Origin of the sequence: Sporotomaculum syntrophicum (genome assembly GCF_009932395.1) — a bacterium.
Taxonomy (GTDB): Bacteria; Bacillota; Desulfotomaculia; order Desulfotomaculales; family Desulfallaceae; genus Sporotomaculum; species Sporotomaculum syntrophicum.
In genome coordinates this window covers 43,271-100,941 of record NZ_LSRS01000005.1, presented here as the reverse complement: position 1 = coordinate 100,941, position 57,671 = coordinate 43,271, and the positions used below count along the sequence as shown (strand labels likewise).

Below are 57,671 nucleotides of genomic sequence, written 5' to 3'. Positions count from 1 at the left end.
TACGAACAAATCATCAAAGCAGACCGGGACAGCCGCCGGCATTTTTCCGGACACGGCTCGGCGATAGCCCAGGCCTATAATCATATGATTATGCCGCTGGCCAGCAGCCGCGATAAACTTACCCAGGTGCGCTGGGGGATTGAGGATTTTAGATATCGTTTTGGACGGGATCCTGAAGGCATGTGGCTACCCGAAACTGCTGTGGATCTGGAAACACTGGACATCCTGGCTCAGGAAGGGATTAAATTCACCATTTTATCGCCCTACCAGGCCCAGCGGGTACGGGCCATCGATGACGTTTGGCAGGAGGTGGGCCCGGCGGGCATCGATTCCACCATGCCCTACCTGCTCCGCCTGCCCGAGACAGGACGCGAGATTAATATCTTCTTTTATAACGGTCCGATTTCCCAGGCTGTAGCCTTTGAAAAACTGCTCTCCAACGGAGAACATTTCGCCCAACGGCTAATGAGCGGTTTTTCCAACCGCAGCGACCGGCCTGAACTGGTGCACATTGCCACCGACGGTGAAACCTACGGTCACCACCACCGGCATGGAGAAATGGCCCTGGCTTATGCCCTGGATTTTATTGAGCGCCATAAACTGGCACGGATTACCAACTACGGTGAGTTCCTTGCCCTGTTCCCCCCTACTCATGAGGTGGAGATTAAAGAACAAACCGCCTGGAGCTGCGCCCACGGAGTGGACCGTTGGCAGAATGATTGTGGCTGCCGGACCGGCATGCACGAAGGCTGGACCCAGGCCTGGCGGGCCCCACTGCGCAAAGCTTTGAACTGGCTGCGTGACGCAATAACCCCTGAGTACGAAAAACACGCTGGACGGCTCTTTAAAGATCCCTGGGCTGCCCGTGATGCATATATCAGCCTAGTACTGGATCGTTCCCCAGAGAACAGAGAACGCTTCCTGGCCGAGCACGTTATCCATCCGTTGGATGCTTCAGAACGTGTGATTGCACTTAGTTTGCTGGAAATTCAGCGACATGCCATGCTGATGTTCACCAGCTGCGGATGGTTTTTTGATGACGTATCAGGCATTGAAACTATCCAGGTACTTCAGTATGCCAGGCGGGTAATACAACTGGCCGGTAATATTTTGGCCATCCCGCTGGAACCGCAATTCCTGGAAATGCTGGCTCAAGCTAAAAGCAACGACCCCCGCTATCAGGATGGTGTTTATATCTATCATCATATAATTACTCCGGCCATGGTGGATTTAACCAATGTGGGCGGCCACTTTGCCATAATCTCTTTATTTGAAAACTTCAGCCGGATTTCCCGCATTCGTTGTTACGAGGTAGAAAGGCTGGATAACTATACCACGGAAGCCGGTTCCACAAAATTCACCATCGGTAAAATACGTGTGACCTCCTTGGTGACAATGGATTCAACCATCTTATACTACTGTGCAATTTATTTCGCGGTACATAATGTCAGCTGCAGCATTCAGGAATTTTCTGATGAACAGCATTACCAGCAGCTGAGGGTAAAAGCAATCGATGCCTTTGAGCGGGCTGATTTTCATAAAGTCATCCAGTTGATGGACCACTATTTTGAAAATGGTTCCTTTTTATCATTAAAAGAGCTGTTCCGTGACCGGCTGCGGAGCATCTTAAGTAAAATATTAAACTCCACGCTGGAGGATATCGAGGCCGAATACAAGCAAATTTATCATCATAATGCCACTCTCATGCGTTTTTTGAGGGACTTAAAAATTCCTCTGCCACAAGCACTGCTGTGTGCCGCTGACCTGAACCTGAACGCGGAGCTGCGCCATGCTTTTGCCGAGGAAGAATTGGATATTGAGCATATTAATACCCTGTTTAATGAAGCTAGAATGCTAGATATTAAGCTTGATGACGTCAGCCTGGGCTATGTATTAAAAGCCAATATGGAAAAGACAGCGCAGAAGTTGTATTCAGATCCAATGAACCTTACCTTGCTGAGCAACCTGGATACGATGACCGGACTAACTCACGAACTGCCCTTTGAAATTGATTTATGGAAAATCCAAAATATTTATTACCGGTTGCTGCATGATTTTTACCCCTATCTGCAGCGTAAAGCAGAACAGGGAGACAAGAATACCCTGGTCTGGGTAAAAATGTTTATAGCCCTGGGTGAAAAATTGCATATGCAAATAAGTAAATAACTTAAAAAATATCCCGGCCGCTTTTAGCTGCCGGGTATTTTCCCCTAAATGCACTTATGGTTATGTCATCTCTCAAACTAATAACCGGACGCACCGGCATGATTATTCTTCGATTTCCAGTGCGGTTACAGTTACATTAATGGCGTTGACAATTAAATCCGTCATAGCTTCAATCTTTTCCTGGACCTTGCGCTGTACGTTTTGTGCAACCTCCCGCAGGGATAAACCATATTTTACCACAATAGCCAGGTCAACAGTTAAATTTTTTCCGTCTATCGATATTTTATTGATATGAGAATCGCTTTTACGGCTTAGAATGTTTCCTGTACTGCGGCTTTCAATGCCGGCAACACCCTCTACCTCAGCCATAGCCATATTGACCATGGTTTTAATTACCTCGTCGTTATACCTGATCGCACCAAGGGTGTCTTGTTCGGAATGATCCGTTTTCATAAAAAGCCTCCTTGTCGATAACTTATTGTTAATATTTTACCATAATTATACTTTTTGTAAAGCTCTTCCGGACAAGCCATCCATAATTTGTTAATATTGTTACTGATTGCTCGTAATAATTCTGGATTTTCTAATAATAAAAGTATATAATATATTAGTGCCCATAACAATATCCCTTAAGTTAGGAACTGAGGTGTAAAATATGCTATGTAAAGATTGCCTTCATTTTAAGCAGTGGAAGAAAATTGAAGCATGCCTTTGTAAAAAAACTAATCAACAAGTGGACGCTGATAATCGGCTGTGTGACGATTTTATCAGCAAGTCAGGGCTGACCGATGAATGGGGAGAATCTACCACCGATGGACACAATTGCTGTGACTAAATTAACGCTAATTAAATTATCAACTTTTAGAATCCGGGTACGCCCGGTTTTTTTATCTGTTTTTTCAATAAATTAAGCTAAAGCTGCCCGCATTTTACCGGCAGCTTTAGCTTTTAACTTACACAAAACGCAATTCTCCATCTTCCGCTCGCAGAGTCACGGTTTGCTGGGGCTTAACTTCCCCCTTGATGATCATCCGCGAAAGAGATGTCTCTACCGACTGCTGAATAACCCGCTTCAGCGGGCGAGCCCCGTAAACCGGCTCGTATCCTTTATTGGCCAGTAAATTTAAGGCACTTTCCTCCCAGGCCAGCTTGATACCGGTACCGGCGTAAATACGCCGGGCCAGGTTTCCCAAAAGCAGGCCGGCAATTTGCCGCACCTGGGCCTGGTTCAAAGCATGGAACACCACTGTTTCATCTACCCGGTTTAGAAACTCGGGGCGGAAGTGCTGCCGAAGGATGCCCAGCACAGCCTCCTTCATTTTTTCATAATCGCCGCCCCGCTCCTGTTGGGCTAGAATTTCGTGACTGCCCAAATTTGAAGTCATAATTACCACCGTGTTCTGGAAATTAACGGTTCGCCCCTGCCCGTCGGTAAGCCGGCCGTCATCCAACAGCTGCAACAGCACATTAAATACATCCGGGTGGGCCTTTTCAATCTCATCCAGCAATAGCACCGAGTATGGTTTACGCCGTACCGCTTCGGTAAGCTGGCCGCCCTCCTCATAACCCACGTAACCGGGGGGCGCGCCAATAAGCCGGGCCACGGTATGCTTTTCCATATATTCCGACATATCTAGCCGGGTCATATTACGCTCATCGTCAAATAAGGCCTGCGCAAGAGCTCTGGCCAGTTCGGTTTTACCAACACCGGTGGGTCCCAGGAAAATGAAACTACCAATTGGCCGGGCCGGGTCTTTGATGCCGGCCCGAGCACGCAGCACGGCATCAGCCACTGCCCGCACCGCTTCTTCCTGGCCAACTACCCGCTTATGCAGCTCATCATCCAGGTGGATTAGTTTTTCCCTTTCACCCTCCATTAACTTGGTTACCGGTATTCCAGTCCAGCGGCTAACCACACGGGCGATATCCTCTTCATCCACTTCTTCTTTGAGCAGCATGCCATGCTTTTGCTTGCCGGACAGGTGTTCTTCCTCGCTTTTCAAGCGACGCTCCAGTTCATTCAACCTGCCATACTTCAGCTCGGCCAGGCGATTTAAATCATACTCCCGCTCAGCCCGCTCAATTTCCTGGCGGGTTTCTTCGATTTCCTTTTTCAATTGGCGCAACCGGGAGATAGCTTGCTTTTCCACCTGCCACTGGGCTTGCATGGCGCTGGACTCTTCCCGTAGCTCGGCCAGTTCAGCCTTGATTTTATTCAACCGCTCCGCCGAAGCCGGATCGGTTTCCTTGTTTAACGCGGCCTCTTCAATTTCCAACTGCATAATCCGGCGAGTGATTTCATCCAGCTCGGCCGGCATACTGTCAATCTCGGTACGCAGCCTAGCCCCTGCTTCATCCATCAGGTCAATAGCCTTATCAGGCAAAAACCTGTCGGAAATGTAACGGTCGGATAAAGTAGCCGCCGCCACCAGCGCGCTATCCTGGATGCGCACACCGTGGTGCACTTCATAGCGCTCCTTAAGTCCCCGCAATATGGAAATGGTATCCTCCACCGAGGGCGGCTGAACCTGCACAGGCTGGAAACGCCTTTCCAGCGCAGCATCCTTTTCTACGTTTTTGCGGTATTCATCCAGAGTAGTAGCACCAATGGTGCGCAGCTCGCCACGGGCTAGCATGGGCTTTAATAAATTACCTGCATCCATTGCCCCTTCTGCTTTGCCGGCCCCCACCACGGTATGCAGTTCGTCAATGAACAAAATAATTTGCCCCTGGGATTGCTGAACCTCTTTAAGCACAGCCTTCAACCGTTCCTCGAACTCACCCCGGTACTTAGCCCCTGCTACCAGCGCCCCCATATCCAGTCCAATAATGCGCTTATCTTTTAAGCCTTCGGGTACATCCCCCGCCACAATGCGCCGGGCAAGTCCTTCTACAATAGCGGTTTTGCCCACCCCGGGCTCCCCTATGAGTACAGGGTTGTTCTTGGTGCGCCGGGAGAGTATTTCCATAACCCGCCGAATTTCATTGTCCCTGCCAATCACCGGGTCCAGCTTGCCCTCTGTGGCCAGTTTGGTTATGTCCCGGCCGTAACGCTCTAGCGACTCGTACGTTTCTTCGGGGTTTTCACCGGTTACCCGTTGGTTGCCCCGCACCGCACGCAGTGAATTGAGCAGCGTGTCCCTGGTCAAACCGTTTTTACGCAGTATATCACGAGTTTCCGATTCCCCCTCCTCCAGCAAGGCCAATAGCAGGTGCTCTACACTGATATATTCATCCTTCATATCCCGGGCTTCCTTTTCAGCCCGGGCCAGCACCCTGGCCAGAGAGCTACTCAGATGCAATGAGCTTTCATAGCCCGTAACTGACGGAATTTTTTTTAAGACGGTCTCTACCTGGCCGGTTAAGTTTACCGGGCTAACTCCGGCATGCTCCAAAAAGCGGGCCGTCATTCCGCCTTCCTGAGCCAGCAGCGCCGCCAACAGGTGTTTCCCGGTGACCTCCTGGTGATGCCTGGCGGCGGCCAGCTGCTGGGCTGACGATAGAGCTTCCCGCGATTTTTGTGTATAATGGTTGATATCCATACAATGTCCACCTCCTCACGGTTCTGATTGTTAAACTTAAGCTTTACCAATAATTTCTTAACTTCTCTATTTCATCCTCTAATTGTTCAATGCGTTCGAGCAAATCCATAATAATAACCGCCCCGGTTAAGTTTACCCCGAGGGTTTGGCGCAAACGCAGCAGCCGGTGTAATCGTTGTACCTGTTGCACAGGTATACTCCCGTGGCGAACTTCAATAACACCGAATTCAACCAGCTGTTGAATCAAATCAGGATGTATACCCAGGCTGGACAGCTCTACCCAGGCACCTTCATCTCCTGCCGGCAGAGTATGTCTATATATCTGCATATAGAATCGCGGCACTGCTTACACCCCTTTCCTTAGCTCAGCCAGCTGCCGGTAAAGCTGCTCTTCTTCTGCCGACAGCTGCTCAGGGATATCGATTTTTATGCGCACATATTCATCCCCTCGACCACCCTTAACCGGTAGTCCCTTGCCCCGCAGCCGTAAGCGCTTGCCGGCCCGGATTCCGGGAGGCACTTTCATCAATACCGGGCTATCCAGAGTAGGTACTGATATCTTATCGCCAAGCACGGCCTGCTCCGGACGCAGGGTTATTTCTGTCTCCAGGTCATTGTCCTGCACCTTAAACAAGGGGTGCGGCAGAAGCCGCACTTTCAGGTACAAGTCGCCTTGAGCGCCCCCGGCCAATCCTTCTCCGCCCTGTCCTTTTAACCTGATGCGGCTGCCCTGGTGCACTCCCGGGGGGATCTTTACCGTAAGCGTCTTGCTGCCCGTAATCTCCCCGGTTCCGCCACAGCGATAACAAAAGGCGTTGTCAGTTTGACCCGAACCACCGCAAGTGGGACACAGTTCCCGGTTGGATAATTGCAACACTTTGTCGCCACCCCGGTAGGCTTCCTCCAAGGTCAGCTCCAGATCGGCCTCAATATCACGGCCTCGTACCGGACCGCGGCGCACCCCGCGCCCGGCTCTATTAAAACCGCCGGGCGCAGCGCCGCCAAACAGCATTTCAAAGAAATCACTAAAACCCCCTGCAGCACCGTTTATATCGGTATAAAAATGAAATCCATCCATATCGGGTGGCGGCCGAAAATCTTGCCCTGACTGCCAATTAGCTCCCAGCTGATCATATTTAGCTCTCTTTTCAGCATCCTTTAAAACTTCATAGGCTTCATTGATTTGTTTAATTTTCTCTTCAGCTTCTTCTTTATCCTTACCTGTGTGCAAATCAGGGTGCCACTTCCGGGCAAGTTTGCGGTATGCCGCCTTAATCTCTTTTTCCGTTGCGTCACGGCTGACACCGAGGGTTTCATAATAATCCCGATAGGTTACGCCCATTCATTTACTCACCTGCCTTAACCGGGTAGTTATGGTACGCAAATTTAAGCATTGGGTTTTTCTTCGTAATCAGCATCAACAACGTCGTCATCGTAACCTTTGTTTGCTGCGTTCCCATAATTATCGGTATTGGTACCGGCACCGGTATCTTGCCCGGTTTGCTGGTAAGCCTGTTGGGACAAGCTGTAAGCCGCTTGTTTCAATTCCTCGGTAAGGGTGCGAATGCGATCTGCAGGCGCATTTTCTTTCAGAGCAGCCCGTAAGTCATTTTGCATTTGCTCGATCCTGGCCTTATCACTCATAGGCACCTTGTCACCCAGTTCATTGAGCTGCCGGTCCACCTGGTATAGCACGGAGTCGGCCTCGTTACGCATTTCTACTTCCTCACGGCGTTTTTTATCCTCTGCGGCATTCATTTCGCCCTCCCGCACCATGCGGTCAATATCCGCCTGATCAAGACTGCCGGAACCGGTGATGGTAATGGTTTGCTCCTTGTTAGTATCCTTGTCCCGGGCACTTACTTTGAGAATACCGTTTGCATCTATATCAAAGGTGACCTCAATCTGTGGTACGCCACGGGGTGCCTGGCGAATGCCATCCAGCTTGAACTGTCCCAGGGAACGGTTATCCCGGGCCATTTCCCGCTCGCCCTGCAGAACATGAATATCCACAGCGGGCTGGTTATCATCCGCGGTAGTAAACACCTGACTGCGCCGCACAGGAATGGTAGTGTTGCGCTCAATAATCTTAGAAGTTACACCGCCCAGGGTTTCTACACCCAGGGATAGCGGGGTCACATCCAGCAACAGCACATCTTTTACTTCCCCGGCCAGCACACCGCCCTGCACCGCCGCCCCGATAGCCACAACTTCATCCGGGTTAACGCTCTGGTTGGGCTGCTTACCTCCGGTCAGCTCACGCACCAGGTTTTGTACCGCCGGTATCCGAGTGGAACCACCCACCAGAATTACATCGTTAATATCCTGGGATGATAGCTTGGCGTCCGCCAGGGCCGCCTGCACTGGTCTCCTGCACCGCTCTACCAAATGATGGGTCAGATCGTCAAATTTAGCCCGCGTCAGTTTGCTCTCCAGGTGCTTGGGACCGGTAGCATCAGCCGTGATAAAGGGCAGGCTGATCTGGGTTTCCATCGTGGAGGAAAGCTCAATTTTAGCCTTCTCCGCCGCTTCAGTGAGCCTCTGTAGAGATTGCTTATCATTGCGCAAATCAATGCCATAATCTTTTTTAAATTCCTCAGCCATCCAATCCACCAGGGCTTTATCAAAATCATCGCCGCCCAGGTGCGTGTCACCATTGGTTGCTTTGACCTCAAACACTCCGTCGCCTACTTCTAAAATGGATACATCGAAGGTACCACCGCCTAAGTCAAAGACCAGGATGGTCTGGTTCAGCTTCTTATCCATACCATAAGCCAGTGCCGCCGCTGTGGGCTCATTAATGATACGGAGCACATTTAGACCGGCTATTTTACCGGCGTTTTTAGTCGCCTGCCGTTGGGCATCGTTAAAATAAGCCGGCACAGTGATTACTGCATCAGTAACGGTTTCACCCAGGTATTTAGAGGCGTCATCAGCCAGCTTGCGCAACACCATCGCGGAAATTTCCTCAGGCGCATATTCCTTGCCGCGGATTTGAAAGCGCACAACATCGCCGGGGCCGGCCTCTACCTTATAAGGGACCAGGGACCGTTCGTCAGCTACTTCAGAATAGCGCCGGCCAATAAACCGCTTTACCGAATACAGTGTATTTTCCGGGTTCAACACTGATTGGCGCCTGGCCACCTGGCCTACCAATCTTTCCCCGTCATCCTTGAAAGCCACTACTGATGGGGTAGTACGAGAACCTTCCGCATTTACGATGACCGTAGGTTTGCCGCCCTCCAGCACCGCCACCACCGAGTTAGTAGTACCAAGATCAATACCTACAGTTTTTCCCATTTACAAAACCTCCTTTAAATTTGTTCCGGGTGCCTTCCCGGTCATGGCTGTATTTTAATTACGTTATATTATTAGCAGATTTAATGGATATAACTATATTACCAATCTGACATTGACTTTGACTTTAACTGACCTTATTTTATTATAAATTTAAAAGCCTGTCAATATTAAAATTTGATTAATTTTCATTTTTTTTAAAATATTTAATTAATTATTTTTAACTCTATTGTGCATTTAAACTCCCTAAAATATAATAATTACATAAGGAGGGGGATTAAGGATGAAATTGCTGGTGCCTACAGATGGTTCAAACAATGCTATGGAGGCTGTTAATTTCGCTATTGCTTTAGCCAGGGAAAATCCTAAGACTCAGGTTACTGTCATTAGCGTAATTGCGCCGTTTTCAGAATCAAGAGCCGGTATAGCCCTGGAAAAAGCCAGAAACGCTTTTATTAAAGCTGGGTTAACCGTGCAAACCGTATTGCTGGAAGGAGATCCGGCCGATACCATTATCAAGTACGCCCAGGAGCAAAAAATAGAACATATTATCATGGGCAGCCGGGGTATGGGTGCATTGAGAAGCATGGTTCTGGGCAGTGTAAGTCAAAAGGTTATGCAGAATACCAGTATACCGTTAACCATCGTTAAGTGATTGAGGGATATCATTGAAAACCTTTGGACTTTTTATGCTTATATCTATGCTTACCCGCAACCCGTTGGTAGCCTTATTAATCATAATCCTGATTTATTTGGTCATTGACCGGAATTTTATCGGTTTTTTACCGGATTACACAGCACCCCTGCGCCGTAAGAGAAGACTGGGTGAGCTCCAGCGTGAACTGGCAGTTAACCCACACAACGCCAATGCCCGAATGGAACTAGGCGAACTGTACTTTGACAAGGGCGATTATAAAAGAGCGGTGGACCAACTGCAAATGGCACTGGTAAAAATGGAGGATTCCCCTCTGACCCACTATTATCTTGGCGCTTCTCTGCTGCATCTTGGCCGGGTGGAGGGGCTGAAGGAAGTGGCCAGAGCTATAGAAATTAACCCCAAAGCTGCTCAGGGCTATCCATATCTTTATTTATTGAAATACGGGAATAAAGTTGATAGTGCACCAATAGAGAATCTGCAAGAAAATTTACTGCGACATGGCTCGGTGTGGACATTTTATGAGGCCGGTAAATATTTTAAAAGCACCGGACAAACTAAGCTGGCCAGTAAATTCTTACAGGAAGTGCTGGATATCTACCGCATCTCCTCCCCCGCTATGCGCCGCAGATTACGCCGCATAGCCCTTTATGCCAGGCTTTTTAAGTAGAACATAAAGCCTGGCCTACCATACCATTAGGTCAGGTATGAATCCACCTGGCTTTCCAGCGCTTTAATCTCCTCTTCAATTAACTCGCGGCCGAGGAAACTCTGCAGCGCCTTGATGGATGCCCCCAAAGCTACTCGCCGCACGTCCACCCCGGTATCCCGGCCGACCGTGGTACGATGACCGGTTTCATACTTGGCTGAGGGCAGACCGGGTCCCTCGTTCACCGACTCAAGCTCAAAAAACGTGTCGTGTGCTAAAGGCCGGTCATCTTCCAGCACCTGGGCATCCCTGCTTTTCCTGTCGAGGAGCGGTTTTACGGCCACGCTTGAGTCCATGGCTGGTACAGGTCCATCGTTAAGGTCAAATGGTACGGCGGTATTGCCCTTCTTTAGCAACCGTTTCTCTCTAGTTTTTTCTTTCTTTTGTACATGGTTAAAAAAAGCACTGGCAATTTCTTCCTCCACCTGCAATAACTCCACCCTGTGCTGCTCAATAAGGACAGGGTTATTAGCTGCTTTACCCTCCAGCATTTCTAACAAATCAACTTGGTTAGCTATTAACGCCTGCAACGCCGGCGATACCTTAACTAATACCTTCATTAAGTCCTTGTCCACCTGGTGACCGGACGGTGTGAAAATTTCTTCTTGCTTTTTACTCTTCTTGACCAACGTTTACACATCCTATCCCGGCATATTTTACCGTTATTTTCATGTCTTTTATTCAACAATTAGTCTGTTAAATCCTTGATGCCATACAAATTAGTTCTGTTAACTAAAGTCAGATATTTGAAAATGTAATTCCTTAGTCAATTAACAAAATTAAATGTTGACTCATAGTTAGGCCTATATTAAAATTAATATAAGTTAATAGTTTATATAATTCTTAATAGGAGTGATTAGTTACATATGAAACCACTAGAAATTAAACCCGGCATTTACTGGGTAGGGGGAATTGACTGGAACCTGCGTTTATTTCACGGTCATGTAACGCCAAGGGGGACAACCTACAATGCTTATCTGATCATCGACGACAAAATTACCCTGGTAGACACAGTAAAATACTACATGGTCAACGAAATGCTTGACAGGATTAAGGAAATCATCGATCCTTCCCGCATTGACATCGTGGTTTCCAACCACGTGGAGATGGACCACTCCGGTGGCCTGCCTAAAATCATGGAGCTTGCGCCCAATGCCAAGGTGGTTACCTCTCCCCAAGGTCAAAAAGGGCTTAAACGGTATTACAAACAGGATAACTGGGACTTTATAGTTGTAAAGTCCGGCGAGGAGTTAAACATCGGTTCCCGCACTTTAAAATTTGTGCATGTACCAATGGTTCATTGGCCTGATTCCATGGTTACCTATATCCCGGAAGAAAAGTTACTGCTGCCCAATGATGCCTTCGGCCAGCATATGGCCAGCACAGGTCGTTTTGATGATGAGATCGGCTGGGACATCGTTCGTGAAGCAGCAGCCGGCTATTACAGCAATATTGTTTTACCTTATGGCGAAAATGTACTGAAAGCTCTGGATGTTGTTGAACAGTTAGATATTGATACCATTGCTCCCAGTCACGGCGTCATCTGGCGTTCTTATATTGATAAAATCTTGCCTGTTTACCGGCGCTGGGCCAGCAACCAAACTGAGCCCAGGGCATTAATCGTATATGATACCATCTGGGAATCCACTAAAAAGATCGCCTTGACTTTGCAAGCAGGGCTGGAAGAAGCAGGTGTACCAGTTGTGGTAAGATTTCTGCAAACCAGCCATATTTCTGAAGTGATGGATGATTTATTGGAATCCAAAGCGGTACTAATCGGCACCCCCACATTAAATAACGGCATGATGCCCACTGTGAGCGCGCTGCTCACCTACATGAAGGGTTTACGCCCCAAAAACCGGCTTGGTTTGGCCTTTGGCTCTTACGGCTGGGGCGGCCAGGGCGCCCGGGAAGTAGCTGCGGCTATGCAGGGAATGGGCATGGAAATGCCGCTGGACACGGTCAACATGCTGTATTTACCCGACGAATCTGAGATGGTAGCAGTTAAAGAGGTTGGCAGGAAAATGGGCGAACTAATTTTGAATATAAAATAATTTTAAATATTCAAAAAAAGTTGTCTTGAACTACTTAACAAAAAAATCGTTCTATGGTTTAATTTATATGATTTATAAAATTTAAGGGAGGATTATCATGGCTGACAGGTATGAAGTTTACAAATGTAATGTGTGCGGCAATATAGTCGAAATAGAACACGGGGGTAAAGGGCAGCTGGTTTGCTGCAATCAACCCATGAAACGTATGGTGGAAAACACTGTCGACGCCGCCTACGAAAAACACGTGCCCGTAGTGGAAAAAGCCAATGGCAAGGTTACAGTCAAAGTGGGCAGCGTTGAACACCCGATGGAAGAAAAGCATTACATCGAATGGATCGAAGTCATTGTGGACAACAAACTATTTGGAGAACAATTAATATACAGGAAGTATTTAAAACCTAGAGACAAACCAGAAGCAGTTTTCAATATCGCCGATGGCAACATTATTGTACGGGAATATTGCAACCTGCACGGCCTCTGGAAAGCCTAATAAAAAATAAGTAAGGAGCGATATATATTGTCAATTAAAGGAACTCGCACTGAAAAAAACCTACTCGCCGCATTTGCCGGTGAATCTCAAGCCAGAAACCGCTACACTTATTTCGCCAGCGTAGCAAAAAAGGAAGGTTACGAGCAAATCTCAGCTGCCTATCTTGAAACAGCCGATCAGGAGAAGGAGCACGCGAAAAGGCTGTTTAAGTTTTTAGAAGGCGGTGATCTGGAAATTACTGCTAGCTTCCCGGCCGGGATAATCGGCACCACAGCGGAGAACCTGCAGGCTTCTGCAGCTGGGGAAAACCACGAGCATACCGAGATGTACCCCGAGTTTGCCCAAATTGCAGACGAAGAGGGTTTCCCGGAACTGGCTAAAATTTTCAGAGCCATTGCGGCAGCAGAAGTTGGTCATGAGCAACGTTTTCTCGCCTTCCTGGAAAACATCCAGAAAGGCCAGGTCTTCAAGCGCGCCGAAAAAGTAGTCTGGAGATGCCGCAATTGCGGATACATGCATGAAGGAACCGAGGCACCCGAAGTCTGCCCGGCCTGTGACCACCCACAGGCTCATTATGAGCTATGGTGCCAAAATTACTAGGCATCAATTTGGCTGACGGTATATATAGGCATTAAAGGGAAATAATGATGGGTAGCCTATTTGAAGAAGTTTTTTTTGGAGGTGTTGATATTGGATTTAAAAGCGCTGTATAAAATCAGCTATGGTCTTTACATTATTACATCGAAAAAGGGCGAGCAAATCAACGGCCAAATAGCCAATACGGTATTCCAAATTTCCAGCGATCCGGCCACCGTTGCAATTAGTATTAACAAACAAAACTTAACCAATGAGTTTATCAGGGAAAGCAAGGTATTCGGTGTATCTGTACTAGCCCAGGAAGCTCCCCTGTCAATAGTTGGGCAATTTGGTTTCAAGTCCGGCAAAGATGTGGATAAATTTCAGGGGGTTAGCTATAAACAAGGAATAAGCGGAGTACCGGTTATCACCGAACATACGCTGGCCTGCCTCGAAGCAGAAGTGATTAATGAAGTAGACGCCGGAACGCATCATATCTTTATCGGCCGGGTTACCAATGCTGAGGTATTTTTAGAAGGCACTCCCATGACTTATGCGTATTATCAACAAATCAAAAGAGGTTCCGTACCACCCACCGCACCAACTTTTGTACCAAAACAAGCTGAAGGGACAGAAAAAATGGATAACTACGTATGCAATATCTGCGGTTATGTTTACGACCCGGCCCAAGGTGACCCGGAAAATGGAGTTGCCCCGGGAACTCCATTTGATAAACTACCGGATGATTGGACTTGCCCTGTTTGCGGCGCCGGCAAGGATGAATTCGCGAAGGAATAAGTCATGCTAAGCTGTCTGGCTCTGGCCTGCAGCCCGCGCAAAAATGGCAATACCGCCCTGCTGGCCAGGCAGGCGCTGGATGCCTGTGCGGCGGCAGGCTGCGCAACGGAATATCTCCACCTGGCGGGGTTTAATTATCAGCCCTGCCAGGCCTGTGAAGGCTGTAATACCACCGGCCGATGCGTGCTCAAAGACGATGCTGGAATGCTTTATGAAAAAATCCTGTCCGCCGACAGGATAATTTTAGCCGCCCCCGTTTATTCTATGGGCATTTGCGCGCAGGCTAAAACCTTTATTGACCGGGCCCAGCAATTCTGGGCAATGAAATATTTGTTAAAAAGAAGTGTTATCTCCGACCAGAACAGGCTTGCCCGCCGGGGCATTTTTATTAGCTGCGCGGGCTCTACTTTGCCCGGTGTTTTTGACGGTGCCCGGCAGGTTGCTAATTATTTTTTTAAGATGCTGGAAATCGAACTGCTGGCTTCCCTTTGCTTTGACGGAGTAGATCACCAAGGTGAGATCCTGAACCACACAACAGCCATGACCCGGGCAACCGAATATGGACGTTTACTTGGCGAAAGCACGAAAATGCCCTAACGAGGACCGACCGGTCTCCATTAGGGCATTTTATCTAGATATTATTCGCTCAAACCGTAGTAGCACCTTTTAGGGGAATCGATTTTACCTTCTTTTTTCAATGCCTTAAGGGCCTTGTCCACTTCTTTCTTATCAATACCGGCAAGCTCTGCAATTTCACCTGCTTTAAGAGGTCCTTTTGCCTCCCCCAAGGTTTTTAAGACTGTTTCATTAATGCTCACCGTCAACACCTCCAGCAAATTTTATCATAATTTAACACAATCCCGGCGTAAATACAACCTGCAGCAATAACGACAAAAGCGTTTAATTTATTGCCCCCGGTCAACCTAATTATACTTACTTTAACAAACCTAATCACTCTGTCATACCTGGCACCGGTTAACCTGTCCATGGTAGTTACCGTTTATTTTCTTGCCTTAAGAGGTGCAGTTTGTTATAGTGCAAGTATATTAACAAATCCGCTAAAAAAGGAATTAATCTCCATGCAACGGACTGCTCAGCAGCGGTTATGGGAAATTGATTTAGCCAGAGGTACCGCTTTAATCTTAATGATTATCTACCATCTACTTTATGACCTCAGTGTGTTTTTTAACTTTGATATAGCTTATAATCATGGCATATTTTACTTGCTTGGTAAAGTAGCTGCTACATTATTTATTCTGGTGGCAGGATTGAGTAGCTCCTTTAGCAAAAATAACACTACCCGGGGGCTAAAATTAATTGGCTGGGGCTGCGTCATTTACCTGGTAACCAGTATCGCGGTGCCCGGCTCGAACATAGTGTTCGGCATTTTGCAGTTTTTAGGCGTTTGCCTGTTACTTTACCCGGTAGTAAAAAATATTTCTCCCTATATACTGGTGGGAATTGGGGCAGCTGTTATGCTGGGCGGTGAATTTACTGCCTCATTATCTATCAGCCATAACTGGCTTGTGCCGCTGGGGTTTAGAACGCCCGGCTTTGCTTCTGTTGATTACTTTCCTTTAATACCCTGGTGGGGAGTATTTCTATGGGGGATAGCCCTCAGCAAGCTTGTCTATCCACAAAAAAAAGGCCTTATCAAGTCCAACAGCAAGCTGCTTAAGCTTGTAGCAGCTGCCGGGCGGCATACTTTGTTCATCTATCTGCTCCATCAACCCGTTCTGCTGGCCGCTCTATATTTAATCTTCGACCCGGCAGGTTTCTTTAATTTGCTCACATCCAACAGTTCAGGTTCCACCGTTCATTAAACTTTTTGACGCTCCTCAATAAACATCACTACATCACCTACGGTATGAATTTTTTCCGCTTCTTCATCGGATATAATCAAATCAAACTCATCTTCCAGAGCCAGTAATAATTCAACAAAATCCAAAGATTCAACGCCCAGGTCATCAACAAAGGACGCATCCATATTAATCGCATCTTCATCTCTAAAAAACTGTTCAACCAGTATCGCTTTTACCTGTTCAAATATTTCCATCAATCATTACCTCCCTATTTTAAAACTTCCTTAACTACCTTCAAACATGACTTGATAACCTCATCTCAGTGATGCATAACAATTGGGTCCAGGGCATATAGGCTACCAGTTATCACCGACCTGATGCTATTCAAACTTTTATATATTATTAAGCATTGCAAGTATTTGTCACCAAATCGCCAATATCACATTTGTTATTTTCTCTCATTATCCAGCCCGGCAAGTAAATAACAACAAAAAGCATTGCACACCCTCCGCAAAAGGATGTGCAATGCTTAATTTCTTCCGCTTATGGAAAATGTTAAATTAGTTTTTATCACGGCTAAAACTGTAGTATTATGTATGTACCGAAAATGGAGGTTACCAGCATGGCAACAATCAATTGGTCTTTTTATTACCAACAGTTAGATAAAGTAACACCGCTGCCGGTCGATTGCGGCAGACTTTGCGGTTCCAAATGCTGTACCGAATGGGACAATGGTGCGGGGGTTTACCTGCTGCCGGGTGAAGAACAGCTATTTGAAGGGTTGGCCTGGTGCCAAACAGTTCCGATCCCAAAAATAGAAGCAGCTTTCCCCGGGGAATATTCTTATATCCTGCAGTGCCGGGGCAAATGTCCTAGAAGTAAACGGCCTCTGCTATGCCGTACCTTTCCCCTTACTCCTCATCTTAAAGACGGCAAAGATATCAGCCTGGTATTCGATGAAGCCGGCTGGTTTATCTGTCCCCTGGTGCAGCTGGGTGAGTTGAGCCGGCTGGATCCCCGCTTTGTCAGGCAAGTGCTGGCTGTGTGGCGGCAGCTGGCCGAGGATCAGGCCATCCACAGCTATATTTTAGCCCGCAGTAAGGAAATTGATCACAGCCGAAATGCCCCGTGGAAAAAGCTGTTTTTTTAGCCCCGGCTTAATAGCCCATCTCCTCTAATATTCTGGCTAAAGTATGCAACCGTTCTCCCAGCAGCTCATCATCATTACTGAGTGCCTGGCTGAATAGCTTAATATCCTCATCGATCTTTTCATTATCGGTACAGACAGCCACCGTCATAGCATCACCCTGTAAACCCACCCGATCAATCACCGGCTTTTCCGGATTATATAATTTCTCATAACGGTAAGCTTCTTGAAAATGCAGTTTTGCCCGGCAGACTAAAATGGCCAGGTCGAGTACACGGTGCAGCGGCATTTCCTCAGACTGCCTGGACCATTTTTCACCCGTATGCCGCCACACCTTGGCTGATATTTCTACTTTGCCCCGGTCATTCCATTGCGCCAGGCCCAATGAAAGGCCCTTAGCATCTGTATCATACGCATACCTGCCGTCAACATTTTCGTAGTTTTCAGAAACAATCACCGGTTTATGTTTTAATGTAGTCGGTATCTTCATTATTTGGCCCCCTCAAATTTAGTGATTTACTAAATTACTAGATGTTGATTTGATTATAGCTTTGCACATTTTGAATGTCAAGTCTAAACAAATAATTTAAACTCCCTCACAGTTAAACTCCGGAATAAAGCTCTCCGAAGCAGTATCTCCTTGCTGAATAAAACCATTTTCTATACCTATAGCGATAGCATAATCCACGAGATCATTATATTCCTGCTCGGTTACCCTCCGATTAATTTCCGGATATCGATTTACCTGTGGTAATGGAGTGTACTGGTTCATAATACTGAGCAAAATTTTATCGCCAAAAGTTTCGTATAAATATTTTAGTATCAGCTTTGAATCCTCTAGATACCCCGGTAGTGTTAAATGCCTGACCAGCACACCCCTGGTCATCAGGCCTTCTTCATTAATAACAGGCTTATCGGTTTGACGCACCATTTCCGTAATTGCTGCGGAGGCATATGCAAAATATTCCTCGGCATGGGAATATTTCCTGGCCACCTCCCGGGACCAATATTTACAATCCGGCAGGTAGATATCCACGTAACCCTCCAGCAACCGCAGCGTTTCTATTTTTTCGTAACCGCTGCAATTATAGACAATTGGTATAACAAGACCTTTTCCTCGCGCAAGTATTAAAGCTTCGATAATCTGCGGCACATAATGGCTGGGGGTTACTAAGTTGATGTTATGAGCAGCTTGCCTCTGAAGTTCTAAAAAGATATCCGCCAGCCGGGCTATGGTGATTGGCTTACCGGCCAGTCCTTGCGCAATATTATAATTTTGGCAATAAACACAGCCCAATGAGCATCCGGAAAAGAACACCGCACCTGAGCCATTGGCCCCGGAAAGGCATGGTTCTTCCCACATATGCAGAGCAGCCCTTGCCACCACTAACTCTTCTGTTTGCCGGCAGTACCCTCGCTGCCCCCGGGTACGGTCTACCTGACAATCCCGCGGGCATAAGGTACAATTCTTTAACAATGTTAAGCTCAATAGGTTTCTTCCCCTTAACAAAATTTTAAAAGAATAAGCCATCTTTCCATAACAGAAAGATGGCTTATGCAAATAAGATACTTATTGGTAGCCCCAAGGGGAATCGAACCCCTGTTTCCGCCTTGAGAGGGCAGCGTCTTTACCGCTTGACCATGGGGCCGTATCATTTTCATTATATACTTTTGTTGCACAAAAAACAAGACCGTCTTAGAATTTGGCAAATGTTTCGTCTGGCAATTAAATCTGTATCAGTCAAAAACCTATTTTGATTTTTATGGTACAGCATAAGTAAAGTTTTTTCTTATTTTGGCGGCTTATTGTAGCCTCTGTCTCCATAGGGCTGTAGTTTCTCCAGCCACGGTTTGGTCATTTGTTTAAGCTCCCAGCGTCTGTCTGTTACCTCTGCGGCATCCTTTTCCTCCAGTACCTCGTAGGTAAAGACTTCAGCCCCCAGTTCCTTCCAGTCTTGCTGTAGCTGGGCATTGGCAAACCTGCCCATGTTCAGCTGGGCTTGAATGGTCAGCCACTTGTTTTTTAGGTTGGGATAAGAAGCGACGTAAATTTTGCCGCTGGCTTTATTGGTTATTTGGATGACACCCATGTAAGTCTTAATCTTCTTGTACTCCTCCAGCAACTCCTTGCGTTTTTGCTTATCCATGTTTTCTATATCCTTTCATTCCTTAGTAATTTACTAAACTACTAAGAAATTATACCCCCCTTCAATACTATTTGTCAATGATAAATAATCTTTTTCCCTTCAAAGGCAATCCGGCGTTTTAAATCCGCCATTAAATTGCTAAACTGCTCCAGGTCAAGAGACTGAGCGCCATCACACAACGCCCGGGACGGATCGTTATGGGTTTCAATCATTAAACCATCTGCTCCGGCCGCCACCGCAGCACGTGCCAGGGGAGTCACCAGGTTTCGCAGGCCAGCGGCATGGCTGGGGTCGACGATTACCGGCAGGTGAGACTTCTGTTTAAGCAAGGGAATGGCCGATAAATCCAGAGTATTACGGGTAGCTGTCTCAAATGTGCGAATTCCTCGCTCGCACAGGATAACCTGGCTGTTTCCCGCAGATAATATATACTCGGCACTCATCAACAGCTCTTCCAGGGTATTGGCCAGCCCCCTTTTCAGCAGCACCGGCTTATTAAACCGCCCCACTGCCCTGAGCAGATCGAAATTTTGCATGTTCCTGGCACCAATCTGGATGACATCGATCTCCTCGAATAAAGATAGCTGGGTTTGGTTCATAATCTCAGTCACCACCGGCAAGCCGGTTTCTTTTTTAGCCTTCAGCAAAAGGCGCAGACCATCTTCATGAAGTCCCATAAAGGCATAGGGTGAAGTACGCGGCTTAAAAGCACCTCCCCGGAGCAGCGTGGCACCGCTGGCTTTCACTGACCTGGCCACCTCGATAATTTGTTCTTCGCTCTCAACAGAGCAGGGTCCTGCAATAACCTGAAACATGCCCTCGCCAAAGGTTACACCGTTTACCTTGACCAGGGTATCCTCCGGATGGATGGTGCGGTTTACTGCTTTATAGGGTTCAGTCACACGTTTGCCATATTCAACTATGTAATTGTTTTGCACCACCGCATCTAAATCTATTGCCGCCGTGTTGCCAATCAGACAGACCACGGTATGTTCCGTGCCTGTATTGAGGAAAGTTTTGAAGCCCCAGGACTCAATCATCTGCTGAAATTGTATTATTTTTTCTTGCGGCACACCCGGTTTTAATACAAATATCATTTTTTACTGCCTCCTCGTTTATCCTGTTAAGCTTCTCACTGTTTTAATAACCTGCCTGATCTTATCCTCATCCTTTAAGCCATCTGTTTCCACACCGCTGCTGAGATCAACGCCATACGGCCGGCACTGCTCAATGGCCCGGGCAAGGTTGCTATTTTCCAGCCCGCCGGCCAACCAAAAGCGCTTCTGTAAATCAGGAACCAGCGCATAGTCAAAAGTTTTGCCGCTGCCCCCGTATTCGTCTTTTTGATAAGTATCAAGCAGCAGCATATCGCAGGATAACTGCTCGGCCTGCAACACCTGTTCCGCATTCCGCACACGCACGGCCTTGATAACCGGGCAATTAATTTGCTCCTTGAGTTCCTTGATATATGCTTCGCTTTCATCCCCGTGCAGCTGCACCACATCGATTACCCCGGTATAGCATAGTTCCGCTATCGAGGCAACCGGTGCATTAACAAAAACCCCAACTGCTTGAACACGGGCATCAAGGCCGGCTTTTAAAAGGGCGGCCTGCTCCGGTGTCACCTGCCGGCGGCTTCGGGCAAACACGAAACCCACATATTCCGGCAGCCAGCGGTTCACTGCTTCAATATCCTCCCGGCGCGTTAAACCGCAAATTTTAATCTTGGTCATTTGCCCCACCTCGCAATTCGGCGAGCTTAGCTCGCTTATTGTGACAGCGCATCAGTGTTTCACCAATCAGGACACCGTTGACTTTGGCCCGCCGCAGCATGGCGATATCAGAGGCAGTTTGTATACCGCTTTCCGCAACAAAGAGAATATTTTCCGGTACTAACTGGCGCAGCCTGATGCTGTTGCTAATATCAACTGTAAAATCCTTAAGGTTGCGATTGTTCACCCCGATAATCCCAGCCCCGGCTGTCAGAGCTGCATCAACTTCCCTCTCGTCGTGGGCTTCGACCAGTGCCGACAAGCCCAGTTCAGCGCAAATAGCCAGATAATCGCAGATGATCCGGGTATCCAGCAGAGCGCAAATTAGCAAAACAGCCGACGCACCCAGGGTTTTTGCTTCATATAGCTGATAAGCATCAACTACGAAGTCCTTGCGCAACACCGGCAGCGCAACCGCCTCTTTTATTTGCACTAGATAATCGTCACTGCCCTGGAAGTATTCGGGTTCCGTCAGTACCGATATGGCATCTGCTCCGGCCTGTTCGTATTCCCCGGCAATCTGTAGATAGGGAAAATCAGCCACAAGCTCTCCTTTAGACGGCGAAGCTTTTTTTACCTCACAAATGAAACTAATCTCCGGTTTGTTTAAGGCCGCAGAAAAGGGAAAACCGGTACCGGACCCCATGCTCAGAGCCATGTGTTTAACTTTTTCCAGCGGCACTTCCGCTTTTTTACGCTCAATCCTGTGCCTGGTGGCTGCCGCAATTTTATCGAGAATCATTGGGCGACCTCGTTGGTCAGCCGGCGAAATTGCTCCAGTTTGGCCAAAGCCTTGCCGCTATCGATAATATCTTGAGCTTTTTCAATACAATCTGCTACGGTGCAATCATCAATGCCTAAATAAAGGGCTATGGCCGAGTTCAGCACTACCACGTCACGCCTGGACCCTCTCTCCCGGCCACTTAAAATATCCAGGGTGGTCCTGGCATTTTCCTCGGGGCTGCCGCCAGCCAAATCCTCAAGGGTACAGCGGCTGAAGCCAAATTGCTCAGGAGTGATCACATAAGAGGTCAGCTGCCCATATCTAATTTCACAAACGCAGGTTTCTCCGGTCAGGGTTACTTCATCCATGCCTTCCTCGCCGCCACTGACCACCACGCCCCTTACCACGCCCAGATTGGCCAGCACTTGGGCCAGCGGTTCAACCAGCTTACGATCATATACGCCCATTAGCTGCATTGTGGCTCCCGCCGGATTGGCCAGGGGTCCCAATATATTGAAAATGGTCCGCACGCCCATTTCCTTGCGCACCGGAGCGGCATATTTCATGGAGGCATGATAAAGCTGGGCGAACATGAAACAAATATTGCTCCTGGCTAATACTGCTTCGCTTTGTCCAGGCGACAGGTTGAGGTTAATCCCCAGGCATTCCAGGACATCTGCCGCCCCACTTTTGCTGGATACCCCGCGATTCCCGTGTTTGGCAACCGGAACACCACCGGCCGCAATCACAAAGGCAGAGGTGGTGGAGATGTTAAAGGTGTTCGTCCCATCACCGCCGGTGCCAACGATATCAATTACATTGCGTACAGGGTTAAGCTTCAAGCCTTTTTCCCGCATTACCGTTGCGCAGGCAGTGATTTCCTCCACAGTTTCGCCTTTGATGCGGAGTCCGGTCAATAAAGCACCCATTTGCGCCTGGGTAGCCGTTCCGTCCATCATGGCGGTCATTACTTCTTTAGCAGTGGCAAAGTCCAAATCCTGGCCGCTGATTACTGTTTGAATAGCATTTTTAATCAATTTTATCTCCTCCTAAAAATTTAAGAAATTTTTTATCACTACCTGCCCCTGGGGGGTCATGATGGATTCTGGGTGAAACTGCACGCCGTAAACCTGGTACTTATTGTGCCGGACGGCCATCACTTCGCCCAGCTCATCTATAGCGATGACCTGCAATTGGGCAGGCAGCGTATCGTTTCGTGCTGCCAGCGAATGATAGCGCGCGGCCTCAATACGACCGGGCAACCCCTGGAAGAGGGGGCATTCATTATCAAGGGTAACGGTACACTGCTTGCCATGCATCAGCCGCTTGGCATGAGTTATTTCAGCCCCATACACTTCACAAATCGCCTGGTGCCCCAGGCACACCCCCAGGATGGGCACTTTTCCCGCCAGGCGGTAAACCACATCCTCGCAAATGCCTGCATCATGAGGGTAACCGGGACCGGGCGATAGAATAATATGCGAAGGCTGCAGCGCTTCAATCTCCGGCACGGTCAGTTCATCATTGCGCACTACTTGAATATCCGGGTTGATGCTGCCGGCCAGCTGCACCAGGTTATAGGCAAAGCTGTCGTAATTATCGATCAGTAAAATCATCAATCATCGACCTCCGCAGCGCGACATATCGCGTTAATTACCGCCCGGGCTTTATTGCCGGATTCCTCATACTCGTTTTCCGGGATACTATCGGCAACAATACCGCCGCCCGCCTGCACATACACTTGACTATCCTTCTTTACCGCCATACGAATGGCAATGCAGGTATCCATATCCCCGGTAAAGTCGAGATAACCCAGTGCGCCCCCATATATCCCCCGCGGCTGATCTTCCAGCTCATCGATAATTTCACAGGCCCTGATTTTTGGCGCACCGGACAGGGTGCCGGCCGGCAGCACCGCCTCAAGGGCGCTGAACCCGTCACAACCTGGCAGGATGTTACTTTCCACCTGGGAACAAATATGCATGATAGTGGAATAGCGATGGATAGACTTATAACTGGTGACTTCAACCGAGGAGTACTGAGAAATTTTACCCAGGTCGTTCCTGCCGAGATCAACCAGCATGTTGTGCTCGGCCAGTTCCTTTTCATCAGCCAGCAGCTCGGCCTCCAAACGCTGGTCCTCCGCGTCGGTCTTGCCTCGCGGCCGGGACCCGGCCACCGGGAAAGTAGTCAACCGCCCGTTTTGTAAACGTACCAGTGTTTCCGGAGAGGTGCTGATAATCTCATCCCCATCCAGATTCATATAGACCATGTAAGGTGATGGATTGGTGGTTCTCAACACCCGGTAGGCATTAAGCAAGCTGCCCTGGTAAGGAGCAACGAACTGCCTAGAGATTACGGCCTGAAAGATGTCTCCCTCCCGGATATATTCCTTGGTCCGATCGACCATTCGGCAGTATTCTTCCTTGCTCACATTGCAGGTAAAGCTTACATTTTGCTCACTCTTTAGCCGGGGCAGCCTCCGGGTATCCCTGATCAGGCCGGTAAGGGCTTCCAGCTCCGCGGTGGCCTTGCCGTAGTTTTCCAGCACCCGGTCGGTTTTCATATTCACCACAATGCATATTTTCTGCTTGAGATGGTCATAGGCAATGACTTTGTCAAAGAGCATTACATCAAAATCATTAAATTCGCCTCGCTTAATGGCTAATTTCGGCTCTGCGTAACCAATCATGGCATAACCCCAGTAGCCGACAAATCCCCCGGTAAAGGGCGGCATATCAGGCAGGCGGGGAGCTTTGTAATCCTGCTGAATTTTCCGCAACACATCGTAGGGCCGGCTAGTTTGAAGCCGGCAAACCTTACCGTTCTGTTCGATGGTAACTTTATGTTCTTTACCGTACACCCGCAGCACCGGGTCAAAACCCAGGAAAGAATAACGGCCCCACTTTTCCCCGCCCTCGATACTCTCCAGCAGGAAATAACGCCGGCTGATGCCGGAAAACTTTCTTAGAAGTGTAATGGGCGTAATCACATCGGCATAGATTTCCCGGCAGATTGGTATACTGCTGTAATCCTTCGCCAGTGCCGGGATGTTATCACTATCAGGTCTAATCATCTACTCAACCTCTTTCACCTGTGGCCAGCTTTTATAGAAATAAAAAAGCTTTTATCCCTGAACAGGGACAAAAGCTTAAACTTCTGCGGTACCACCCAAATTGACGATAAATTCGCCCGCTCATTTTGCATACTAATCATATGCACCTCACTGATAACGGACAGGGTTCCCGTCGACGTCTACTCCCCACCGGTTTCGAGCCGCCCTCGCAAGTCCATTCAGTATGTTCCGGTACACCGCTTTCCCAGCAACAGCGGCTCTCTGGGCTACCTTCCCCTACCTACTTTTCTTGCTCATCGGTTTAACTATTGATATTCAATCTTATGTTATTCAATCGCCTTTTTCATGCTGCGCACATATTCCACAACATAAGGCACACAGTCCGCGCCGTATTGGCCGATAATTTTTACGATGGCGCTTCCCACAATCACGCCGTCAGCCAGCCGGGCCATTTGCCTGGCTTGTTCCGATGTCGAAATACCGAACCCAACGGCGCAGGGGATATCTTTAACCTCTTTAACTAACTTTATCATCTGCTCCACCTCGTTGCTGAGTTCTCGGCGCACTCCGGTGACCCCCAGCGACGATACGCAATAAATAAAGCCTTGCGCCTCAGCGGCGATCTTGCGTATGCGCCGGTTTGAAGTAGGGGCAATCATGGAGATCAAGTCAACTTCGTATGTTGAGCAAAACGGCAATAGTTCCTGTTTTTCTTCAAAGGGCACATCCGGTACTATCACCGCGTCCACGCCAACATCCCGACAGTTTTTCATGAACCGCTCGGTGCCATAAGTAAAAATGGGATTTACATAGGTCATAAAAGCAATGGGCACCTGGCAGCACTGCCGGATGCGCGCTACCATGGCAAATATTTTATCCGTCGTCGTGCCGGCAGCCAAAGCACGGTTATCTGCCTCTTGGATCACCGGCCCTTCGGCTATTGGGTCAGAAAAAGGGATCCCCAGCTCAATTAAATCCGCGCCGGCCTCCGCCATCCGATATACCAGTTGTTCCGTTACCTCAAGCTCCGGGTCGCCTGCAGTGATAAAGGGAATAAACGCCTTGCCGTTGGTAAATACCTGTGGTAATTTATTCATCGATTTGTTCCCCCCTGTAACGCGCTATTGCCGCCACATCCTTATCGCCCCGGCCGGAAAGGTTAACTACCAGGATTTGGTCTTTACCCATCGTAGGAGCAAGCTTCCTGGCATAAGCCACCGCGTGGGCGCTTTCAACAGCCGGAATAATTCCTTCCGTACGCGAGAGGTATTCAAAGGCCTCTACCGCCTCGTTGTCAGTAACCGGCACATATTCCGCCCGGCCCGTATCGTAAAGATGAGCGTGCTCGGGGCCTATCCCCGGATAATCAAGTCCCGCTGAAATAGAATACACCGGTGCGATTTGACCGTACTGGTCCTGGCAGAAATAGGACTTCATGCCGTGAAAGATGCCCGTCGTACCGGTGGCCATAGTGGCCGCCGTCTCGGCGGTATCAACGCCGCGCCCGGCGGCTTCACAGCCTATTAAGCGAACCCCCGGCTCTTCGATAAAATCATAAAAAATTCCCATCGCATTGCTGCCACCGCCCACGCAGGCCAGCAAAGCATCCGGCAGCCGGCCTTCTTTTTGCAGCACCTGTTGCTTGACTTCCCGACCAATCACGCTTTGGAAATCGCGCACTATGGTGGGAAATGGATGTGGTCCCATCACCGAACCCAAAACATAGTGTGTATCCGCCACACGATTTGTCCATTCACGCATGGTTTCGTTGACTGCATCTTTAAGCGTCCGGGTTCCGCTAGTCACCGCATGTACCTGCGCACCCAAAAGCTCCATCCGATATACATTGAGCCTTTGCCGTTCAGTGTCCTCCTTGCCCATAAATATTTCGCAGTCCAGCCCCATGAGAGCAGCGGCTGTGGCTGTGGCCACCCCGTGCTGTCCCGCGCCTGTCTCCGCAATTACGCGGGTCTTGCCCATGCGCTTAGCCAGCAGCACCTGACCAAGCACATTGTTGATTTTATGCGAGCCGGTATGATTGAGATCCTCCCGTTTGAGATAAATTTTTGCGCCCTTTAAATCTCCGGTCATCTTTTCGGCAAAGTAAAGCAAAGAGGGGCGCCCGGCGTAATTATTCAGCAGTTCTGTCAGCTCTTCTTGAAAACCAGGGTCGTTCTTATAATGATAATAAGCATCCTCCAGCTCAAGCACTGCGTTCATTAGCGTTTCGGGGATATACTGTCCCCCGTGAATGCCAAAGTGCCCGTTGGACATTTCTGCCACTTCCTTTCCGGTTACTGATGCTATTGGCGCGATAAAAATAAAAAAGCTTTTGTCCCTGCACTAAGGGACAAAAGCTTAAGCTTCTGCGGTACCACCCAAATTGACGATAAAAATCGCCCACTTATTTTGCATACCATCATATGCACCCCACTGATAACGGACAGGGTTCCCGTCGACGTCTACTCCCTACCGGTTTCGAGTCACCCTCGCAAGTCCATTCAGAATCATCTCTGTAACCGCATTCCCACCAGCCAGCGGCTCTCTAAGTACAGCCAATCATTCCTACTTCTCTTGCTCATCGGTTTATAACTGATAATAATAAGTTGATTTTAGCACCGGCCATTACTTCTGTCAACCTGTATTTGATTCATTATCCAAGCCAGAGGCATGCGCACTAAAATTCATAGCACTGCAGTAAAGTATTAGCGTTGGAAAATCGTATATATTAATATTCCAAGGGTATAAATAATATAAATCAATAAAACAGGGGCAAAGAAAATGCCAATTATGTTTATTCCTTTTCTATACACAGCAATACTTGCATTGATTTTAGTAGCTACGGTGCCTAAAAATAAAATACACCGTTTGTCAATTTATGGGATAATTTTTGGGGCATTGTTCGATATAGTGCTTGTTACGACTACAAATTTTTTTAATGAATTCGGATATAAAAACTACGGACCATTTGGTCTCGGGGGAATACATTTTGCAGCCCCTGTCGCCTGGTCAATATTCTTTATTATGTATTTCTACTTCTTGCCTCGAATTAAAACGTATGTATATATATACATAATTGTAGCGATTCTTTCCAGCATAGCTTTTTGCCAGATGATTACGAAACTAGGTGTTTTATACCTGGCTCATGGAATAATAGACTCAATAATACCTTTTTTAATATGGTTTCCAACAGCCACTTGGGGTTATTATAAATTGACCACCTACTTCGATCAGCAACAACATGAAGGAAAAAGATCTATGGTATTTATACCACACCCACAACCGGCTAGGAAGATTTTAAAAAGAAATAAATAGACAAGCTAAAATCGTTACTCTGGTAGATATTAGGCCTCGCTAGAATATTCTTCAGGCAGTCTGCTTTGCTACTGAGGAGGTTCATATTGTTTTCGTAAGGCCCACCGTCCCGTATGCTGCAGCCGGGTTACCGCTATCCATTTCATTCAGCGCTTCTATATATTCCATCACATTCGCTTACGCAGCTTTTACCGTAATTACTATATTATTATCATTTTATTATACTAAATAAGAAAGATGCTCGAGAAAATTCCGGAAAGTCCAATTGGCTTTCCGGAATTTAAAGAAACTTAAACATTCTTTCCGCTGGGAAGTGCTTAAGATGCTATCTTTGTCAGCTGTGATTTGAAAATGCATACTCTTTCCTTGGCAATGCGGACAAATAGCTCCGTTTTATGCTCTGCGTGACTTAGCGCTGTAATTCTATACCGCTTCAACCTTACACAGCAGGGATTTGAAATCGGGATAACCGGTAACGGGATCTCTGGTTACCATATCAGTCAACATATTGACATTAGCACCGGACCAACCATGCGGTACCGAAACTACGCCGGGCATTAACCTCGGGTTCCTCTTTAACCCGCATCATAATACTGCCATTGCGAGTGGAAAGGCGAATGCGCTACCCGTCCTTGACTCCGTAACGACCGGCAGTTGATGGATGCAATAAGCGTAGTAATCCTGTTCAGCGAAATACATGCCAATTTCGGCTTCTTTTAACTGGTCCTTAATACCGCTTGGTTCCACCATCATATCTATCACTTCTTCGTCCGTCTTCCAGTGGAATAAGTCACCAAAGCCCAGACGATGGGCCAATTGGGTCCAAATCCACCAGTCAGGCTTAGACTTCCCCTAACGGTTCAATAACCGGCCTAGAATACGAGGCAAAGGGTTCGCCGTGCACTACGCCATAAACGTAGGACAGAGAATGCTTCTCCATAGAGGTGCAGGCAGGAATAAATTACCCAGTTCACCAGTGTCGGTCATAAAAAGATCGATGGTCATCATAAAATCCATGGATTTAAAGGCTTCGATAAACTTGTTCGCTTCCGGGAAGGAAACCACCGGGTTGGCTGCAGTTACGATGGCGCCCCGGACCGGATAAGGTTTGCTTTCCAGGGCTGCCTGCGGGAACAAAGTGGCAATGCCGTAAGGAGATTTCCTGCCCCAGAAAGAATAGAATAACGGGTATTGATCTGCACCAATGGGTTCTTCATCCATCGGTAAACGCAGGTCGGTCATGCGCAGATAAGGAATGGTTACCCAGGTACCAGGCTTGTCAATATTGCCGGTAACAGTCTGCAGGATGTTCAGCAGCCTGGACAGCTGGAAGCCATTGCCATGTTGATCCAGCGTATTGATCCCCTGCACGATACAGGCAGGCTTGGATTGGGCATAAATACGGGATACTGATTTAATGTCGGATGCGGACAACCAGGTGATTTCCGCCGCCCATTCCGGTGTATGCTGCTGAACGTGCTCCTTCAGTTCTTCAAAGCCAATGCAGTAGTCTGCTGTTGCTACCAAGGTATGCATCATAAATATTGCCGATATTCGTGCTGCTTAACTTTCATTATGTACTGAAAGATGTATCGGTCCGGATATTTGGCATTTCAGTTAATTAACGTTCATTAACCAAAATCATATTAACATATACCTACACAATTGCAATAAGAGATTAACCGGTTATTCTAGGGCAATTGAAAAATCTTAAGGTCATCGATTATGAAAACTCTAACTAATTAGATGGTCAGTCCAGCAATACAACAGTTTAGTTTGATTCTTGTTTAGGCATTATTGGCGGATTAATATTGTTATTCCGCCCAATACCATTATAGATAAAGCTAAACATCATCTCGCCGACCTCATCTACAGTATACCTTCCTTTGTTCGAGAACCAGAAGCTGCTCCGAATAACTACAGAGGCAATTAAATTACCGACAACCTGGATATCTATAGGGGCAAAGTAGCCTTCGTCAATACCTCTCTTGATGATTTTGCGGAGAATACGGTCATACGAATCACGCAGCTTGATAACTTCTTTTTTGTGTTCATCGGATAAGTCTTTTATTCCTGTGTCGGATAACATTATGCTTGACTGCTTCATACCGGCCAGAAAGCTGAAATGGCTCTTGATTAGTGCCCGTAATTGTTCAACCGGATTTGTTTCTTCATCTTTCTCCAGATATGCAATGGAAGAAACACCTAGTTCGGTAAAACCTCTGATTACTTCATATAATATTTCCTCTTTATTCTTAAAATAATTATAAAGATTGGCGGGTTTGCAGTTACATGCTTTAGCAATAGTTTTCATACTTGTGGCATGATAACCATGCTGCCAGAAGAGCATGCTGGCTTGTTCAAGCAGCCATCTTTTCTTATCTGAGGTCTCTATTTTTTGTTGCGGTCTTGTCACTTTCAAATCCCCTACTGCTCCCTTCAGTATTAGTGTAGAAAGCAGAAAGATAATATCACAAAACTTGGATATTGTCAAAAACTCGCAAGAATGTGGTAGTCCGGCGATCATAATTACGCCCGCAATGTTATAGGGTGGCGCCCCCGTAGCCTGTTAAAAGCTTTAAATAAAAAATGCCCTACCCAAATTTAATTTATTATTTTATAATAAGTTTGTAAACTAATGCAATTGATGGGAGGCTCTTATGCTGTCAAAATTAAATGAAGTGCAAGATTTCTGCAAAAAAAACGCTATTAAGATGATAGACTTCAAAATGATTGATATTAGTGGTCGTTGGCGTCATGTAACTATACCAGTTGATAGACTTAATGAAGATGTTATGAAATACGGTATTGGTTTTGATGGCTCAAACTACGGCTACGCTAAAGTTGAGAAAAGTGATATGGTATTTATTCCTGATCTCTCCAGTGCTCAAATCGATCCGTTTGTGCAAACCCCCACTCTTACCATGATTGGAAATGTACTTGTTATTGATCCAGATGGGAACAAGCCTTTTGATCAATATCCACGAAACGTAGCTCTGCGAGCAGAGGAATATATGCGCGAAACAAAAATCGCTGATTCCATGATTATAAGCCCTGAGTTTGAGTTTTATGTCCTGGAGCATGTAAGCTATGAATGCAGTCCAAATGCTGTTGCTTTCACGCTGGACACATCACAGGCGGAGTGGAACAGCGGAGTTAACGACTATAACAATTCAGGCTATCATATACCACTAAAAAGTGGTTATCATATCACTCCACCACATGATATAACCTTTGACTTGCGCAGCAAAATGTGCCTTCTGCTAGAGGATTGGGGCGTTAAGGTTAAATATCATCATCATGAGGTAGGCGGCCCCGGTCAGCTAGAAATAGAGGTTGAACTTGGGAATATGACTGAAATGGCTGACAAAACAATGGTGATCAAGTATGTTGTTAAAAATGCTGCAGTTGCAGAAAATAAGACAGCAACTTTTTTACCCAAACCGATTTTTAATGAAGCCGGAAACGGCATGCATGTACATATGCTGCTAATGAAGGAAGGCAAACCCGTTTTTTATGATGAAAATGGATATTCCGGACTTAGTCAAGAAGCACACTGGTTTATGGGCGGCCTTTTAAAACATGCCAGTTCCCTTTGTGCTTTGACCAATCCTTCAACAAATTCATTCAAGCGACTTGTGCCCGGTTACGAGGCCCCTGTAACAATCGGTTATGCTACTTCCAACAGAAGTGCTGTAATTCGTATACCGGCTTATGCCAAATCTCCTGAAGCAAAACGTTTTGAACTTAGAAATCCAGATGCAACTTGCAATCCTTATTATGCATATGCTGCCATACTGATGGCCGGTATCGACGGCATATTAAATAAGATAGACCCACATGAGAATGGATGGGGTCCATATGACTTTAATCTCTATCATCTTTCTGAGGAAGAACAGAAGAAGCTGACTTCCTTGCCTAAATCACTAGATGAAGCTCTTGATGCTTTAGAAGCAGACAATGAGTACTTAACCCGCGGAGGAGTCTTCCCTAAAGAGTTGCTGGATAGGTGGATTAGAATTAAGCGAGCAGAAGCTGAAGCAATTAATAGGATTCCTCATCCGGCAGAGTTTGCACATTACTATGACCTATAATATATAGAGCAATTCCAAAAGCAAGTAATACGCGATGTTTAATTTTATTAATATTTAATATAAGAAGATAACGGCTTCCAAAGGGGTTTCCAAGTATTGTGGCCACACACATTAGACCTGTGTGATACCACAAACTTGGAAGCCCTTTTTTTTTATAGACTATGGTTAAACATTACTCTGGTGAGGCCTTCAGCCACTTGGATTAGCAACCTTCCCGGCCGCAGTACAAGTAAGATTTCACACTCCCCTGTAAGTGCTGTCTCCTAATCTCTCCGGTGATACCCTGCGTTTTTTTGAGCATAAGAAGCAGATTATTAACGAAACCATATTGTCTTTATAATTAGATAAATCACAAGCAACCATATTGCTACAATTGGCAAGGCCAAATACCATCTCTTTGGTTTGTAATCCGCCCATAGTCCTTCAGCATGAATACGACATTCCGCAAAAATATCTGCCGGAATCAATCGTACTGTTAGAGCAATAAGACCTGGCAGTATAATCACGTCATCTAAATAACCTAAAACGGGTATAAAATCTGGAATAAGGTCAATCGGAGATAAAGCGTATATAATTGTTATTCCGGCAAAAATTTTCGCTATCATCGGTGTCTCTTTTTTCCTTAATGCTATGAAAACAGCAGGGATATCTATTTTTAATTTGTTAGCTCTTTCTTTAAGATTCAACAATATATCTCTCCTGCATATTTTCCTTTGTTACCACAATGAATATCGGAAAATTATCCGGGCACTACTATTTCATTCACATAATGGCTGAAGTTAGTGTCGCTGCCGCCCCCCCCAGTAGCAATTTCATAGCAGATATTGCTTATGTGTTCACTTATGCGTAAAAGAGAATTAATTAAATCCAAATGCAATGCACTGGTGGAAACGGACTTCTCGGTACCTTGTTTTAGCCGTTTAAAGTGCTGCGTGCGCAGTTGTCTCTCCATGAGGGCTAACTCTGAGCATCCTTTAATGGCCTCATTGGCCAGCTCAATATCATTGGCAACCAGGGCCACATTAGCCATGCGCATTAAATCAACCAGCCGGCGGTGCATATCCTTGATCTCTTCCCATCCCTCCGCAGAGAATTGATACTGCCGGCTTATCTTGGAATTGGCAATATAAGTAATATCCTTCTCAATAATATCTCCAATGTGCTCTAAATCAGCTACAATATGCATATTGCTCATACACCGGTTAAATTCTTTGCGTGATAGCGGTTGGCGCATCACACTGGTTAAGTAATTGGTCATGGATTGGCAGAGCAGATCTAGATAGTCTTCTTTCCTATTAATTTTTCCCAACAACTTAGTATCGTTTTTTTCAAATACCTTTATAATTGATTGGATCATAAAGTAAACCTGATCTGCGGCATTGTCTCTTTCTTTGGAAGCCAGCCCCAGAGCTATGGACGGGGTATTAATTAATTTCTCATCGAGGTATTTGGTTTTTAACTGTCTTTCATGGGGCCCTTTACGATCCGGGATAATTATTTGCAGCAGCCTGGCAAATTGATTAATAAACGGTAAAAACAAAATGGCGATAGCGATATTAAAAAAAGTATGGGCGTTTGCCACCTGGTAGACCGGCGCTGCCGTGATTTTGGTCATTAGCAAGGCATAAAGGCCGACAAATGGCAACAGCAACAACACACCGGATGTTTTAAACAGCAGATGAGCAGCAGCCACTCGCCGGGCTTCACGGGAAGAACCCAAGCTTGTCAAGAGCGCTGTAAATGAGGTGCCTATATTTGCCCCAAACAGCAAATAAATCGCAGAGTGCAGCGGCACTAAATTTTGCATAGCCATAACCATGATAATACCTACTGATGCGGCGCTGCTTTGCACTAAAAAAGTGAATAAAGCGGCGGCAAAAATGGCCAGCAGCGGGTAATCACCGGCGCTCACCAGCATATGACGGAAAAAAGGTTCGTCTTTCAATGGCTGCATAGTAGCGGCCATAAGTTTTAGGCCAAAAAATAATAACCCGAAACCCAGCAGCACTTGTCCCACCCGTTTGTATTGGTCTTGCCGGCAAAAAAACGTTATTAAAGCGCCGATAGTCATAATGGGCAACGCAATTTCAGTAACCTTAAGGGCGATTAACTGAGCAGTAACCGTGGTACCGATATCTGCGCCTAGAATTACTCCCAGGGTTTCTTTTAAGGACATAATCGAGGCACTGGTTAGACCGACTAAAATTACCGTTGTTGCGGTGCTGCTTTGAAAAAGCATGGTTACTACCGCGCCCACAAGCAACGCTGTGCAGCGGTTATGGGTAAGGGTGCTAAGGAGACTCCTAAGCCGGTGCCCGGCAATTTTTTGCAGGCCTTCACTCATGATGTACATACCATACAACAGAAGGCCCATGCCGCCCATTAAGCCAAACAACAGATTTTTCCCAAGCTCCATTGCCGACACCTCCCTTAGATTATTATAATATTTTTGTTAATGAAATGTTAATTAAATTACAGTAAATGTCTCATAATTCACGCAATTTATACAAATGTACATATCTTACAAACACATCCTGAAAATCTTTTCAATATCTTCAGCTGCTAAAGGCTGGAAGGCATATTTGGTGCTTCCCAAAGTTGCAGCTTTCCTGGCCATAATATTAAAGTTTGCATCGTTGATACCAATTTCAGTAAGGGTACTCTGCAGCCCCAGAGTCTCAAAGAAGAATTCTTTAAGCAAATCAATACTCTGCTTAGCGACTTCCATTTGTGGTAAGGACTCATCAATACTAAATACATTTACGCCAAACTGATAGAATTTACTTACTGTATTTTCATTCAGAGTATATTCCATCCATCTTGGCGTCAGTATGGCAAGCCCCAGTCCGTGTGTAATATCGTAAAACGCCGATAGCTCATGTTCCATGGGATGACAGCTCCAGGCCTGACGCTTACCGCCATTGATAAAGCCATTGATCGCCCATGAAGAAGCCCACATCAGATTGGCACGTGCTTCATAATTTTCAGGTTCTGCCAGGGCAACCGGTGTATACTTTAGAACGGTCTTCATTAGGCCTTCCATAACACAGTCCAGCATATACAAATCTTGGTCCATACTAAAATACACTTCAAAGATGTGGCTAAGTATATCTGCGGCTCCACAGGCTGTATGGAATTTGTTCACCGTATAGGTGAGTGTTGGATCCAAGAAGGAAACCTTAGGTTGCATGACAGGAAAAATCAGACCAATTTTATCATTTGTTTCGGGATTGCTGATAACGCCGCCGGCATCCATTTCTGAACCCGTTGCTGACAGGGTTAGCACGGTAATGATGGGCAGGCATTTCTTTACCGGGACTTTCTTAAGCAGGATATCCCAGGCATCTCCATCATAATAAGCAGCCGCACCAATATATTTTGTGCAATCTATAACCGATCCTCCACCTACAGCAAGAAGAACGTCTATATTTTCTTTCTTGCATATATCAGCACCTGCGTTTACAGAGGATACTCTTGGATTTGGGTCAATTCCGGACAATTCATAAAGCTCTAAACCAGCTTTATTTATCTCCTCGATAATCTTGTCATAAAGCCCAATCTTCTTGATGGAACCTCCACCATAAGTCAAAAGTACTTTTTTGCCGAATTTGCTTAATTCGGCGCCCAAGTTCTTCAGTTGGTTTTCACCGAAATATACTTTTGTTGGAATGTCATATACGAAAGCATTCATCACTTTCACCCTTTCTCTTTCTTTGATATGCTCAGAGTCCCCATATTTATTTTATATTACTTTATCCCTATCCTATATTCACGCACTAACATCTTTTAGTCAAGAGTAATGCCGACAGCAACTTATAAAACCTTATGTTATTATAATACCTAAAGGGAAATAGTGGGCGTAAGTATACCCAACATATTGAAAGATTCTAAACAATCGCTTCTTTTTCATCGTTCTCTATAATTTTTTTGAACAAGATATCTCTTAAATAGAATAATACATGCTGGTTATCCCCACCTGGCCCGAATTTTATCAGCGTAATTCTATATTCATCTATAGTTAGTTTCGCATCATTTGCTGCATCACCGGGGTAAAACGCAATTACTTCATCAACCGGCCTGATTTTATGATCAGAAACACTTGATAAACCAATGCGGTAGTTTAATAGCTGGCGCATATTTTCTGTCCATTTTCTTCGGTCTTTTTCCACCAAAGTGTTCCACACATTTTGAAGCTTGCGATATTTCACCTCGAAAATGAAGGATTGAGAATATTCTTCACTTTCGTAGACATCCAGACGCAAATCAGGCCTGTTGTTCTCGCTTTCACTCCATATGGGAATGCCCTTCTCGCTCGCTATTTTACTCTCGTAAGGTATACTTTGGTCGTATATTAAATCAAAACGCCATTTACCTTTCGTCAAGCTTACTTTGGTATCCGGTTCAATGCTGGGTATAAACATGGGCTCGCCAAATCTCCATGTGTTGGAATAAATCCAACCTTCCACGGGTTGAAACCCGAGCTTCTTTAAAATTTCCAACATTTTAACGAAAATCCAATATTCATAAAGCAAATCAGAACGTTTCCACTGATACTCAGTTGCAGACTGTACCTGTATTTCTGAATTTAGGCATAATTGCTGCCAAAACCGAAAAACACCAAAATATCGATAATCCTGTAATAAGCCGGGAGTTATGGGGATAAGACCTTTAATGCTTTTTACACCGGTGAAGAATTGATGATTTAATAGCTGCCATAGACGCCCCTGTAGTCTATTACAGCGATCCAGATCTTTATACAAATGATCGATTTCTTTTTGCCTGCGCTTGAGTATACTTGCATTACCCGGCATGTATCGTTCTTCTTCTGTTAATATACCTTTTTTAAGGTTAAGTGTGTTTTCAATTGCTTTTTGAATCCGGCTGCATACCTGGATAAAACCGAAAAGTATTTTTTTAAGCCATTGATTTTCTGACAAATCATAATTTATTTTACTTCGCGGCGCCAAGACATATTTGGGACGCCGGTTTGAACCGCTGTTCTTTCGCCTGCCATGTTCAGAGTTCAACCAATATAAAGTGCGATTATCCCAAACCCTTGCCTTATGTTCAGGAACTATATCATGTTCCTTAATTACTTGTTGGTGAGGCTTTTGTAAAATATCCAGCAAACTGGCATAAAGCCGCGGAAATTCTTTTTCCAACAAGCTATACTGATAAAAAAGAACCGGTAAAGCTTGCATGATGTCGGATGTACCTGGACCACGCCTGGGTAAAGCCACATCAATAGCTAAACCTCTAACACAGTCCTCCAACTCTTGTCGCATAACCTCTAGTTGACGATCACTGATTTGCTTAGCCTTAACTTTTAATATGGTGAAATACGAACTATCCCCCCAGACCACCTTAACTCGATACAGACCGGGAATCCAGGGATAGTTTTCTATCTGGTTGTATAGAGGCATATTACTGGGACAATCAAGGTAGGCCCCGTCATAATCGCGCTTAATTTGGTGGTTACCAAGGCCATCCAGCCCGTCCATGTATAAGCGGGCATTATCCGGTATTTTGATACCATCGCCTGGAGTAAATTCCAAACTCACATAACTAAATTCCAATAAATATGTGGAATCAATAACGGCATCTTTTTCTTTGCTGCAAAAACTGTTTAACGGGATGGAATAATTCTTTTCTTTGCTGCCAATGTGCAAAATGACGCGGAAAGGTAATCCATCAGGATGCATAACCAAACCACCTTAATTCCTTGGCTTTCTGCTTAATTTCGTTACGGCTATAATTATAATCGCTGATATTGTTGTATTCATCCATCAATTTCAAAATTTCGCTATCTTCTACCTCATCCGTCGTTTCGTTATAAATACCAATTAATTTAAGCAATTGTTCCTGTGGCCCGCGCAACATAGGAAGTACCTTTTGCACAAGCTGATAGTCAAAAGCTTTCGCGCGATTTAAGATTGGCCCCTGTTCATGCCTGGGTATATTGCGCAAGTAATCATCTATATGACGCAGGCTACGATAACCAATACCTTTTCTGGCATCAACTTTGTTAATTATCTCGTGTAATTTATATAAAAACTCATTTTCACTTGCATTAAGAGAGAATCCGCTTTGGTTTACCCAGTTGAAGTATTGTGTGGCTAAAATTTCTGAATTATTTATAATGGGTGTATTGGTTTTTAAACCTTCAATTAACTCAGCCAACCTGACAAAAGGCAACACCTTTAAACGAAGTATGCTGGCCCGGTCCAGTACTTTATCGCTAAATGCGTAAGTTGATTCATCAATGTTAACCGTTCCCACCATTAATACATTGCGACCAAGCTTGACCTGGGGGGGATATTGATGAGAATTATATACACGTTCTGCCATTTCAGGATTATATAATTGCAGCACCCGCTTTTCTGCCGGGAGTTCCAAAACACTTAAAAACTGGGCAAAATAATGTTCTATTCTGGCCAGATTCATTTCGTCAAAGCACACCAGATACAGTTTGTCCCGGTTTTTTTCCGCTTCCAATAAGAGGTTTAGCAAACCAGTATCCGCCGGTCTGTATATGTTATTGGAGGTGTCCAAAAAACCAATTAAATCTGTTTCATCTGTCCATGTTGGCCTTACTGGTATAAAACTAAACCTGCCCCGGGAATCATCTCGGGTTAATCCCAGTGATTCAGCGTATAAACCAACCAACCTTGATTTTCCTGTTCCCGACATGCCGGCAATAATAACAAAATTATTGATCTTTAAGTCTATATGAAAATTATATAAATCATCCTCATCATAAAGCAGACCTGATAAACGACAGTGTTTAATTAACCTGTTGATAAACTCGACTTCTTCTAGGCCTACTCCCATTACCGGTTCCTCTAGATTACCAGTAGCATCATTTAAGACTCCTTGCAGGTCGGGTTCCAGTGCATCAATCACTTTTTTCACGGCATCTGTTTTTGGTGACTTGGTATGATCATCAGCGCTATGGTCAACTTCTTTTTTAGTACCTGGATCAAACTGCACATCTTTGGATAAGGGTGCATCTAAGATTTCTACCTTTTCACCATCAGCTTCTAATAGTTTTGCGAAATCCTGCAGGTATAAATAAGATTCAACAAATGCTACATCTTTATAGGTAATTACATTTTCATATTCAAAAAGGTCGCATTGAACACGCTTTAGGTTATTTTTATAATTAAAGATCCACTTATTATGCCTTTCTACACGAAAAGCAAAATCTCCATACAAATAACCGCCAATATGAATATAAATAGGATCTGCTATAGGCATTTGTCCAGGGAAATAGCGGAATGGTCCTACAGGCTGCCTGTTTACAATTAGCTTATCGTAATCTTCGTAGTCTCTCTCATTCAAATAAAGCATAGGGATTAGCCTGCTATTTCTATGTATGCCAGGGGGCTTCGGTAAAACCATAACAGGTTCAGCAGAATATAAAATCTCACCTTTTTTATATTGTTGAACAGGACGAAATAAGACCACTTTATCCTTAATGAAATCTTCAAAAGACTTGGCCCTCATAGGCAGATCATCATAATAGTTATCGATAAAGTCATAATCAGTAAATTTGTTGGCATAACAAGTTATTGGTTTTTCTAAAGGTAAAAAATCAGGCCCATCAGATATTATCTTTAAGGCAAACTGAAGCTCATTAATACTATTAACAAATACAACAAACTCTCTTTCAGGCATAAGGTCTTCTGGTTCAGCTAGAATACCAACCAAAATACAGTTTAACTCTTCACTCATTTACATTGTCCTCCTTGGAAACTAAATGGCATATTTTTTATCTTTGGAAAGATCGGTAATTAATTGATTAATAATATCTTCACTGCTTTTTATATTAGGTATCTCATTAATTTTAATTTGACAGCTGTTAAAATTTTTAAGTATCTTACGCCGTTGTTCAAAGGTACACCGACTGGATAATAAAAATGCTACATCATACTCCTTGATATGCTCCTCACTACTGCAAATCACATCTACATCATCAAAATCAACACAGGTTTTATCTACAACAACTCCTGAAACAACGTTTATTACTCGGTTAGACTTATCACCCAGGAAAATAACTCGCAGCGTTTTATTATTAAGTTTCTCCCCAGGATATTTTGCCTGCCAGATTTTTAACAAAACTTCTTGTTCAGCCAACTTCTTTTTAAGCCCCTCATTCTCAGTAGTTAACTGATTTATGGCGTTATTCATTTCTCCAAGCTGTTCTTCAAACTTTCTTTTTTGTTTCAACACTTCATTCTGGAATGTTATTGCTTGTTCAAGTTCTGTACTTGTTCGTTCGTAGGCTTTGGTCATATCTCCCAACTGTTTTTTATTTTCTTCTTTAATTCTAGTTATTGTGCTATTTAATTTCTGAATTTGATTAATGGCTTGTTCTAATTGCTGATTTTTATCTTTAAGTTTTTTTCTTAAGATTTTACTTTCTTTTTCTGTTGAGGCATTAATCTCAACCAATGTTTTTTTAGCGTCAACATCATCAATTTGATTTTCTTGCTGGTCAACATCAATGATCAGCTGGTTAATATGTTCATTGATATGATCAGACTCCTCCGTCTCCGACATGACCAGCAATCCCAATACATAGTCAGGTAAATTGTATTTTCCGATTAGCTCTTTTTCTTCTGCCATAATTTCAGCTGTGCTTAACTCGTTTATCTCGTCATAAAGCTCTTCATTTAAGATAGATAAAAAGAACATCAACTTATCGCGTGGAACATCAATACAAACACCGCTAAATTTCTTTCGCATGATCTGCACAGGTGCTTTATCTGCCTTTTTTCTAAAGCCTTGAATTTCAATGCCGGTTAATCTAAAAAATTTATTTAGCTTTTCCTTATCAAGAGTATTGGAATACCATCTTAAAATCTCTTTCATGATTGAATACCCCCTATTAATTAGTTAGGCCATCATTTTTGATGGCCTAACTTAATTATACAAATTAATTATTACCACCCTTTGTCAGTATACATAAAAAAAAATTTTAATTTAAGATGTCTTCATTATAGTAAATACTTATACTCAAGAAAGTTCTCAAACCAGCAGTTTTTTATCCCGCATTATTGAGTCCAATGCATTTGATTCTATAGCGAAATCTAATCCATATAAATTACCTAATCACCGAGGATCTTATTTAGGGCATCAATGGCATAGACCCTTCTTAAATAATCATGACAGTATTGATTATGATAGTTCCGCAAACAGCTGTAGCAACTGGTATCTTTCTTCTCTGCTCCACAAGTACAGCTGCTTACGATAGAACGAGCTTCTTTTAAGACCTCAACAAACTGTTCTTCATCTAGCATCCTTTTAACATGTCCGGCGCCTCCTGGTACAGTATCAAATAGAATCATTGAACGTGTTAAATCTTTATTAATGTGAAGTGTACCATCAATATCATCCCTATTGATTTCCAAAGATGCTGACATGCCTTCAATGATACTGTACAACAGTGATTCCCAATAACCTGTTGGGGGTTCCTTGTCACAAATTCTATCTATAAAACTAATTTCAAGAATATCTGTTTCAAAGTCATACCCTAATGACACCCTTTCAAAATTACCGGAACATTTAATTCCATTGGGATTATTATGACTTTTCGGTTTTTCCTGTATGCTGCCATATCCACAGAATTTGCATAAATAGAACCCATACCCGATTCCGCTATTTATTACGGTTAGTACACCATGTGTCTGCGTATTCAGGGCAATCCTAGTTTTGTTCACAAGTATGGTTTTTTCCTGTAAATACTCGCCTGACCCTGAAAAATGCTTACGACTTGAATAGGTTTTTTCTGGTTTAGCATCACCAGGTTCACCGACGATACTATCAGAAATGAAACCAAACTCAGGTATCACAAAAGTACCTTTTTGAACCCTTTTACTTCCACACACCGGACAACTACTATAAGTAACTTTTTCTAAATCAAGATTTTTTCTGAAAAATCCACATGAGCATTGGATATAACTGTATCGAACAAGTTCACGGTTGGCAACCCTTTTCACATAACGGCTTGTCCATAACTTACCATTAGCCACGACTTGGCTTTCCGGTGCGTATTCCGAGATGGCTATCTGCAAATCACGACTTAAGTCAATATTCTTTGCTTCATCGGTGTGAAGATTTATATCCAGACCTACTACATCCACCGGAAATCCATATTTGGGCAAAAGATTTTTTTGAGAAAAGTAATTGATCAATGGTCTTTCTGTAATTGTGTTACGGATACGTGACAGCGTATTTGCCCTGCCATAATGCTCTTTTTTCAGGGCATCATCAATAGCTTGTTGAATGCTATTTAAATCATAGGTGAGTTCAGAGATAACTTTAGTCATCGCCCCACGTTCTCCATATAAATCGTCAACCCAACCCCAACTTTCTAATTTAACCATGTGTTTAATTGCATCGGGAGTTACCTCTTGAAGCATTTCAAAGAGTGCCTGGGGCTTACTATCTAGAAACTGGCGAAACAACGCTGGGCCTGCGGGTTCACTCATGAAAAAGTCTTTCACCGTTTTGAAATAACTTGGGTATTGACGCCAAAAATGAGCAAATGCACAGGCGTACAAGTGGCGTAGAACTATTTTTTCGTTAGCCACTTCGAAATAAGGTGGTTTGACCACCCCACTAATCATTTTATTCGGATCTTTAAATCCGTTAAAATCGTGTGATGAAAGGCGCGCAAACGTCAATGCATAAGCGGTGGAATCTGTGCGACGACCTGCACGCCCTGCCCGTTGTGCATAATTGGCTGGTGTGGGAGGCATGTTTTTCATAAAAACGGTTTCCAGTTCCCCCACATCAACACCTAATTCAAAAGTAGTTGAACAACTAAGGACATTAACTTCACCTTTGATAAATTGATTTTGTACTTCTGCTGCATATTCAGTGGTTAATTGGGCTGTATGTTCACTTGCTATCATTTTCTCAGGTTTAATGTTCAAATAAAGATTCCGGTAATGGTTATTATCAAATCTTTTATCCATATCAATTATGTGAAGCTTACCTTCACAACGGTAAGTAGGACATACATCACGTAAATTTGTTTTCGATATTTTAAAACAAGTATCGCATTGATAATAGGTTACATCGGGATTATTCATTCCTGGTGCTACGCAATATATTTGAGGGTCAAGTTTATAAATTTTTCCTAGCTTAGGAAGCATCTCATTTTTTAAATATTTAACTAATGGACTTCTTAAATCGGTCATTGATTCCCATAAAATACCCAACAGCTCTTGGACTGTCGACTTTTGTACCTCAGCACTTCCTACTGATAAAACTTTCTTTAAAAAATCCATTCTAACGTTGGAAAAGTGTTCATGTGCAGGCAACCATGATTTTAATGAATAACCTCGGGGGAATCGTACATCACCTATTGGCTTTTGACGCCAAAAACCTCCCTGCTGATTTTGAGGTGCAAAAACAGGATCTTGCGGAGACACATACTCGGGATATTCAATTGCTCGATTAACTCTGAACTGATCTAAAATATATTCATAAAAGATAGGTAATTCTTCCTGTTTAAAACCAAATTTCTTTAAAGCTGGTATTCTCCATATATTATCAATTCCGGGAACGCCATCAAAATTCGGTTGAAAATGAATAAGTCCCAAATTTTCTAATGAATTGGCCCCAGAAACAACAGCAAACTCAAGCATAATCCATTTCCAGATATCACGTCGTAACGTTTCCACTGATGCACTGCTAAAAGCTGTTTCCCGAACGTACCGATCGATTCGGTGATAATAGTCGTCCAGGGTCCAACGGTTCGCAATGCATAAGTCATGCTGTGACTCAATAGTTCGAACCATAGCATTTTTGATCAACAAATCATTATAGGTGCGGCTAAGATAAGGCGCAAAGTAGGCCGCATTTTGCCGACTGTCTGAGAAAACAAGTAATTGTTTATGACTTTTAATAGTTTTTAGTGTATCTACGATATCATTATCTAAAAATCCAAAGAGATCATTTTTCATAGAGTCATTCTGCACTTGAGCCTTCTGTTTGTTTGGCAGTTCCTGATATAGTGTAGTTGCCAAAACGCTCGAGACAGCATCTTCAGATACAAAGAATCGTCTGACAATATTGTAAGTTGGATTAATTGAACCACAAATCCCACATTTGTGGACCTTCTGGTTCTTATGGTTAACTTTTAACAAGCGGACTGTTTTAGAGTGGACACAATCACAGACAGGTGTACCATTATCCTGTTGTATAGCACCGCAGTATACACACAGTCTGTAAACTGAAAAAGGTGGTATTTTTAACTGTGTGCCCTCTAAAAGTACATCTTCATTTTCCTGATCAATTTCTTTTTCTTGTTCAAGTAGGGCAAAGTATTCCAGGTTAGCATTTTCAGCATCAGCATATCTGTTTTTTGTTTCAGAAAGGTAAAGATAAGGTTTATCTATACCTGGTAAAACCTCACCAACAAGGTATATACTATTGCACTTAATACAGGCTCCAATTTCAAAAGCCTTATAATCCATTTGACCTATGGTTACCTGGTTGATGCGGCTCAAATAGACTTTCGGCTGTTCAGTAAAAACAATGAAGGCACCTTCCAGTGCTTTTACTAAGTAATGATATCTTGCTGGTAAAAGTGAATGATCATACTCATGACGACGCAACCGATTACATAAGTCAATGAGATAAGCGGTATTTAAAGATGCCTGCTCGTCGTTTGGGAATAGCTTTTGAGCCAATTCTTCCAAAGCCATTGGTCCATCAACTAAACTACGGATAGTTTGATCAACACGCCCATCACCTGACATGATGAGGTATAATGCACCATCCGCATATGTATTTTCTTTATGGTAAGCCTCTTCGATGGTCGCTTCGGGCACCTGACATTCCACTAAAATTTTGCGCAGTTCCTGCTTATCTTTACCAACAGAATCTAACCACAGATTAATATTTTTATATAAGTTTGGTTCTGGAATACCCCAAATAGCTGAGTGAGTAAAGGTTTTTTTAGTAGCACCGATTATGTCTCCGGGTTCAAACGGCTCCCGATATATTTTGGAGGCAAAATCCGCAACCATGCTAAAATCTTCTTGGCCGTTCCCGAGAGATGCGCTAGTCATAATACAGGTAAGTTGACCTTCTTCTATGCCAATAGTGCTTTTTAAACGAGCAATAAGCATGGCCATTTCAATTCCTTTTGCACCTGTGTACGTGTGGGCTTCATCTATAACAATAAATTTCCAAGAATTTGAATAGGGTCCTTGAAAAAATACGTTGTCAGCTGGACGCAGCATTAGGTATTCAAGCATGGCATAGTTGGTTAAGAGTATTTGTGGTGGGCTTTCTTTCATCTGTTCACGAGAAATCAATTCATTAGGAAGCGAAGGTTGCTGATGCATCCGTTGAAATTTATCATAAGCTGCTCGATATTTTTCTTCTGTTTCACCTGTATATATGCCAAAAGTGATCTCCGGACAATTTTTTAAAAGTTCACGCAACCTCTTCATCTGGTCGTTAGCCAATGCATTCATTGGGTATAACAATAAGGCTCGAACACCAGGGGTAAGTTTATGATTTTGTTTTTCAGTTAAAAGATGATTTAAAATGGGAATGATAAAGGCTTCAGTTTTACCACTGCCTGTTCCTGTTGCCACAACGGCGTTACGCTGTTCTTGGCAAATTTTCATTATGGTTTTTTCCTGATGCAGATATAAACTTCTATCCATTGGTAGTGAAGCAGCTTTTAGCTCTGCAAAAGAGCTTGTAAGGATACCTTCATTTATTAATTGTCGTATGCTCTTCCCCGTTTTAAAAGGTGGGGTCGCTTCGATAATTGGTCCTTTGGAAAATCTAAACTTATCATTTAATGCTGACTTAATTTGTTGATTTAACGATTCATCTTTTAATCTAAATGTTGTGGTGATATAACTGACATATCTTTCAAAAATCTTTTGCGATGAAAGCACCGGATTTAGGTTCATAAACTACGTCCTCCTTGATCGTATATTCTAAATCATCAAGTGGTGCCATAATCTCAGGATCGCTCCGGCATTCCCAAAAAAGTTCGCCAGTAACGGGATGATATTGTACGCCATCATAGTCAGTATCAATCAAAAAAGGAAGTTTTTGTTTTTCAATATCCAAACAAAAATATACCACGGAAGATATATTCTTGCCTTTAAAAATACCTGTAAAAATCTCTTCTTCTGCAAAATGTTTGTTTTCTTTTGTTATTTGTTCAATGCAAAATGTATCCTGCAGTAGGTGTTGTTTATGCTCGTAATTAAAAGCTTTAATCAATAGTCCACGTTTTAAAATTTCTTTGACTACCGCTTTTTTTAGAATCCTTTTTTCTTCGCGTTCCCAGCAAATTATTTCTTGTTCTGTGTTTCCAAAAATGCTTTTATTACTTTGTATATAAAATAATTCAAAAGTAAGTAGTTTGGCTGTGGTATCAACTTTATTAATATATACATAACAAGGATTATCCGTTATGGCCTGATTTATCAGAATATTATTTGAGTTCTCTGTTTCACGCACACGAATCATAAGTTGCCCGGAATAAGGAAAATTTAGCTTATATCTAATTTCAAATAAGTTATCCATTTCATTTTCTGTCTGGTATAGTGTACATTCCGTAACTTCTACCTTATGAAATACTTCTAACAGTAAGAAATTTGGTGAAATACGGGTTTTACTTTCCCAACGAAAATAAATTTTTCTGTTAACGGCCAAGTCCCGAATGATATCGTAAAAACCAATTAGTTGTGCACTTGCCTGGCCGTTTCTTAAATTAAATGTGCTAACTAAATTTTCCGCATCATCGAAAAGAATGACTTTCTCCGGAAGATCACTTGAAGTAGACCAATCAACACTAATGTCTTTGAGCTTTTCGGCTTCTGAATACAATAAACATAGTGGAATGTTTAGCTTCTGGTTTTCAATGTTTCTAAGTTCATATTGCACTATAGGTGATTCTAATTGAAAAGTCTTCCATCCAAGACGTTTTAAATAAATTTCCACTTCAAGCAAGGATTGCTCTGAGATAGGAATATGGTAACTTGTGCCATCTTGTATTGAATAAGGATGCCTCAAAAGGGCTCCTACAGGGACTTTGATGACTATTTCTGAGGTGTTGAAAGTAAAATTTAAACCTCTTACCCGGCAAAAGGATCTGCCAAATATCTCCTTACCCTGTCGATCGGTAATAGAAATTTGAATCTTTTCGACATTGGGTTGAGCCTTATTATTAAGTATTTTTTCTAATTCCAGCTCTGCCGCATGTGGTGAGATTTGCTTACCATATCTGTTAAACATAACGTGAATTGGACTTTGTATATGCAGTACTCCTTGATAAAACAAAGAAAACGTTATTTGATGGGTATCTATTGCTTTGTATCCAATCGTCATTACTGGCGAAGAAGCATAACATACCGGCGTTCCTTCCATGAATACACCGGGCACAAACTGAATTCCCTTTAATTCAATCCCTGTAAATTGACTAGACTGAATAGTCAAGGTTTCACGGTTATTAGCAGTATCCAACCAAAAATTAATTTCCGACTCGTCCATTTTGACTTCGTATATCCTGTAGTCATCAGGTCCGCCAACGTATTGGTCAATTATTATATGTTGTGCGTCCGTTTGCCAGTTTTTTTGTGCTAAAATGTAATAATAACCATTAGGAATAATTTGGTCAAACATTACTTTTGTTTTATGATTAAATAACATGACCGGTTCTACGCTTATTGGCCAATATTCAGATATACTAAGACACCGGAAGGTTAAATGTTTAATGTCTGGTCTATTGATACAGACTTTTTGTTCCTGTATCAACATTTTGTTTTTTTCGATAACGTAATTTACTTCTATTTTTTCCTGTAAATCTGAATATTCTAAAATGAAATGTGGTTCTTCGTAGAAATCCTTTGGCGCTGCTAACTGCTGCTCAGGTATTTTAAGATATAGATTACGTTCAGTCGTATCGTAGATAAGAGATGGTTGACGCAGCTTTGGCCGTTCTAGTCGCCAATTGCTACGTAGTTTACGCAAATGTCCATTTTGAGCTATTTCATCAGTTGAAGATGGTTTTACAGACGATTCCTTTTTTTCTTTGCCTAAACTGTTCCACCAGCGGTATACCGGTTTATACATACGGTGTGTTTCAACTATACATTGATTTTTCGACACACTATCAATCATTCTCAATGTACTCTTAATAAATGATTGAAAATGTGTGGGATTCTCATCTGCTAGATGTGTTAATGAAGTTGTTAAAATTTGTTTTACGGTTAAATTTTCTATAGAGTCTTCCATCTGGTGCATTTCCCGTCTCTGTATCAGTTTAGCTTGGACAACTTCTAAAGATTTCTTTAATTCCTGGAAGTCATTTAAGATTGACCAACCTTCTTCAGCCTTGCCTTTCCCCAGCGTTAAAATATTAGTTTTTATCGTTATGATCTTTTCCGTTTCTATAGCATATTGGCTTTCAAAGTGCTTTCTTTCTTTAACTATGTGAAATTTTTGTTTATTTAAGCACCCTAGTTTGTGCTTAACTAATTCTGAACTCTCCAGTTGAAACTGAACTAATTGCTCTAAAGCAGCATCCGCCCATCCTGCCGGAGCAATAGTCTTAATTCCTTCTAATATGAATCGGAATTCTTTTAATTCCCTTTCAATCATTTGATAGCGCTCAATTTCTTCATCAAGCTCACTAAGCTTTGATAATATGTCAGTAATATTTTGTTTTAATTGAGATACATTTTCTTCATGTTCAGTGAGCATCAGCCGATTTATATTGTGTAATATATCTGGGACTGAGTATTTCTGAATAGCTAACTTTATTTGATTTTCTTGCTTTTCTAGTTTTTCGATTTCGCTCTTAATAGAAATCTGTTCAGTATGCAAATTAAATAGGTCAGTCCAAAGACTTGCCATTGCATGTTCCGTAACATTATATTTTAAATATGACACATAGATTGCATTTAAGTAGTCAAGAAACTTGCCGGCGTAGTGATCGCTTATATAGCCATGCATCAATATTGGGGTCATATATTTTTTAGTTCTTTCAGTGGCTGAGATTTTCTGAAGTCCAAATTTTTTTAAAACCTTTAGGAACGTTTCACCTAAAAATTCGGCTTTCTTTAGGTTATCAGGGATCTTCAATTTTGAAAAAATAGGATCCCAAAAAGTGCCGTCTTTATAATAATATACACTACACCAAACTAAGAAAACGGCTGTAGCTAGAGCATATTTGACTTGGATGGCCTTTTGATTAGTTAGAATAACGTGCCTTATAAGGTCTGTTAATTCATTAAATTGCTCTTGAGTTATTACTAAATCTCCTAAGAGACTAATTTCTTTTTCTCTGATTTGAGCAGCAAAGCAATTTTCTATTTCTGACAGCCTTTCATACTTAGCATAATCAATTTTCACAACCATCGACTACCTATCTTAAGATATTTATTTCTGGTCAAACTCCGAATCTTTATTTCCCCGAAGCAGTTGCATTATGTTATGCATGCTTTCTTTAATCTTGTTAAACTCAATGAGTGATCGCCTTTCATTTGCTTTTTCTTGCTTTAATAATTCTAATTCCTGTTTAATAGTATCAAACGCTTCTTCTTTTTCAGTAAGTAGAATACTTCTATTTGTTAATTCTTGATTTGCCTTTGCCAATTCACCCGTTACATTAGCCAGGTCAGCTTCAGTTTTCTCAAGCATCGTATTTTTAATCTTTAAATCTTTATTTGTAAGATCTAATTCTTTATTTATTTTGACCAGAAGTTTTTCCTTTACGGTTAACAGTTCATTTGTACTCTTTAGTTCATGATTTACAATCTCCAATTCACTGGTTAACTTAGCCAAGTCTGTTTCCCTTGTGGTTAAAATATGATCTATTATCTCTACTTCTTGTGTTTTATCGATTAGTAGCTCATAATAATACTGCTGTAATTCAATAATTTTACGTTGTTTACTTTGGATTATTTCCCTTAATTCATTTTCTTTTTTCTGCAGAGCATCAATTAATAATTGTTGCTCTATAGTTTTGTTATTAAGTTTGATAATATATGTCTGCAAATCTAATATTAATTGTTGCTGTTTTTCGATAGCTTCGCGAAGATTTGAGGCAAATAACAGCATGTCTTTGATGATTGGTTCTATACTGTCTGACAGGATTGTAGTAGACCTATAATGATCTGTGTTGCACGTATAGTTTTCAACTGCTTTGTATTCAAATTTTCCTGTTTCAATAGATTCACTAGTAGTTATTCTCTGTATTTCTTGATTATTAGCGCAAATCTCTATAGAATTATCACCAAAATTTTCTCCTTTTAAATCGTCCCTTTCTGATTTTAATGGTTTGTATTTATCATCTTTCTGTTCGTTGAATATATAATTATTTGCACAATCCAGTAATTTATCTGCGTCCATCAACAACAGCCTCCTATATAGCCCCCTAATAGATTTGGAGAAAGTACGTGTAATATATTAATATATTATCAGGGGGTAGGTTCTAATGAGAAACAAGCAATATAGTCATGAATTTAAAGAATTAATTATAAAAGAATGTCAAGAAACAGGTAATGTTGCCTTGGTAGCCCGCAGGCATGAAATGTCAGCTAATACTATTCATACTTGGTTAAGTAAATATCGAAAAAACGGCTCCGTAAAGACACTGCCAAAAGCAAAAGATGAACGTCAAAAAGCTATGGAAAAACAGCTTAAAGAAATTAGTACTGAGAATGACAGGCTAAAACGTCTTCTTGCTGATAAAGAGCTTGAGTTGGCTATTTTAAGAGAGTTAAGAGACATTCAAAACCCTCGGTAGCCGACAGAGTCGCTATAGCTAAAAGGTGGATAGATAAGGGCTATAAAGCTTCTCTGGTCCTTTATAATGGACCCAGGAAATGCGACACGATTTTGCAGGGGATAAGCGACACTAATCTCGAATTAAACTAACTAAGCGAAAGGAGTATATCCCATGCAAAAAAAACAGTGGTCACCGGAGCAGAAATTACAGATAGTTTTAGAAACCTTAAAAGAGGAACGTCATATTGGCGAAATCGCCTCGGAATACGGAGTACATGTCAGTGTAATTCACCGCTGGAAGAAAGAGCTCTTAGAAGGCGCTGACAAGGTATTCGCTACCTCTAAAAATGCTAAGGCTGCTGCTCAAGAAAAGCGCCAACAAGAGGAAACCATTGAAAACTTATACGCACAAGTCGGCCGTCTAACAACACAATTGGATTGGCTTAAAAAAAAATCTGGCGGTATCATACCCCGTGAATGAACGCAAAGCTATGGTGGATTGGGGTATCTCAGATTCACATTTAACCATAAAAGCTCAGGCCGGGCTATTATCCTTAAACCGAACAGGTCTATACTGGACTGCCCAAAATGTGTCTAAACACGAAGTGGAGATTAAGCACCTGATTGACAAGATCCACACGCGGCACCCGTTTAAAGGCTCCAGACGGATTGTTGACGACATTAATAACATGGATGACATAGATTACAAGGTCAATCGCAAACGCATTCAACGATATATGCGGGAAATGGGAATACGGGTTATTTACCCCGGTCCCAACCTCAGCAAACGCAATAGAGCTCAGTATGTGTACCCATATCTGCTTCGCAATGTCAAACCGGCCCATCCTAATCATGTCTGGGGAATCGACATTACGTATTGTGCCATGCAAGGCCGTTGGATGTACCTGGTTGCCATCATTGACTGGTATTCCAGGATGATTGTTGGATATGAGCTCTCTGATACGATGAATAAGGAATTTGTCATTAAGGCGGTAAACAAAGCCATCGAAACGCACGGAGCCCCTATTATATTAAATTCGGATCAAGGTAGCCAATTTACCAGCCCTGATTATATAAATACGCTCAAAAAATATGGCATCAAAATTAGCATGGACGGTAAAGGTAGAGCCCTGGATAACGCCATTACAGAGCGCTTTTGGAGAACTATTAAATGGGAAGATATTTACCTAAAGAACTACGAAACCCCCAGTGCTCTCCGCCAAGGTATTGCTACTTTTATGCGTTATTACAATTTCGAGCGTCGACACACATCTATCGGCAAAAAGACTCCAGCAAGTGTTTATTATGCTACAACTAACTTACCGCAGCAATCTGCATAACCAAATGTATTGAAACAGAGATTAAACAAATGGCCAATTTATTGAGCCACCTGATGTGAACAAAAATGACGCCGGTCTTGTCTCCATGTGCTGTTTAATGGGTAACCCGACCGACGGATATACGCCAAATAATCAATTGCCTACGGTCGGGTTTATTAATCCTAGCACATGGAGTCAAGACTCTCCGCTTCGCTCCGACCGCAAGCGGCGGCTAAGTGCTGTGAATGGGTTTCCCCCTCCCTCTGGAGACCGCCATTTTTATAATTAATGTGAAATGCATAACCTCACCATTTTAACTTATCGCAACATTCAGTCAGAAAGTTTTTTATGTTGAACCCGGTGTCGCTTTGAATTTAAAAAATCGTGTCTTGACATTGGGGTCCATTGTACTTAGCTCTGTCGGCCTGGCTTCATCCACCTACTATAATAAAATCAAAGAAACTAAAACTGCCGTTAAGGAATTACCCCAAAATAAACCGGGGCGTCAGATATCAAAGTACTCACTAAACCTAAAAGGTGAACAAATTTCTAACGAATTGATTAAGCAATACATTAAAGAAATAGTTACCGGGGATGGTTTCCCTTATGGTTATAAAAAAATCAACGCAACCCTGAAAGAAGATTACCAGCTTGTCATAAACCACAAGAAAACATATAGGCTCTGTAAAGAACTTAATGTATTGCGCCCTCAGAGAAAAATATACCTAAACCGCCCGATAAAGCTGGCAAAGCGAGAGGAAGTAACTGCCCCGAACCAACACTGGCAAATGGATCTAAAGTATGGCTATATTGAGGGTATGGACAGATTCTTTTTCCAGTTATCACTTATAGACGTTTATGACCGCTCAGTAATTGACTATCATCTTGGATTAAGCGCTACAGCCAAGGATGCCTGTGCAGTACTTATAAATTCGCTTAATAAACGTGGCTTGAAGCCCGGCATGGAACTTCCGATAATAAGGACCGATAACGGCCCACAGTTTATAGCTAAAAAATTTGAAGAAACATGCTGGAAATGGAAATTAACTCACGAAAGGATCCCCGTTAAAAGCCCTAATATGAACGCCTATATTGAGTCCTTTCATTCTATTTTAGAAAATGAATGCTATAGCAGAAATGAGTTTACCAGTTTTACAGATGCATACAGAGTCATCAGTGAATATATGGATTATTACAACAATCATCGTAGGCATGGCAGCATTGGGCACATTGCACCTGCTAAATATTATAAAGCTGTTATGAGTAACCAGATTCAGATATCAGTGAAGAAGATGGTCGCCTAGCAGCCGTTCATCGCAGACCCTTTACATGGGGAGGGTGTCCGTGTTAGCCTGCCTTTGGCAAAGGGCCGCAAAAGCATTAGCTGCAGCGGGCCCTGGTCGGCCCTAAGAAACACGGACACCAGGGGCCCCCATGTCAAGGGCGGCTGCCCAAGATAAAATGTTGTATTCTATATAAGCTTAAGTCTTAAGTGTATATTCTCCAATTTTAGGAGTTCAAGCCGCCTCCATTATCTCTTTCGACCAAAACGTTAACCTAAAATGATATTTTTACCTAATAAAAAGGGCTGTTAACCTCTCATACGCTAAAATATTTAATAAATCTATTGTATACTTTATAATAATAAAAATTTGTCAAAACTGGTCGAGATTTTAAAAAATACTATATTTCATGGTTACTAATGATAGAATTATAGGGTTAAATTTTGTAAAATTACGAGATAAGTATGTGTTCTAAAAAAAGCCTACATAAAAACAAGTTAGGAATTATAGAGAAGACCGTCATGAACACCTGTGAATGGTAAAATAAATTGATCCAAATTCGGACATAAGTACTGATCAACTATTGGCCACAAATAGAGCAAGTTCTGGCCAGAAATTGACCCACCACCTTCATCATGAATAAAAATAGGCCTGACCTTTTTGAGATAATAGTTAAGGCTATAACAGCATGAAAGGCGGCACGTGAATGAAGGGAATGGATATGTACAGTAATATTCAACAATTAAACAGCAGGGATTTAGCAAGCGAAAAGTAGCCAAATATCTACAGATCAGCCGAAATACAGTACGTAAATACTGGGATATGCCACCTGGTGAGTATGTCAAAGCTACGGAGAATATTCGCAAAAGCCACGGAGATATTATCTATACTTATGAATTTGAGAAATTCAAGCAAGCAGAACAGCTAAAAATCTTTTTATGCAGAAAGGCAGACCCCGAGAGCAAAGGCCGGATTGAATCGGTTGTGAAATACATTAAAAACAACTTTCTGCCCAACCGATATTTTATGGGAATTGACCTGCTCAATCAAAGCTTTGAAGCCTGGCTAAGCAGAACCGGCAATGCCAAGGTACATGGAACTACAAAAAAGTACCGGCCCAAGTGTTTGAAGTAGAACGCGAACACCTACGGCCAGTACCCTTTACAGATTCTAATACCTGTAGCGCTAGTATAACCCGTGCAGTACGTAAAGACAACACTGTTCTGTACGAAAGCAACTGTTATTCAGTACCATTGGGAACATACCATAACTAGAAGCAAGTTGTCCGAGCAGTTTGATGGCCAATATGATAACTTTTTCAAAAACCTGCAACATCTTAAATCAAGATATACAAGCGATGCGAAGAACCGTTGTGAATAAGTATCCTATTTTGGTAAAACTCAACTGTCAGGATTATATTGAAAATGGTTTAAATGTGGACGATTCTCTTCAGGTTGCACACAGACTCGCCAACGCTGGTGTTGATGCTATTGAATCCAGCAGGACAGGGATTAATTCGCTGGAAAAAGAGGACTATTATAGAAATGAAGCCCGTGCCTTCAAACGTGAAATACGCATTACGCTTATTCTGGTGGGGGGAATACGTTCCTATGAGCTAGCTGAAAAGCTCGTAGAGAACGAAGAAGTAGATTATATCTCTATGTGTAGACCTTTTATTATGGAGCCTGGGCTTATCAACCAATGGGCATCAGGAGACCACAGCAAAGCGCTATGCAAACCAGACAATGCCTGCTTGAAATCGGGTAGAAAAGGAACTGGAGTTCGTTGCTTGGTTAAATCGGTATAGACTGACGGTGGTTATTCGGAAGAACACAGTGGTTTTTCAGACAAAACAATGTGGTTCTAACTTAGTACACTGCTGGTTCTATCTCAAAATATTACTCAAAGTGTATTTTCATGATGAAACAAGGTACAGAAAGTGGTCATGGCGTTGATTGCCGTTTTTTATATAAAATATATAAAAGATTATAATATTTGGTTCACCTTGCCCTACGCACATAATTATGATATTATTGCAACATAATTATGTGAGGTGGTCATAATGCCGCAAATAAGACCAATAACGGACTTGCGCAATACAAACGAGATATCAGAGTTATGCCATAGTAAAGACGAACCGATATTTATCACCAAGAATGGATATGGCGACCTGGTAGTAATGAGCATTGAAACCTACGAGCGTGAGATGGCCCTGGCCGATGTGTATAAGAAATTGGCTTTGGCAGAAAAACAAGTTCAAGATAGTGAATTGTTAGATGGGCAAAAAGTGCTTGCCAAACTGAGAAAAAAATATGGAAGATAGATTTCAGCTTAAAATTACACCGGCAGCTGCGCACGATTTAGATCAGATTTATTATTACATTACCAATAACCTGGTTGCACCACAAGCAGCAGATACTCTCCTGGATGATATTGAAACGGCAATTTTATCCTTATGTGACTTCCCCTATCGCTGTCAATACTCGCAAAATGCGATATTAAGACACAAAGGGTATCGGAGGTTGGTCATTCATAAATATGTTGTACTTTACTCTGTTGATGAAGAGAATAAAACTGTGGTCGTTATGCGGGTATTTTACGGGGCAATGGATTATGAAAAATATGTTTAGGTTACGGTTTCCAGGTAACGTAATCTTTTTTCATGACTTCTACATTTCTCTTGTCAAAAAGTTGAGGTAAGCTTTCAAATGTAAGTAATATCTATGCCCAAGACTTGGTCCGGATGAGTAATCTCGAGGTTTCTGAGGAAGTAAAGCCGTTACCGGTTTCCTGGTTATGGATGCCTTGATTGGCTCTTACTTAGCCTGTCAATTATAATTCTTTACGGTTTCCAAGTACTTCAAAAAATCATATTCTTCATGGAAAATATCTTGCTGACTGATTCCTCGCATCATAATATAGTAGATTGATGTTTCACTCTTCCCTCTTGGCTTCCTGGGCATTTATTCATGCCCCTTTACTCAAATCCTACCTGTCTCTCATTTTGACACAAAAGAACCGTCCGAGACCACTGAAAAAGTACCTTTTTTAAGTCGGTTTAGCGCCTACCCCAAACAAATAATGTAAATTAATCAGCAACCAACGGTCTGAAAAATACAAAAAAAGCGCATCAAAACCTTTTTAAGCGGATACCATATTGGCTATCCGCTTCAAGTTTACCGCCAGGACCGTTAATTTTGCCTGAATGCGCACACTTTTTAGACCGTAGCCTTTGGCCCGGTCCAATCCATGGAATCTTTTTAATTCTGCATTTTTGGGTTCAATTTTCGCTCGCTTGCGGTATTCTGCAAGGAATTCCGGGGTTCTAGCTCTTTGACTGTACTCATATAATTCAGGAGTATTTACACTGACTCTCAGTAGTCTAGCTATTCTCGTACTTTTGCCTATGCATTCAGTTCGGTGAGAACAATTACGGCAGCGCTCACGCTCAAAGCTGTATTCCAACAACTTCTCTTTTTTGCCATATCGTTCACGGGTTTTGGCTTTTACTTTTACCGTTTCATTTCCCATGACACAAAACCATTGATCGCTGTCTTTATTGTAGCTGAACAAATCTTCGTCTATTTTGTATGTACTGGCACTTACCGGTATATAGGCTGAAGCTTCTTTTTCCTTAATCAGATTAAGGATGTCGGGCCGGAAATAGGCTTTATCTCCATATACTCCGGTCACGGTCAGACCGGCTTTTAGGGCTTCCTCAAGGTGGTCTTTAAAATTGCTGCCATCAACATAAGAGCCTGGGTCTACAGTAACACTGGTTATTAAACTACCATCGGTAGTTTGGCAGATTTCTGCCTTGTAGCCGTAAAAGGAATGGGTCTTGCTTTTGCGTCCTACTCGGGCATCTTTGTCCACCAGTGAACGTATTCCTTTTTGTTCTATGAACAGGTCGCTTGCTAAGATTTCC

Annotated in this window: 51 protein-coding genes, 1 tRNA gene, 2 pseudogenes and 2 other annotated features (1 of these 56 cut by a window edge); of the genes and pseudogenes, 20 read left to right on the top strand and 34 right to left on the bottom strand. The window is 43.3% G+C overall.

Translation table 11 applies throughout. From position 1 onward, the window contains the following. Positions 1-2,166, top strand: the 3' portion of a protein-coding gene (locus SPSYN_RS10680) for a DUF3536 domain-containing protein (protein WP_161822483.1). The gene continues 267 nt to the left of window position 1, outside the view; 2,166 of the gene's 2,433 nt are visible here — the last part of the coding sequence; the start codon falls outside the window, past its left edge; the stop codon is at positions 2,164-2,166. Positions 2,167-2,268: 102 nt separating this feature from the next. On the opposite strand, the gene SPSYN_RS10675 is transcribed toward SPSYN_RS10680, so the two are convergent. Then, positions 2,269-2,619, bottom strand: coding sequence for an Asp23/Gls24 family envelope stress response protein (locus SPSYN_RS10675; RefSeq protein WP_161822482.1), 351 nt, complete (start codon positions 2,617-2,619; stop codon positions 2,269-2,271). A gap of 202 nt (positions 2,620-2,821) precedes the next feature. Here SPSYN_RS10675 and SPSYN_RS10670 point away from each other — a divergent pair, with 202 nt between their 5' ends. Beyond that, positions 2,822-3,001, top strand: a complete 180-nt coding sequence (locus SPSYN_RS10670) for a hypothetical protein (RefSeq protein WP_161822481.1) — start codon at positions 2,822-2,824, stop codon at positions 2,999-3,001. Between the two features lie 118 nt (positions 3,002-3,119). Here SPSYN_RS10670 and clpB read toward each other — a convergent pair whose 3' ends face one another. Genes clpB through dnaK form a run of 4 tightly spaced genes read right to left on the bottom strand, consistent with a single transcriptional unit; the run spans position 3,120 to position 9,008 of the window. Next, entirely contained in the window at positions 3,120-5,708 is a 2,589-nt protein-coding gene (gene clpB / locus SPSYN_RS10665) for an ATP-dependent chaperone ClpB (RefSeq protein WP_161822480.1), read from the bottom strand. A gap of 43 nt (positions 5,709-5,751) precedes the next feature. Beyond that, positions 5,752-6,051: a chaperone modulator CbpM gene (locus SPSYN_RS10660; protein ID WP_161822479.1), complete on the bottom strand. Its 300-nt coding sequence runs from the start codon at positions 6,049-6,051 to the stop codon at positions 5,752-5,754. Between the two features lie 3 nt (positions 6,052-6,054). Then, positions 6,055-7,050: a DnaJ C-terminal domain-containing protein gene (locus tag SPSYN_RS10655; protein ID WP_161822478.1), complete on the bottom strand. Its 996-nt coding sequence runs from the start codon at positions 7,048-7,050 to the stop codon at positions 6,055-6,057. Positions 7,051-7,094: 44 nt separating this feature from the next. Next, the gene (dnaK, locus tag SPSYN_RS10650; RefSeq protein ID WP_161822477.1) at positions 7,095-9,008 is read right to left on the bottom strand and encodes a molecular chaperone DnaK; all 1,914 of its coding nucleotides are present in this window, start codon (positions 9,006-9,008) and stop codon (positions 7,095-7,097) included. 280 nt (positions 9,009-9,288) lie between these two features. Between dnaK and SPSYN_RS10645 the strand changes: the two genes are divergently transcribed. Together SPSYN_RS10645 and SPSYN_RS10640 are read left to right on the top strand one after the other, a co-directional pair. After that, complete coding sequence (locus SPSYN_RS10645) at positions 9,289-9,660, top strand: universal stress protein (protein WP_161822476.1); 372 nt, start codon at positions 9,289-9,291, stop codon at positions 9,658-9,660. Between the two features lie 13 nt (positions 9,661-9,673). Then, positions 9,674-10,330 (top strand): tetratricopeptide repeat protein, encoded by a 657-nt coding sequence (locus tag SPSYN_RS10640; protein WP_161822475.1) that lies wholly within the window; start codon positions 9,674-9,676, stop codon positions 10,328-10,330. A 26-nt stretch (positions 10,331-10,356) separates the two neighbouring features. On the opposite strand, the gene SPSYN_RS10635 is transcribed toward SPSYN_RS10640, so the two are convergent. Next, positions 10,357-10,998 (bottom strand): hypothetical protein, encoded by a 642-nt coding sequence (locus tag SPSYN_RS10635; RefSeq protein WP_161822474.1) that lies wholly within the window; start codon positions 10,996-10,998, stop codon positions 10,357-10,359. Positions 10,999-11,235: 237 nt separating this feature from the next. Here SPSYN_RS10635 and SPSYN_RS10630 point away from each other — a divergent pair, with 237 nt between their 5' ends. The 5 genes from SPSYN_RS10630 to SPSYN_RS10610 all read left to right on the top strand — a co-directional run bounded on the left by SPSYN_RS10630 (position 11,236) and on the right by SPSYN_RS10610 (position 14,884). Beyond that, on the top strand, positions 11,236-12,423 hold the full coding sequence (locus SPSYN_RS10630; protein WP_161822473.1) for an FprA family A-type flavoprotein: 1,188 nt from the start codon (positions 11,236-11,238) through the stop codon (positions 12,421-12,423). Positions 12,424-12,520: 97 nt separating this feature from the next. After that, positions 12,521-12,913, top strand: coding sequence for a desulfoferrodoxin (locus SPSYN_RS10625; protein WP_161822472.1), 393 nt, complete (start codon positions 12,521-12,523; stop codon positions 12,911-12,913). A 24-nt stretch (positions 12,914-12,937) separates the two neighbouring features. Continuing rightward, entirely contained in the window at positions 12,938-13,513 is a 576-nt protein-coding gene (gene rbr / locus SPSYN_RS10620; protein ID WP_161822798.1) for a rubrerythrin, read from the top strand. Between the two features lie 81 nt (positions 13,514-13,594). After that, a complete protein-coding gene (gene rd / locus SPSYN_RS10615) occupies positions 13,595-14,287 on the top strand; it encodes a rubredoxin (protein WP_341478879.1) in 693 nt (230 codons plus the stop codon). Positions 14,288-14,290: 3 nt separating this feature from the next. Beyond that, positions 14,291-14,884 carry a flavodoxin family protein gene (locus SPSYN_RS10610; protein ID WP_161822471.1) on the top strand — a complete coding sequence of 198 codons (594 nt, stop codon included), beginning with the start codon at positions 14,291-14,293 and terminating at the stop codon, positions 14,882-14,884. A gap of 41 nt (positions 14,885-14,925) precedes the next feature. Here SPSYN_RS10610 and SPSYN_RS10605 read toward each other — a convergent pair whose 3' ends face one another. Continuing rightward, positions 14,926-15,105 carry a helix-turn-helix domain-containing protein gene (locus SPSYN_RS10605; RefSeq protein WP_161822470.1) on the bottom strand — a complete coding sequence of 60 codons (180 nt, stop codon included), beginning with the start codon at positions 15,103-15,105 and terminating at the stop codon, positions 14,926-14,928. A gap of 261 nt (positions 15,106-15,366) precedes the next feature. Between SPSYN_RS10605 and SPSYN_RS10600 the strand changes: the two genes are divergently transcribed. After that, complete coding sequence (locus SPSYN_RS10600) at positions 15,367-16,110, top strand: heparan-alpha-glucosaminide N-acetyltransferase (protein ID WP_161822469.1); 744 nt, start codon at positions 15,367-15,369, stop codon at positions 16,108-16,110. Here SPSYN_RS10600 and acpP read toward each other — a convergent pair. Beyond that, entirely contained in the window at positions 16,107-16,343 is a 237-nt protein-coding gene (gene acpP, locus SPSYN_RS10595; RefSeq protein ID WP_161822468.1) for an acyl carrier protein, read from the bottom strand. The two genes, SPSYN_RS10600 and acpP, sit on opposite strands and share 4 nt — an antisense overlap. A gap of 368 nt (positions 16,344-16,711) precedes the next feature. Between acpP and SPSYN_RS10590 the strand changes: the two genes are divergently transcribed. Continuing rightward, the gene (locus tag SPSYN_RS10590) at positions 16,712-17,239 is read left to right on the top strand and encodes a hypothetical protein (RefSeq protein WP_161822467.1); all 528 of its coding nucleotides are present in this window, start codon (positions 16,712-16,714) and stop codon (positions 17,237-17,239) included. A 7-nt stretch (positions 17,240-17,246) separates the two neighbouring features. Here SPSYN_RS10590 and SPSYN_RS10585 read toward each other — a convergent pair whose 3' ends face one another. The 12 genes from SPSYN_RS10585 to trpB form a co-directional block, all read right to left on the bottom strand. Further along, positions 17,247-17,726, bottom strand: a complete 480-nt coding sequence (locus SPSYN_RS10585; RefSeq protein ID WP_161822466.1) for a DUF6530 family protein — start codon at positions 17,724-17,726, stop codon at positions 17,247-17,249. Positions 17,727-17,822: 96 nt separating this feature from the next. Continuing rightward, complete coding sequence (locus tag SPSYN_RS10580) at positions 17,823-18,767, bottom strand: radical SAM protein (RefSeq protein WP_161822465.1); 945 nt, start codon at positions 18,765-18,767, stop codon at positions 17,823-17,825. Positions 18,768-18,810: 43 nt separating this feature from the next. Continuing rightward, positions 18,811-18,885 (bottom strand) — tRNA-Glu (locus SPSYN_RS10575). Positions 18,886-19,026: 141 nt separating this feature from the next. Beyond that, positions 19,027-19,383, bottom strand: coding sequence for a GIY-YIG nuclease family protein (locus SPSYN_RS10570; protein ID WP_161822464.1), 357 nt, complete (start codon positions 19,381-19,383; stop codon positions 19,027-19,029). Positions 19,384-19,457: 74 nt separating this feature from the next. Then, on the bottom strand, positions 19,458-20,480 hold the full coding sequence (gene aroF / locus SPSYN_RS10565) for a 3-deoxy-7-phosphoheptulonate synthase (RefSeq protein WP_161822463.1): 1,023 nt from the start codon (positions 20,478-20,480) through the stop codon (positions 19,458-19,460). A gap of 18 nt (positions 20,481-20,498) precedes the next feature. Next, entirely contained in the window at positions 20,499-21,116 is a 618-nt protein-coding gene (locus SPSYN_RS10560; protein ID WP_161822462.1) for a phosphoribosylanthranilate isomerase, read from the bottom strand. Next, on the bottom strand, positions 21,103-21,897 hold the full coding sequence (trpC, locus tag SPSYN_RS10555) for an indole-3-glycerol phosphate synthase TrpC (RefSeq protein ID WP_161822461.1): 795 nt from the start codon (positions 21,895-21,897) through the stop codon (positions 21,103-21,105). Before trpC ends, SPSYN_RS10560 begins: the two co-directional genes overlap by 14 nt. Further along, entirely contained in the window at positions 21,894-22,916 is a 1,023-nt protein-coding gene (gene trpD / locus SPSYN_RS10550; protein ID WP_161822460.1) for an anthranilate phosphoribosyltransferase, read from the bottom strand. Before trpD ends, trpC begins: the two co-directional genes overlap by 4 nt. Before the next feature lie 12 nt (positions 22,917-22,928). Beyond that, the gene (locus SPSYN_RS10545; protein WP_161822796.1) at positions 22,929-23,495 is read right to left on the bottom strand and encodes an anthranilate synthase component II; all 567 of its coding nucleotides are present in this window, start codon (positions 23,493-23,495) and stop codon (positions 22,929-22,931) included. After that, positions 23,495-24,955: an anthranilate synthase component I family protein gene (locus SPSYN_RS10540; protein WP_161822459.1), complete on the bottom strand. Its 1,461-nt coding sequence runs from the start codon at positions 24,953-24,955 to the stop codon at positions 23,495-23,497. The genes SPSYN_RS10545 and SPSYN_RS10540 overlap by 1 nt, the downstream gene beginning before the upstream one ends. A 60-nt stretch (positions 24,956-25,015) precedes the next feature. After that, positions 25,016-25,261, bottom strand: a binding site (T-box leader). Between the two features lie 20 nt (positions 25,262-25,281). Beyond that, positions 25,282-26,052 carry a tryptophan synthase subunit alpha gene (gene trpA, locus SPSYN_RS10535; protein ID WP_161822458.1) on the bottom strand — a complete coding sequence of 257 codons (771 nt, stop codon included), beginning with the start codon at positions 26,050-26,052 and terminating at the stop codon, positions 25,282-25,284. Continuing rightward, positions 26,045-27,229 (bottom strand): tryptophan synthase subunit beta, encoded by a 1,185-nt coding sequence (gene trpB / locus SPSYN_RS10530; RefSeq protein WP_161822457.1) that lies wholly within the window; start codon positions 27,227-27,229, stop codon positions 26,045-26,047. The genes trpA and trpB overlap by 8 nt, the downstream gene beginning before the upstream one ends. Positions 27,230-27,298: 69 nt before the next feature. Beyond that, positions 27,299-27,546: a binding site (T-box leader), on the bottom strand. Between the two features lie 190 nt (positions 27,547-27,736). On the opposite strand from trpB, the gene SPSYN_RS10525 reads away from it, so the two are divergent. Further along, positions 27,737-28,270: a hypothetical protein gene (locus SPSYN_RS10525; protein WP_202623812.1), complete on the top strand. Its 534-nt coding sequence runs from the start codon at positions 27,737-27,739 to the stop codon at positions 28,268-28,270. A 423-nt stretch (positions 28,271-28,693) separates the two neighbouring features. On the opposite strand, the pseudogene SPSYN_RS10520 reads toward SPSYN_RS10525, so the two are convergent. From SPSYN_RS10520 to SPSYN_RS10505, 4 genes and pseudogenes are all read right to left on the bottom strand, one after another. Beyond that, positions 28,694-28,834, bottom strand: a pseudogene (locus SPSYN_RS10520) (molybdopterin dinucleotide binding domain-containing protein); the annotation flags it as partial. Positions 28,835-28,855: 21 nt separating this feature from the next. Next, positions 28,856-29,086: a hypothetical protein gene (locus tag SPSYN_RS10515; protein WP_161822455.1), complete on the bottom strand. Its 231-nt coding sequence runs from the start codon at positions 29,084-29,086 to the stop codon at positions 28,856-28,858. A gap of 87 nt (positions 29,087-29,173) precedes the next feature. Next, a complete protein-coding gene (locus tag SPSYN_RS10510; protein ID WP_161822454.1) occupies positions 29,174-29,797 on the bottom strand; it encodes a molybdopterin-dependent oxidoreductase in 624 nt (207 codons plus the stop codon). Positions 29,798-30,041: 244 nt separating this feature from the next. Then, complete coding sequence (locus tag SPSYN_RS10505; protein ID WP_161822453.1) at positions 30,042-30,686, bottom strand: TetR/AcrR family transcriptional regulator; 645 nt, start codon at positions 30,684-30,686, stop codon at positions 30,042-30,044. Positions 30,687-30,930: 244 nt separating this feature from the next. Here SPSYN_RS10505 and glnA point away from each other — a divergent pair, with 244 nt between their 5' ends. Next, the gene (glnA, locus tag SPSYN_RS10500; RefSeq protein WP_161822452.1) at positions 30,931-32,364 is read left to right on the top strand and encodes a type I glutamate--ammonia ligase; all 1,434 of its coding nucleotides are present in this window, start codon (positions 30,931-30,933) and stop codon (positions 32,362-32,364) included. A gap of 314 nt (positions 32,365-32,678) precedes the next feature. Here the strand turns inward: glnA and SPSYN_RS10495 are convergent, their stop codons facing one another. The 9 genes from SPSYN_RS10495 to SPSYN_RS10455 all read right to left on the bottom strand — a co-directional run bounded on the left by SPSYN_RS10495 (position 32,679) and on the right by SPSYN_RS10455 (position 50,763). After that, positions 32,679-33,050, bottom strand: coding sequence for a YkvA family protein (locus tag SPSYN_RS10495; RefSeq protein ID WP_202623811.1), 372 nt, complete (start codon positions 33,048-33,050; stop codon positions 32,679-32,681). A 53-nt stretch (positions 33,051-33,103) separates the two neighbouring features. Then, entirely contained in the window at positions 33,104-34,780 is a 1,677-nt protein-coding gene (locus SPSYN_RS10490) for a Na/Pi cotransporter family protein (protein ID WP_161822450.1), read from the bottom strand. A gap of 105 nt (positions 34,781-34,885) precedes the next feature. Continuing rightward, positions 34,886-36,055, bottom strand: coding sequence for an iron-containing alcohol dehydrogenase (locus SPSYN_RS10485; protein WP_161822449.1), 1,170 nt, complete (start codon positions 36,053-36,055; stop codon positions 34,886-34,888). Positions 36,056-36,251: 196 nt separating this feature from the next. After that, positions 36,252-38,066: a DUF2357 domain-containing protein gene (locus tag SPSYN_RS10480; protein ID WP_161822448.1), complete on the bottom strand. Its 1,815-nt coding sequence runs from the start codon at positions 38,064-38,066 to the stop codon at positions 36,252-36,254. Next, positions 38,056-40,098, bottom strand: a complete 2,043-nt coding sequence (locus SPSYN_RS10475) for an McrB family protein (RefSeq protein ID WP_161822447.1) — start codon at positions 40,096-40,098, stop codon at positions 38,056-38,058. Before SPSYN_RS10475 ends, SPSYN_RS10480 begins: the two co-directional genes overlap by 11 nt. A 21-nt stretch (positions 40,099-40,119) precedes the next feature. Beyond that, positions 40,120-41,238, bottom strand: coding sequence for a hypothetical protein (locus tag SPSYN_RS10470; protein WP_161822446.1), 1,119 nt, complete (start codon positions 41,236-41,238; stop codon positions 40,120-40,122). Between the two features lie 236 nt (positions 41,239-41,474). Further along, a complete protein-coding gene (locus tag SPSYN_RS10465) occupies positions 41,475-46,310 on the bottom strand; it encodes a DEAD/DEAH box helicase (protein ID WP_161822445.1) in 4,836 nt (1,611 codons plus the stop codon). Continuing rightward, entirely contained in the window at positions 46,270-49,764 is a 3,495-nt protein-coding gene (locus SPSYN_RS10460) for a hypothetical protein (protein ID WP_161822444.1), read from the bottom strand. Before SPSYN_RS10460 ends, SPSYN_RS10465 begins: the two co-directional genes overlap by 41 nt. A gap of 27 nt (positions 49,765-49,791) precedes the next feature. Continuing rightward, positions 49,792-50,763, bottom strand: a complete 972-nt coding sequence (locus SPSYN_RS10455) for a coiled-coil domain-containing protein (protein WP_161822443.1) — start codon at positions 50,761-50,763, stop codon at positions 49,792-49,794. 85 nt (positions 50,764-50,848) lie between these two features. Between SPSYN_RS10455 and SPSYN_RS10450 the strand changes: the two genes are divergently transcribed. From SPSYN_RS10450 to SPSYN_RS10420, 7 genes are all read left to right on the top strand, one after another. Next, positions 50,849-51,160 carry a transposase gene (locus SPSYN_RS10450; protein ID WP_161821309.1) on the top strand — a complete coding sequence of 104 codons (312 nt, stop codon included), beginning with the start codon at positions 50,849-50,851 and terminating at the stop codon, positions 51,158-51,160. Positions 51,161-51,313: 153 nt separating this feature from the next. Continuing rightward, a protein-coding gene (locus SPSYN_RS10445; RefSeq protein ID WP_480935856.1) for an IS3 family transposase occupies positions 51,314-52,481 on the top strand; the annotation gives its coding sequence in 2 pieces (ribosomal slippage) (positions 51,314-51,588 and positions 51,587-52,481; 1,170 coding nt in all). Between the two features lie 347 nt (positions 52,482-52,828). Beyond that, positions 52,829-53,764 (top strand): IS3 family transposase, encoded by a 936-nt coding sequence (locus tag SPSYN_RS10440; protein ID WP_161822441.1) that lies wholly within the window; start codon positions 52,829-52,831, stop codon positions 53,762-53,764. Between the two features lie 801 nt (positions 53,765-54,565). Then, entirely contained in the window at positions 54,566-54,877 is a 312-nt protein-coding gene (locus SPSYN_RS10435) for a transposase (RefSeq protein ID WP_161822440.1), read from the top strand. Between the two features lie 163 nt (positions 54,878-55,040). After that, positions 55,041-55,550 (top strand): beta/alpha barrel domain-containing protein, encoded by a 510-nt coding sequence (locus SPSYN_RS10430; RefSeq protein ID WP_243153019.1) that lies wholly within the window; start codon positions 55,041-55,043, stop codon positions 55,548-55,550. A 255-nt stretch (positions 55,551-55,805) separates the two neighbouring features. Further along, positions 55,806-56,066, top strand: coding sequence for a type II toxin-antitoxin system prevent-host-death family antitoxin (locus SPSYN_RS10425; protein WP_161822439.1), 261 nt, complete (start codon positions 55,806-55,808; stop codon positions 56,064-56,066). Beyond that, on the top strand, positions 56,056-56,373 hold the full coding sequence (locus SPSYN_RS10420; protein ID WP_161822438.1) for a type II toxin-antitoxin system RelE/ParE family toxin: 318 nt from the start codon (positions 56,056-56,058) through the stop codon (positions 56,371-56,373). The genes SPSYN_RS10425 and SPSYN_RS10420 overlap by 11 nt, the downstream gene beginning before the upstream one ends. A 514-nt stretch (positions 56,374-56,887) precedes the next feature. On the opposite strand, the pseudogene SPSYN_RS10415 reads toward SPSYN_RS10420, so the two are convergent. Further along, positions 56,888-57,671: pseudogene (locus SPSYN_RS10415) on the bottom strand (transposase); the annotation flags it as partial.

What these genes read in the sequence shown, in the direction of transcription:
- SPSYN_RS10670 (WP_161822481.1), top strand. Translation starts at nt 2,822, where the DNA reads ATGCTATGTAAAGATTGCCTTCATTTTAAGCAGTGGAAGAAAATTGAA.
- SPSYN_RS10675 (WP_161822482.1), bottom strand. Translation starts at nt 2,619, where the DNA reads ATGAAAACGGATCATTCCGAACAAGACACCCTTGGTGCGATCAGGTAT.
- aroF (WP_161822463.1), bottom strand. Translation starts at nt 20,480, where the DNA reads ATGATATTTGTATTAAAACCGGGTGTGCCGCAAGAAAAAATAATACAA.
- SPSYN_RS10655 (WP_161822478.1), bottom strand. Translation starts at nt 7,050, where the DNA reads ATGGGCGTAACCTATCGGGATTATTATGAAACCCTCGGTGTCAGCCGT.
- SPSYN_RS10580 (WP_161822465.1), bottom strand. Translation starts at nt 18,767, where the DNA reads ATGGCTTATTCTTTTAAAATTTTGTTAAGGGGAAGAAACCTATTGAGC.
- SPSYN_RS10630 (WP_161822473.1), top strand. Translation starts at nt 11,236, where the DNA reads ATGAAACCACTAGAAATTAAACCCGGCATTTACTGGGTAGGGGGAATT.
- SPSYN_RS10420 (WP_161822438.1), top strand. Translation starts at nt 56,056, where the DNA reads ATGGAAGATAGATTTCAGCTTAAAATTACACCGGCAGCTGCGCACGAT.
- acpP (WP_161822468.1), bottom strand. Translation starts at nt 16,343, where the DNA reads ATGGAAATATTTGAACAGGTAAAAGCGATACTGGTTGAACAGTTTTTT.
- SPSYN_RS10625 (WP_161822472.1), top strand. Translation starts at nt 12,521, where the DNA reads ATGGCTGACAGGTATGAAGTTTACAAATGTAATGTGTGCGGCAATATA.
- SPSYN_RS10560 (WP_161822462.1), bottom strand. Translation starts at nt 21,116, where the DNA reads ATGACCAAGATTAAAATTTGCGGTTTAACGCGCCGGGAGGATATTGAA.
- SPSYN_RS10475 (WP_161822447.1), bottom strand. Translation starts at nt 40,098, where the DNA reads ATGAGTGAAGAGTTAAACTGTATTTTGGTTGGTATTCTAGCTGAACCA.
- SPSYN_RS10470 (WP_161822446.1), bottom strand. Translation starts at nt 41,238, where the DNA reads ATGAAAGAGATTTTAAGATGGTATTCCAATACTCTTGATAAGGAAAAG.
- SPSYN_RS10450 (WP_161821309.1), top strand. Translation starts at nt 50,849, where the DNA reads ATGAGAAACAAGCAATATAGTCATGAATTTAAAGAATTAATTATAAAA.
- SPSYN_RS10610 (WP_161822471.1), top strand. Translation starts at nt 14,291, where the DNA reads ATGCTAAGCTGTCTGGCTCTGGCCTGCAGCCCGCGCAAAAATGGCAAT.
- trpC (WP_161822461.1), bottom strand. Translation starts at nt 21,897, where the DNA reads ATGATTCTCGATAAAATTGCGGCAGCCACCAGGCACAGGATTGAGCGT.
- dnaK (WP_161822477.1), bottom strand. Translation starts at nt 9,008, where the DNA reads ATGGGAAAAACTGTAGGTATTGATCTTGGTACTACTAACTCGGTGGTG.
- SPSYN_RS10490 (WP_161822450.1), bottom strand. Translation starts at nt 34,780, where the DNA reads ATGGAGCTTGGGAAAAATCTGTTGTTTGGCTTAATGGGCGGCATGGGC.
- trpB (WP_161822457.1), bottom strand. Translation starts at nt 27,229, where the DNA reads ATGTCCAACGGGCACTTTGGCATTCACGGGGGACAGTATATCCCCGAA.
- SPSYN_RS10585 (WP_161822466.1), bottom strand. Translation starts at nt 17,726, where the DNA reads ATGAAGATACCGACTACATTAAAACATAAACCGGTGATTGTTTCTGAA.
- SPSYN_RS10480 (WP_161822448.1), bottom strand. Translation starts at nt 38,066, where the DNA reads ATGCATCCTGATGGATTACCTTTCCGCGTCATTTTGCACATTGGCAGC.
- SPSYN_RS10545 (WP_161822796.1), bottom strand. Translation starts at nt 23,495, where the DNA reads ATGATTTTACTGATCGATAATTACGACAGCTTTGCCTATAACCTGGTG.
- SPSYN_RS10570 (WP_161822464.1), bottom strand. Translation starts at nt 19,383, where the DNA reads ATGGATAAGCAAAAACGCAAGGAGTTGCTGGAGGAGTACAAGAAGATT.
- SPSYN_RS10590 (WP_161822467.1), top strand. Translation starts at nt 16,712, where the DNA reads ATGGCAACAATCAATTGGTCTTTTTATTACCAACAGTTAGATAAAGTA.
- SPSYN_RS10600 (WP_161822469.1), top strand. Translation starts at nt 15,367, where the DNA reads ATGCAACGGACTGCTCAGCAGCGGTTATGGGAAATTGATTTAGCCAGA.
- SPSYN_RS10465 (WP_161822445.1), bottom strand. Translation starts at nt 46,310, where the DNA reads ATGAACCTAAATCCGGTGCTTTCATCGCAAAAGATTTTTGAAAGATAT.
- glnA (WP_161822452.1), top strand. Translation starts at nt 30,931, where the DNA reads ATGCTGTCAAAATTAAATGAAGTGCAAGATTTCTGCAAAAAAAACGCT.
- SPSYN_RS10540 (WP_161822459.1), bottom strand. Translation starts at nt 24,955, where the DNA reads ATGATTAGACCTGATAGTGATAACATCCCGGCACTGGCGAAGGATTAC.
- SPSYN_RS10645 (WP_161822476.1), top strand. Translation starts at nt 9,289, where the DNA reads ATGAAATTGCTGGTGCCTACAGATGGTTCAAACAATGCTATGGAGGCT.
- SPSYN_RS10430 (WP_243153019.1), top strand. Translation starts at nt 55,041, where the DNA reads ATGGCCAATATGATAACTTTTTCAAAAACCTGCAACATCTTAAATCAA.
- trpA (WP_161822458.1), bottom strand. Translation starts at nt 26,052, where the DNA reads ATGAATAAATTACCACAGGTATTTACCAACGGCAAGGCGTTTATTCCC.
- SPSYN_RS10455 (WP_161822443.1), bottom strand. Translation starts at nt 50,763, where the DNA reads ATGGACGCAGATAAATTACTGGATTGTGCAAATAATTATATATTCAAC.
- SPSYN_RS10425 (WP_161822439.1), top strand. Translation starts at nt 55,806, where the DNA reads ATGCCGCAAATAAGACCAATAACGGACTTGCGCAATACAAACGAGATA.
- SPSYN_RS10485 (WP_161822449.1), bottom strand. Translation starts at nt 36,055, where the DNA reads ATGAATGCTTTCGTATATGACATTCCAACAAAAGTATATTTCGGTGAA.
- SPSYN_RS10435 (WP_161822440.1), top strand. Translation starts at nt 54,566, where the DNA reads ATGCCACCTGGTGAGTATGTCAAAGCTACGGAGAATATTCGCAAAAGC.
- clpB (WP_161822480.1), bottom strand. Translation starts at nt 5,708, where the DNA reads ATGGATATCAACCATTATACACAAAAATCGCGGGAAGCTCTATCGTCA.
- SPSYN_RS10525 (WP_202623812.1), top strand. Translation starts at nt 27,737, where the DNA reads ATGCCAATTATGTTTATTCCTTTTCTATACACAGCAATACTTGCATTG.